Origin of the sequence: Pectobacterium peruviense (assembly GCF_003312355.2) — a bacterium.
In the GTDB taxonomy this organism is placed as follows: domain Bacteria; phylum Pseudomonadota; class Gammaproteobacteria; order Enterobacterales; family Enterobacteriaceae; genus Pectobacterium; species Pectobacterium peruviense.
In genome coordinates this window covers 1,728,489-1,786,159 of sequence record NZ_CP161826.1, presented here as the reverse complement: position 1 = coordinate 1,786,159, position 57,671 = coordinate 1,728,489, and the positions used below count along the sequence as shown (strand labels likewise).

55 protein-coding genes and 2 tRNA genes (2 of these 57 cut by a window edge) are annotated in these 57,671 nt (G+C 49.8%); 12 read left to right on the top strand and 45 right to left on the bottom strand.

Features of this window, described 5'->3' with window-relative positions:
• The 11 genes from flgL to flgB all read right to left on the bottom strand — a co-directional run.
• Positions 1-87 carry the 5' end (the start) of a flagellar hook-associated protein FlgL gene (gene flgL, locus DUT67_RS08100; protein WP_048259597.1) on the bottom strand. 867 nt of this gene lie to the left of the window's left edge, so 87 of the gene's 954 nt are visible here — the first part of the coding sequence; it begins with the start codon at positions 85-87; its stop codon lies off the left edge, out of view.
• Positions 88-118: 31 nt separating this feature from the next.
• Positions 119-1,825 (bottom strand): flagellar hook-associated protein FlgK, encoded by a 1,707-nt coding sequence (flgK, locus tag DUT67_RS08095; protein WP_113626249.1) that lies wholly within the window; start codon positions 1,823-1,825, stop codon positions 119-121.
• 126 nt (positions 1,826-1,951) lie between these two features.
• On the bottom strand, positions 1,952-2,914 hold the full coding sequence (flgJ, locus tag DUT67_RS08090; RefSeq protein WP_113626248.1) for a flagellar assembly peptidoglycan hydrolase FlgJ: 963 nt from the start codon (positions 2,912-2,914) through the stop codon (positions 1,952-1,954).
• Entirely contained in the window at positions 2,914-4,023 is a 1,110-nt protein-coding gene (locus DUT67_RS08085; RefSeq protein ID WP_048259594.1) for a flagellar basal body P-ring protein FlgI, read from the bottom strand. Before DUT67_RS08085 ends, flgJ begins: the two co-directional genes overlap by 1 nt.
• A 16-nt stretch (positions 4,024-4,039) precedes the next feature.
• Positions 4,040-4,753: a flagellar basal body L-ring protein FlgH gene (locus DUT67_RS08080; RefSeq protein WP_039292566.1), complete on the bottom strand. Its 714-nt coding sequence runs from the start codon at positions 4,751-4,753 to the stop codon at positions 4,040-4,042.
• Positions 4,754-4,933: 180 nt separating this feature from the next.
• Positions 4,934-5,716 carry a flagellar basal-body rod protein FlgG gene (flgG, locus tag DUT67_RS08075; protein WP_010301659.1) on the bottom strand — a complete coding sequence of 261 codons (783 nt, stop codon included), beginning with the start codon at positions 5,714-5,716 and terminating at the stop codon, positions 4,934-4,936.
• A gap of 27 nt (positions 5,717-5,743) precedes the next feature.
• Positions 5,744-6,499, bottom strand: coding sequence for a flagellar basal body rod protein FlgF (locus DUT67_RS08070; RefSeq protein WP_048259593.1), 756 nt, complete (start codon positions 6,497-6,499; stop codon positions 5,744-5,746).
• Positions 6,500-6,520: 21 nt separating this feature from the next.
• Positions 6,521-7,774 carry a flagellar hook protein FlgE gene (gene flgE, locus DUT67_RS08065; protein WP_048259592.1) on the bottom strand — a complete coding sequence of 418 codons (1,254 nt, stop codon included), beginning with the start codon at positions 7,772-7,774 and terminating at the stop codon, positions 6,521-6,523.
• A 75-nt stretch (positions 7,775-7,849) separates the two neighbouring features.
• Entirely contained in the window at positions 7,850-8,524 is a 675-nt protein-coding gene (gene flgD / locus DUT67_RS08060; protein ID WP_048259591.1) for a flagellar hook assembly protein FlgD, read from the bottom strand.
• Positions 8,525-8,539: 15 nt separating this feature from the next.
• Positions 8,540-8,944, bottom strand: coding sequence for a flagellar basal body rod protein FlgC (flgC, locus tag DUT67_RS08055; protein ID WP_011093282.1), 405 nt, complete (start codon positions 8,942-8,944; stop codon positions 8,540-8,542).
• A gap of 28 nt (positions 8,945-8,972) precedes the next feature.
• The gene (gene flgB / locus DUT67_RS08050; protein ID WP_015840802.1) at positions 8,973-9,389 is read right to left on the bottom strand and encodes a flagellar basal body rod protein FlgB; all 417 of its coding nucleotides are present in this window, start codon (positions 9,387-9,389) and stop codon (positions 8,973-8,975) included.
• 164 nt (positions 9,390-9,553) lie between these two features.
• Here flgB and flgA point away from each other — a divergent pair, with 164 nt between their 5' ends.
• The 3 genes from flgA to flgN all read left to right on the top strand — a co-directional run bounded on the left by flgA (position 9,554) and on the right by flgN (position 11,104).
• On the top strand, positions 9,554-10,222 hold the full coding sequence (gene flgA / locus DUT67_RS08045) for a flagellar basal body P-ring formation chaperone FlgA (protein WP_048259590.1): 669 nt from the start codon (positions 9,554-9,556) through the stop codon (positions 10,220-10,222).
• Positions 10,223-10,364: 142 nt separating this feature from the next.
• Positions 10,365-10,661 (top strand): flagellar biosynthesis anti-sigma factor FlgM, encoded by a 297-nt coding sequence (flgM, locus tag DUT67_RS08040; RefSeq protein ID WP_048259589.1) that lies wholly within the window; start codon positions 10,365-10,367, stop codon positions 10,659-10,661.
• Positions 10,662-10,666: 5 nt separating this feature from the next.
• Entirely contained in the window at positions 10,667-11,104 is a 438-nt protein-coding gene (gene flgN, locus DUT67_RS08035) for a flagella synthesis protein FlgN (protein ID WP_048259588.1), read from the top strand.
• A 73-nt stretch (positions 11,105-11,177) separates the two neighbouring features.
• Here the strand turns inward: flgN and DUT67_RS08030 are convergent, their stop codons facing one another.
• The 15 genes from DUT67_RS08030 to DUT67_RS07960 form a co-directional block, all read right to left on the bottom strand.
• Positions 11,178-11,597 carry a flagellar protein FlhE gene (locus tag DUT67_RS08030; RefSeq protein ID WP_048259587.1) on the bottom strand — a complete coding sequence of 140 codons (420 nt, stop codon included), beginning with the start codon at positions 11,595-11,597 and terminating at the stop codon, positions 11,178-11,180.
• Positions 11,594-13,678 (bottom strand): flagellar biosynthesis protein FlhA, encoded by a 2,085-nt coding sequence (gene flhA / locus DUT67_RS08025; RefSeq protein ID WP_048259586.1) that lies wholly within the window; start codon positions 13,676-13,678, stop codon positions 11,594-11,596. The genes DUT67_RS08030 and flhA overlap by 4 nt, the downstream gene beginning before the upstream one ends.
• Positions 13,671-14,822, bottom strand: coding sequence for a flagellar biosynthesis protein FlhB (gene flhB / locus DUT67_RS08020; RefSeq protein ID WP_048259585.1), 1,152 nt, complete (start codon positions 14,820-14,822; stop codon positions 13,671-13,673). The genes flhA and flhB overlap by 8 nt, the downstream gene beginning before the upstream one ends.
• A 249-nt stretch (positions 14,823-15,071) precedes the next feature.
• Positions 15,072-15,716 (bottom strand): protein phosphatase CheZ, encoded by a 645-nt coding sequence (gene cheZ, locus DUT67_RS08015; RefSeq protein ID WP_048259584.1) that lies wholly within the window; start codon positions 15,714-15,716, stop codon positions 15,072-15,074.
• A gap of 9 nt (positions 15,717-15,725) precedes the next feature.
• Positions 15,726-16,115: a chemotaxis response regulator CheY gene (gene cheY, locus DUT67_RS08010; protein ID WP_010301639.1), complete on the bottom strand. Its 390-nt coding sequence runs from the start codon at positions 16,113-16,115 to the stop codon at positions 15,726-15,728.
• Positions 16,116-16,153: 38 nt separating this feature from the next.
• On the bottom strand, positions 16,154-17,206 hold the full coding sequence (locus tag DUT67_RS08005) for a chemotaxis response regulator protein-glutamate methylesterase (RefSeq protein ID WP_005970716.1): 1,053 nt from the start codon (positions 17,204-17,206) through the stop codon (positions 16,154-16,156).
• Positions 17,206-18,078: a protein-glutamate O-methyltransferase CheR gene (gene cheR, locus DUT67_RS08000; protein ID WP_048259583.1), complete on the bottom strand. Its 873-nt coding sequence runs from the start codon at positions 18,076-18,078 to the stop codon at positions 17,206-17,208. The genes DUT67_RS08005 and cheR overlap by 1 nt, the downstream gene beginning before the upstream one ends.
• Positions 18,079-18,611: 533 nt before the next feature.
• Positions 18,612-20,297 carry a methyl-accepting chemotaxis protein gene (locus DUT67_RS07995; protein ID WP_048259830.1) on the bottom strand — a complete coding sequence of 562 codons (1,686 nt, stop codon included), beginning with the start codon at positions 20,295-20,297 and terminating at the stop codon, positions 18,612-18,614.
• Between the two features lie 147 nt (positions 20,298-20,444).
• Positions 20,445-20,942, bottom strand: a complete 498-nt coding sequence (gene cheW / locus DUT67_RS07990) for a chemotaxis protein CheW (RefSeq protein WP_039298652.1) — start codon at positions 20,940-20,942, stop codon at positions 20,445-20,447.
• Positions 20,943-20,973: 31 nt separating this feature from the next.
• Positions 20,974-22,959: a chemotaxis protein CheA gene (cheA, locus tag DUT67_RS07985; RefSeq protein WP_189315238.1), complete on the bottom strand. Its 1,986-nt coding sequence runs from the start codon at positions 22,957-22,959 to the stop codon at positions 20,974-20,976.
• A 39-nt stretch (positions 22,960-22,998) separates the two neighbouring features.
• Complete coding sequence (gene motB / locus DUT67_RS07980) at positions 22,999-24,054, bottom strand: flagellar motor protein MotB (RefSeq protein ID WP_048259580.1); 1,056 nt, start codon at positions 24,052-24,054, stop codon at positions 22,999-23,001.
• The gene (motA, locus tag DUT67_RS07975) at positions 24,051-24,938 is read right to left on the bottom strand and encodes a flagellar motor stator protein MotA (RefSeq protein WP_048259579.1); all 888 of its coding nucleotides are present in this window, start codon (positions 24,936-24,938) and stop codon (positions 24,051-24,053) included. Before motA ends, motB begins: the two co-directional genes overlap by 4 nt.
• 133 nt (positions 24,939-25,071) lie before the next feature.
• Positions 25,072-25,650 (bottom strand): flagellar transcriptional regulator FlhC, encoded by a 579-nt coding sequence (gene flhC / locus DUT67_RS07970; protein ID WP_048259578.1) that lies wholly within the window; start codon positions 25,648-25,650, stop codon positions 25,072-25,074.
• A gap of 3 nt (positions 25,651-25,653) precedes the next feature.
• Positions 25,654-26,004, bottom strand: coding sequence for a flagellar transcriptional regulator FlhD (gene flhD / locus DUT67_RS07965; RefSeq protein ID WP_048259577.1), 351 nt, complete (start codon positions 26,002-26,004; stop codon positions 25,654-25,656).
• A gap of 841 nt (positions 26,005-26,845) precedes the next feature.
• Positions 26,846-27,802 (bottom strand): DMT family transporter, encoded by a 957-nt coding sequence (locus DUT67_RS07960; protein ID WP_189339526.1) that lies wholly within the window; start codon positions 27,800-27,802, stop codon positions 26,846-26,848.
• Positions 27,803-28,082: 280 nt separating this feature from the next.
• On the opposite strand from DUT67_RS07960, the gene DUT67_RS07955 reads away from it, so the two are divergent.
• Positions 28,083-29,804 carry a methyl-accepting chemotaxis protein gene (locus DUT67_RS07955; protein ID WP_048259575.1) on the top strand — a complete coding sequence of 574 codons (1,722 nt, stop codon included), beginning with the start codon at positions 28,083-28,085 and terminating at the stop codon, positions 29,802-29,804.
• 68 nt (positions 29,805-29,872) lie between these two features.
• Here the strand turns inward: DUT67_RS07955 and dsrB are convergent, their stop codons facing one another.
• The gene (dsrB, locus tag DUT67_RS07950; protein WP_048259574.1) at positions 29,873-30,076 is read right to left on the bottom strand and encodes a protein DsrB; all 204 of its coding nucleotides are present in this window, start codon (positions 30,074-30,076) and stop codon (positions 29,873-29,875) included.
• Positions 30,077-30,285: 209 nt separating this feature from the next.
• Here dsrB and DUT67_RS07945 point away from each other — a divergent pair, with 209 nt between their 5' ends.
• Positions 30,286-31,698 (top strand): diguanylate cyclase, encoded by a 1,413-nt coding sequence (locus tag DUT67_RS07945; protein WP_048259573.1) that lies wholly within the window; start codon positions 30,286-30,288, stop codon positions 31,696-31,698.
• A 372-nt stretch (positions 31,699-32,070) separates the two neighbouring features.
• On the opposite strand, the gene DUT67_RS07940 is transcribed toward DUT67_RS07945, so the two are convergent.
• A tRNA-Ser gene (locus DUT67_RS07940) sits at positions 32,071-32,160 on the bottom strand.
• 94 nt (positions 32,161-32,254) lie between these two features.
• On the opposite strand from DUT67_RS07940, the gene mtfA reads away from it, so the two are divergent.
• The 3 genes from mtfA to DUT67_RS07925 all read left to right on the top strand — a co-directional run bounded on the left by mtfA (position 32,255) and on the right by DUT67_RS07925 (position 34,945).
• Positions 32,255-33,052 carry a DgsA anti-repressor MtfA gene (gene mtfA, locus DUT67_RS07935; protein WP_113626245.1) on the top strand — a complete coding sequence of 266 codons (798 nt, stop codon included), beginning with the start codon at positions 32,255-32,257 and terminating at the stop codon, positions 33,050-33,052.
• Positions 33,053-33,162: 110 nt separating this feature from the next.
• Positions 33,163-33,238, top strand: a tRNA-Asn gene (locus tag DUT67_RS07930).
• Between the two features lie 534 nt (positions 33,239-33,772).
• Positions 33,773-34,945, top strand: coding sequence for a dienelactone hydrolase family protein (locus DUT67_RS07925; RefSeq protein WP_048259571.1), 1,173 nt, complete (start codon positions 33,773-33,775; stop codon positions 34,943-34,945).
• An 89-nt stretch (positions 34,946-35,034) separates the two neighbouring features.
• Here the strand turns inward: DUT67_RS07925 and DUT67_RS07920 are convergent, their stop codons facing one another.
• The 4 genes from DUT67_RS07920 to DUT67_RS07905 form a co-directional block, all read right to left on the bottom strand.
• Positions 35,035-36,279, bottom strand: a complete 1,245-nt coding sequence (locus DUT67_RS07920; protein WP_048259570.1) for a multidrug effflux MFS transporter — start codon at positions 36,277-36,279, stop codon at positions 35,035-35,037.
• A gap of 119 nt (positions 36,280-36,398) precedes the next feature.
• A complete protein-coding gene (locus tag DUT67_RS07915; protein ID WP_048259569.1) occupies positions 36,399-39,488 on the bottom strand; it encodes an efflux RND transporter permease subunit in 3,090 nt (1,029 codons plus the stop codon).
• Positions 39,485-40,594, bottom strand: coding sequence for an efflux RND transporter periplasmic adaptor subunit (locus DUT67_RS07910; RefSeq protein ID WP_048259568.1), 1,110 nt, complete (start codon positions 40,592-40,594; stop codon positions 39,485-39,487). The genes DUT67_RS07915 and DUT67_RS07910 overlap by 4 nt, the downstream gene beginning before the upstream one ends.
• 75 nt (positions 40,595-40,669) lie before the next feature.
• Positions 40,670-41,284, bottom strand: a complete 615-nt coding sequence (locus DUT67_RS07905) for a TetR/AcrR family transcriptional regulator (protein WP_048259567.1) — start codon at positions 41,282-41,284, stop codon at positions 40,670-40,672.
• Positions 41,285-41,371: 87 nt separating this feature from the next.
• On the opposite strand from DUT67_RS07905, the gene DUT67_RS07900 reads away from it, so the two are divergent.
• Both DUT67_RS07900 and DUT67_RS07895 read left to right on the top strand, forming a co-directional pair.
• Entirely contained in the window at positions 41,372-42,874 is a 1,503-nt protein-coding gene (locus tag DUT67_RS07900) for an efflux transporter outer membrane subunit (protein WP_048259566.1), read from the top strand.
• 77 nt (positions 42,875-42,951) lie between these two features.
• Positions 42,952-43,737, top strand: a complete 786-nt coding sequence (locus DUT67_RS07895) for an SDR family oxidoreductase (protein WP_048259565.1) — start codon at positions 42,952-42,954, stop codon at positions 43,735-43,737.
• Between the two features lie 132 nt (positions 43,738-43,869).
• On the opposite strand, the gene DUT67_RS07890 is transcribed toward DUT67_RS07895, so the two are convergent.
• Positions 43,870-44,250, bottom strand: a complete 381-nt coding sequence (locus DUT67_RS07890; RefSeq protein WP_048259564.1) for a helix-turn-helix domain-containing protein — start codon at positions 44,248-44,250, stop codon at positions 43,870-43,872.
• 111 nt (positions 44,251-44,361) lie between these two features.
• On the opposite strand from DUT67_RS07890, the gene DUT67_RS07885 reads away from it, so the two are divergent.
• Entirely contained in the window at positions 44,362-45,102 is a 741-nt protein-coding gene (locus DUT67_RS07885; protein ID WP_113632554.1) for an NADPH-dependent F420 reductase, read from the top strand.
• 17 nt (positions 45,103-45,119) lie between these two features.
• Here DUT67_RS07885 and DUT67_RS07880 read toward each other — a convergent pair whose 3' ends face one another.
• The 4 genes from DUT67_RS07880 to nifL all read right to left on the bottom strand — a co-directional run bounded on the left by DUT67_RS07880 (position 45,120) and on the right by nifL (position 50,277).
• Complete coding sequence (locus tag DUT67_RS07880; protein WP_189339527.1) at positions 45,120-45,635, bottom strand: nitrogen fixation protein NifQ; 516 nt, start codon at positions 45,633-45,635, stop codon at positions 45,120-45,122.
• Positions 45,635-47,041: a nitrogenase cofactor biosynthesis protein NifB gene (gene nifB, locus DUT67_RS07875; RefSeq protein ID WP_113632556.1), complete on the bottom strand. Its 1,407-nt coding sequence runs from the start codon at positions 47,039-47,041 to the stop codon at positions 45,635-45,637. The genes DUT67_RS07880 and nifB overlap by 1 nt, the downstream gene beginning before the upstream one ends.
• Positions 47,042-47,218: 177 nt before the next feature.
• Complete coding sequence (gene nifA / locus DUT67_RS07870) at positions 47,219-48,793, bottom strand: nif-specific transcriptional activator NifA (RefSeq protein ID WP_113632557.1); 1,575 nt, start codon at positions 48,791-48,793, stop codon at positions 47,219-47,221.
• Positions 48,790-50,277 (bottom strand): nitrogen fixation negative regulator NifL, encoded by a 1,488-nt coding sequence (nifL, locus tag DUT67_RS07865; RefSeq protein WP_113632558.1) that lies wholly within the window; start codon positions 50,275-50,277, stop codon positions 48,790-48,792. The genes nifA and nifL overlap by 4 nt, the downstream gene beginning before the upstream one ends.
• 383 nt (positions 50,278-50,660) lie before the next feature.
• Here nifL and DUT67_RS07860 point away from each other — a divergent pair, with 383 nt between their 5' ends.
• Entirely contained in the window at positions 50,661-51,191 is a 531-nt protein-coding gene (locus DUT67_RS07860; RefSeq protein WP_113626203.1) for a flavodoxin, read from the top strand.
• A gap of 50 nt (positions 51,192-51,241) precedes the next feature.
• Here the strand turns inward: DUT67_RS07860 and nifM are convergent, their stop codons facing one another.
• The 8 genes from nifM to nifN form a co-directional block, all read right to left on the bottom strand.
• Positions 51,242-52,039: a nitrogen fixation protein NifM gene (nifM, locus tag DUT67_RS07855; protein WP_113626202.1), complete on the bottom strand. Its 798-nt coding sequence runs from the start codon at positions 52,037-52,039 to the stop codon at positions 51,242-51,244.
• Positions 52,039-52,482 (bottom strand): nitrogen fixation protein NifZ, encoded by a 444-nt coding sequence (locus DUT67_RS07850; protein WP_113626201.1) that lies wholly within the window; start codon positions 52,480-52,482, stop codon positions 52,039-52,041. Before DUT67_RS07850 ends, nifM begins: the two co-directional genes overlap by 1 nt.
• Entirely contained in the window at positions 52,479-52,736 is a 258-nt protein-coding gene (locus DUT67_RS07845) for a nitrogenase-stabilizing/protective protein NifW (RefSeq protein WP_101781842.1), read from the bottom strand. The genes DUT67_RS07850 and DUT67_RS07845 overlap by 4 nt, the downstream gene beginning before the upstream one ends.
• A complete protein-coding gene (gene nifV / locus DUT67_RS07840; protein ID WP_113626200.1) occupies positions 52,705-53,880 on the bottom strand; it encodes a homocitrate synthase in 1,176 nt (391 codons plus the stop codon). Before nifV ends, DUT67_RS07845 begins: the two co-directional genes overlap by 32 nt.
• 13 nt (positions 53,881-53,893) lie before the next feature.
• Positions 53,894-55,102, bottom strand: a complete 1,209-nt coding sequence (gene nifS, locus DUT67_RS07835) for a cysteine desulfurase NifS (RefSeq protein WP_113632559.1) — start codon at positions 55,100-55,102, stop codon at positions 53,894-53,896.
• A 30-nt stretch (positions 55,103-55,132) separates the two neighbouring features.
• Positions 55,133-55,972 carry a Fe-S cluster assembly protein NifU gene (nifU, locus tag DUT67_RS07830; RefSeq protein ID WP_101781848.1) on the bottom strand — a complete coding sequence of 280 codons (840 nt, stop codon included), beginning with the start codon at positions 55,970-55,972 and terminating at the stop codon, positions 55,133-55,135.
• 226 nt (positions 55,973-56,198) lie between these two features.
• On the bottom strand, positions 56,199-56,666 hold the full coding sequence (locus DUT67_RS07825; protein WP_113626199.1) for a NifB/NifX family molybdenum-iron cluster-binding protein: 468 nt from the start codon (positions 56,664-56,666) through the stop codon (positions 56,199-56,201).
• Positions 56,653-57,671, bottom strand: the 3' portion of a protein-coding gene (gene nifN / locus DUT67_RS07820) for a nitrogenase iron-molybdenum cofactor biosynthesis protein NifN (RefSeq protein ID WP_113626198.1). Its footprint extends 367 nt past the window's final position; 1,019 of the gene's 1,386 nt are visible here — the last part of the coding sequence; the start codon falls outside the window, past its right edge — the gene reads right to left on this strand; it ends in the stop codon at positions 56,653-56,655. The genes DUT67_RS07825 and nifN overlap by 14 nt, the downstream gene beginning before the upstream one ends.

The window sequence follows — 57,671 nt, the reverse complement described above, 5'->3', positions numbered from 1 at the left end:
TTGCTCACCCGTCTTTTGCCACGCTGCCTGACCATTAATAATGCCCTGCATGTTTTGCTGGTATATCATGCTCGTACTTAAACGCATGGTATCAATTCCTCTCTATTAAATGGTCAAACTAGCTACGGGCGGCTAACAAAGCGTCAAATATTGATTGTGCTGTTTTGATGACCTGGGCATTCGCCATATAATATTGCTGATAACGCATCAGATCGCCGTATTCTTCATCTAGGTTAACACCAGATACAGACTGCTGTTCTGCTGTCAGTTGCTTAACAACGTTTTGCTGCGATGTATTATTTATCTTCAAGGTACTAGTCTGGTTACCAATCGTACCAACCAAACTGGCGTATGCTCCAGAAACGCTGGCCTTTCCGCCTACGATTTTTTCATTTTGTAAGGCAAGCAATGCCTTAGCATTCGTGTTATCACTAACACCGCCAAATACAGGATTGCCGCTTCCATCTAAAACGGGAGCCCCACTATCATCAAGCTTAACGGATGCTGCAGCAATTTTATTAGGATCGGAAACAGCCACTGACATATCGATAATCACGTCATTAACTGGCTTGAGCACGAAACTGTCGTTTGTCGCCGGCGTTCCAGTGATTGTCATCTTGACGCCATCAAAATTCAGGCTGCTCTCAGGAGGAGTCCCTGTGGTCGTCACTGCCGCCGTAAATTTTGAATTGTCAGACAGGCGGGTTACTTGCCAATTAGCGCCATCGTATTTAATCGCATAGTTGGTTGCCTGTACGTCTTTGGTATCAGTGTAAGATGGCGTTAGCGCAGCAGTGCCGCCATTTTTGCTATCATTCAGGACAACTGCTTTACCAAAAGAGAAGAAGTCGCCGCCTTTAACACCATCACGGTCATAACCTTGCTGATGTTGAGTATTAAATGCATCAGCGAATGCCAGTGCTAACTGCCCTAGCTGATTACGCGCCTCATCAAGAGTCTCTGAACGGAAAGAAAGCAAACCACCTAATGAACCACCGGTTAACGAGCTTTCAGTGAGCGCCACGACATCGTTTGTCTGATCTTTATATCCGATGGTAAGACGAGCAGGATCGCTGCTGGAGCTCGTTGCAACCAACTGGTTGCTGGTGCCAGCCTGAACCAGGTTGGTACCATTCTTCAAGGCGACGTTGTAAACAATGCCATCCTGAACGGTAACATCAACGCCCACCAATTTATTAAGCTGATCGACCAATAGATCGCGCTGATCGAGCAAATCATTAGGCATCGTGCCGCTGTTTGCTCCCATCAGCTTCGTAATTTCGTTATTTAAAGATGCAATCTGATTGCTATAAGTATTAATTTGACCAACAGTGCTTTGAATTTGTGTATTTAGACCACTGTCCATGTCACGCAAATATTTATCTGTAACTTTAAATTGGTTTACCAGCCCTTCCGCTTTACCCAGTACAGTTTGACGAGTAGATGAATCACCAGCATTACTGGTGAGGTTCTGCAAGTTGGAAAAGAAGCTTTGAATCGTCGATGAAAGACTGGTGGAACTACTAGCGAGCAGGTTATCAATTTTGGAAATTTGCTCGTAGTAAGCAGAAACCGAGCTGCTTGTCGTTTGTGCAGAGCGTAGCTGATTGGTAATAAATTCATTATATTGGCGATTGATACTAACTACATTCACACCATTACCAATATACCCAGCAGATGTGCTGCTGCTCGTTGCTTGCTCAAGAATCGCATTTTGCCGACTATAGCCAGTAACAGCTTGATTACTAATGTTGTTACTCACTGTACTCAGCGCAACCTGTGCACCTTTTAAGCCACTCATCGCGGTGTTAATTAAATTGGACATAGGGTGTTGTTCCTTTTACACAGGCTCTCTTCGCCCTGCGCGATTAACAAAATGCTGAAAGCAGCAAATACGCTACATAAGTTAATTACTTTATCGGTCAGGAAGCGCAAACCTTGAATAAAAAAATCAAAATAGCCGACTCAAATCGTGAGTGTAGGCTTTCGCTACTTTCTCACCTGAATTCTTCATTTGTTGGATCATACTAACCAGCTTCTGAGCATATTGCGGGTCCGTTGCATACCCTGCTTTTTGCAACGCATGAGCCGCTTGTTCGGCCGTTCCGGCACTCATTACAGCAGAATAACGTGGGTTATTGGTCAACAATTTCACATAATCGCCAATAGCTTCAATGTAGGAATCGTAAACTCTGAAGCTGGCTTTTACTTTTTTGGCCACGCCTTGCTCATACTCTGTCGTGGTTATCTCTGTTGTTGGCCCATTCCAGCTACCGCCAGCTTTGATACCGAACAAATTGTGGCTTGGGCGTCCATCTTCAGTAGTAATCTCACGCTGCCCCCAGCCAGATTCAAGTGCCGCCTGGGCGATGATGAGGTGATGAGGTATGCCGCTATGCTGGCTGGCAATCTGCGCAGGCAAGGAAATCTGGGACACAAAATTACTATTGGATAATGGCAGAGCTGAACCTGTCGTTGGCAATTTAGGCAGCGCTTTGCGTACCATCTGCTCCACTGCAGCAGTTGGCATGCTTTTAAGCACATCACCATCGAATGTTAATGGAACCGAAGGAACGGCAGCTTTAGCGGCTGCGGCATCTGGGGATTGTCGGGTCAATTGCTCAACCATGACATCCGCGAGTCCAAGCCCCTTTCCTTTAGTTGAAATCTCTTGAGCAATTTGCTGGTCATACATTGAGGTATACAGACGCGTCTGATCGCTGCTGAAGAGCCCATCCTGCGGAATCGCAGAACGCATGCTTTTCATCATCAATTGTACAAACACACCTTCCATCTGTTGCGCAACCGCTCTGATGCCCTCTTTACTTTGAGGATTACCTGAAACTTCACGCTTCAGCGTATTCAGGGACTGCGCATCATAGGCCGCGTTATTCAGCGTCTGCATATCACTCATCAGATAATTTCCAGTTTGGCGCGCAAGCAGCCAGCGCTTTGCATCGCCTGCAGAATAGACATCAGCTCCATCGGTGTTGCACCCAGGGAATTCAGTGCACGCACGACGTTGTTGAGGTTGGCGCTGGAATTGATTCGCTGTAAAGCGCCGCCTGCTTGCTGAACTGAAATCTCTGTTTGCGGAGTCACAACCGTCTGACCGCCGCCAAATGGGGTATTCGGCTGACTGACATTGGCCTGCTGATTAATCGTCACGGAAAGGTTGCCCTGAGCGATAGCACAGCTATCCAGAGTGACATCACGATTCATCACGACAGAACCAGTGCGGGAGTTGATCACCACTTTAGCATCCTGAATACCGACGTTGACTTCAATATTCTGGACATCGGCCAAAAAACGGACCTGAGAACTGTTGCCATGTGGGGCAAGAACCTGAATAGTGCGAGAGTCCAGTGGAGACGCTGTGCCGCCGTATCCCGAGCGATTGATCGCATCACTGACTTTCTGCGCCATCGAGAAGTCGTCATTCTTCAGTTGCAGCATAATCGTATTTGACGTGCCAAACGTGCTAGGTAACTCACGTTCAATAACTGCACCGTTGCTAATTCGTCCACCGGCTAGTTGGTTAACCTGAACACTGCTTCCGCCAGCAGAGGCACCGGCACCACCGACCAAAACGTTCCCTTGAGCCAAAGCGTATACTTGGTTATCCACCCCTTTTAATGGGGTCATTAGCAAAGTCCCGCCTCGCAAGCTCTTCGCGTTACCAAGTGAAGACACAACAATATCAATATTTTGGCCTGTTCTGCCAAACGGTGGAAGCTCTGCCGTTACCATCACTGCCGCCACATTCTTCAACTGCATGTTAGTTCCGGCAGGGACAGTAATACCTAATTGCGAAAGCATGTTAGTTAAGCTTTGCGTGGTAAACGGTGTCTGCATGGTCTGGTCACCGGAACCATCCAGGCCGACCACTAAACCGTAACCAATCAACGCATTACCACGTACGCCCTGGATATTAACCAGATCGCGAATTCTCTCTGCCGACGCAGGCGTAATATTCAGCGTCAGTAACGTCAGCAGTACAGTGAAAAATGATGCAATCCGCATGGCAGGCCTCTTAAGCTTAGAACGGAGAAACATTGAGGAAGAACCGCTGTAACCAGCCCATGTTTTGCGCTTCATTAATATAGCCATTACCGACATATTCAATGCGCGCATCCGCTACCTGGGTTGATGGCACCGAGTTGTTACCACTAATAGTTCTCGGATTTACCACGCCAGAGAAACGGATAAACTCTGTTCCCTGATTAATTGCAATTTGTTTTTCGCCAACGACGTTCAGGTTGCCATTAGCCAACACTTGACCGACCGTGACGGTAATCGTGCCACTGAACGTGTTATTGGCGTTGGCACCACCTTTCCCTGAAAAATCATTCGTGCCTGTGGCATCCAATGCAGCACGGTTGTTACCCAGTGGTCCTTCGAGATAGCGCGGTGTTGTCGCTACGCCAAACGTTGACGACCCATTACGAGCAGCATTAGCTGATGAGCTTTTACTGGCGCTAACATTTTCCTGTAATACGATCGTCAATGTATCGCCAATATTACGTGGGCGACGATCTTCAAACATCGGTTGATAGCCATAATTCATTGGCTGCACGGTTTGGAAAATAGAACCATTAGGACCCGCTAATACCGGCGATCCCGGCTGGGCGGTTGTAGGCCCAGTGACAACTTTATCATGCGGGATATAGGCGCAACCGTTAAGTGCTAACATCGCGATCAATGCCAACAGACGGGGTCGGCGGAGTGGTTTGATAACCGACTTTGCATTCATCATCACTGCGGATATCGCCTTAAATTAATCTATTTCACATATTCACGGGGTAAATCAAAACCATATTTATTCCACTCATCTGGTGGTTATGGCCATCATTACCCCGTTAAACACTGTCTATGTTGCCAACATCAAGCCACCAGAGCACCAGCTCTCACCCTGACATTAGCGGGTTACCCATTACAGCTGGGTCAATTTCTGCAACATTTGGTCAGAAGAAGAAATTGCTTTACTGTTGATTTCATAGGCACGTTGAGTCTGAATCATCGATACCAATTCCTCAGCCACATTGACGTTGGAGGTCTCGACATACTTCTGATACAGCAGCCCCGCGCCATTCAAACCTGGGTTTGTTTCATTCGGCGCGCCTGAGCTTGCGGTTTCCAGATACAGGTTTTCACCCATGCTCTCAAGGCCGCTGTCATTAATAAAGGTCGTCAGCGTCAGCTGACCAATCTGGTTTGTTGCTGCCTGTCCCTGCACTTTAACGCTGACAATACCATCACGACCGATATTCAATTCAGTCGCATTCGCAGGAACAGTAATAGCAGGCTGAACCTGATAACCGCTGGACGTCACTAACTGCCCATTACCATCAAGCTGAAAGGCACCATCGCGCGTGTAAGCCGTTGTCCCATCAGGTAACTGAACCTGAAAGAACCCCTGACCTTTAATGGCAACGTCCTTCGAATTACCCGTTTCAGAAAACGTTCCTTGAGTGTGGATACGCTCTGTTGATACCGGACGAACACCGGTACCTAACTGCAAACCAGACGGTAGCATGGTTTGCTCTGAAGACTGAGCACCGGGTTGACGAACTGTTTGATACATCAAGTCTTCAAATACCGCACGTTGACGCTTGAAACCATTAGTACTGACGTTTGCCAAGTTATTGGAAATAACGTCCATATTGGTTTGCTGAGCATTTAAGCCGGTTTTTGCAATCCACAAAGAACGGATCATTTATTCACTCCTGTGCGCACTCGGCGCTTAACCCATTGCTAATATCTGATTAGCGCGTTGTGCATTATCGTCGACGCTGCTAATGATTTTCATCTGCATTTCAAAGCGACGAGCATTGGCAATCATATCGACCATAGTATCGACCGTGTTCACATTACTACCCTCGATCACACCCGGCATAATACGCACGGTAGGATCGTTTTGCAGCACATTACCACGTTGTTGCTGAGCCTGTTGCGTCAAACGGAATAGCCCGTCATCAGACCGCTCAACTTCTTGTCCAGTAGCCTTGACGAGTTTCAAACGTCCCAACTGGGCAATCGTATTCGGCGGATCTCCAGCATTAAGAGCAGAAATCGTACCATCCGCAGAGATGCTGATCTGAGCCTGTGGAGGAATATCAATCGGTCCACCGTCGCCCATGACTACACGCCCTTGGATAGTCAACTGCCCATCAGCGTTGATCTCCATATTACCATTACGGGTGTACGCTTCACCGCCATTAGCAGTTTGCACTGCCAACCAACTCTCTTTCGGTAAAGCGACATCCATTGCACGGCCAGTATAATTCATCACGCCTTCGGTCATATCAGCGCCAGGCGTTGAAGCGACAACCAGCGTTCGGGTGGGCAGTGTCAACCCATTCACCGGCACAGCGCGTAATGCAGACAGTTGTGCCCGAAAACCCGGCGTTGAGGCATTAGCCAAGTTGTTCGCAGTAATCGCCTGCTTTTCCAATGACTGACTTGCGCCACCCATTGCTGTATAAATCGCGTGATCCATGCAACGTCCCCGTTAGGATAATTAACGCAGGCTAACCAGCGTTTGCAGAATGGAATCCTGCGTTTTGATAGTTTGCGCGTTTGACTGGTAGTTACGCTGCGCAACGATCATGTTGACCAGCTCTTTACTCAGATCAACGTTCGAACTTTCGGTAGATTTGCCAATCAGCTTACCCAAACTTCCTGTACCCGCCAGACCAACAACAGCCTGACCAGAACTTGCGGTTTCAGACCACGCGTTATCACCTTCAGGTGACAAACCTTCCGGGTTGGCAAAACTAGCCAACAGAATTTGGCCCAGCGCTTGCTTCTGACCATTGCTGTAGCTACCTTCGATCGTACCGTCATCGTTAATAGCAAAACCCGTCAAGGTTCCAGGACCAAAACCGTTCTGAGTTGGGCTCTTATAGCTATATTCCGAGTTTTGCTGCACGCTACCAGTAAAATCGAGAGTAAACGTACCTGTCGCCGCACCATTGGTACCGACAAGATTGATCGTAAAATTCGCAGGCGTAACAGTACCAGTAGCTGGAGGAGTAGCAGGAATAGGCGTAGCAGTCTGAGAAGTCAAAGCGCCGTTCGCACCAAAGCCCATCGTCCCTGCATTTTGATATGTGGCCGGAGTGATTGAATCATCCTTAGCATATGTCTGCCACGTATTATTCGCTGTTTTAACAAAATACAGCGTGAAGTTATGCACGTTACCTTGGCTATCATAGGTTGTGAGTGCAGTCTTACTGTTATAGGTACCTTCTGCACCAGGCGTTGTAGCCCAAGAGCTTGTTGGAACCGAGTCTGAAGATTTCAGGTTAGCCTTAATTGACGCAACTGTCGTTGGGCTCGCCAGCATGTCCCCATCAGGAACAGTCAACGGTACTGGGTCGGCACCTGTCTGAACCGTTGGCGGCGTACCCGCAACTGGGTAACCCGTCAATTGCATACCTTGTGCGTTGACGATATTACGGCCGTTCAGCATAAACTGACCATTACGGCTGTAATAAGTAGAACCATTGGTATCTTGCAGACGATAAAAACCGCCGCCGCTAATCGCGATATCCAAGTCTCGTGAGGACGACGTCACAGTACCGTTACCGAAATCCTGCAATACCGATGCGACCTTCACACCCATACCGACTTTAGAACCCGCAAACATATCAGCAAATGTGACGGTCCCGGATTTAAAACCCACTGTCGCTGAGTTAGCGATGTTATTACCGATAACATCCAGGTTATTAGATGCCGCGTTTAAACCACTGACCGCCTGAGAAAAACCCATGTTGTTCTCCAGATGAATTGATTAAGTCATATTCCAGATAGTGAGTTTTGCTGGAATAATATGAAATTTATATCGTTACAGAATCTGCCTAACATCGTCCAGAGTGGCTTTACCGCGCAGTCCTAAATCCAGCAATGCGCCGCTATCACCACGAACAACACTATTTACAACCGCATAACTCAATGGCTGCACAACTTGTTGCGCGCCGCCCGTGCTAGCAGCAACCGTAAAGGTATAAGCGCCATCTGGTGCAACCGTGCCATCAGCAAGCTTACTATCCCAGTTAAACGAGTGAACCCCAGCAGAAAGCGTCCCTAGTTCGATCGTACGAACGGCTTTACCTGTCGAATCGTTAACGGTGACAGTGACAACTTCTGCTGCTTTTTCCAGTTCAACACCAAACGGAGTACTAGTCTCTTTACCAACCAGAATGTCTTTTCCAGGGATCATGACACTGTGACCAATCAGCGTTGATGCTTGCATAGACTGGTTGTTATTGATCTGGCCGGAGATAGATCCCAATGTGGTATTCAACTTCTCAATACCGCTAACCGTATTAAGCTGAGCAAGTTGGCTTACCAACTGATCATTACTCATCGGATTCGTCGGATCCTGATTCTTCAACTGCGCAACCAAAAGCGTCAGAAACTGATTCTGTAGGTCGGCGGCGCTGTTCTTCTCTATCGCCGTTGTCGACGAGGTACTCTGTGTTTGAGTCGCCGAGGAAGTATCATTAATTGTTACAGACATTATTTCGTCTCCCGATTATTGCCCAATCGTTAACGTCTTCAGCATCATCGATTTTGTCGTATTCAAGACTTCGACGTTTGCCTGATAACTGCGTGATGCTGAAATGGTGTTCACCATCTCAGCTACTGGGTCAACATTCGGCATGCGAACGTATCCCTGTCCATCAGCCAGCGGGTTACCCGGTTCGTAAACCAGGCGAGCAGGCGATGGGTCTTCGATAACATTAGCAACTCGCACGCCGCCAGTTGATTGCCCTGGGGCTGCATTCACTTCGAATACAACCTGCTTGGCACGATAAGGTTGGCCATCAGGGCCCGTCACGCTGTCTGCGTTAGCCAGGTTACTGGCGCTCACATTCAAACGCTGAGACTGCGCAGAAAGCGCTGAGCCTGAAATTTCGAATATATTTAATAACGACATGAATATTTACCTTCCCATCGCGCTACGATCACGAACCTGACTGCAGGACCGACATCATGCCTTTAATTTGTCCGCCCAAAACGGTCAGGCTGGTTTGATATTTCAGGCTATTATCGGCAAAATTAGTGCGTTCACGGTCCATATCGACCGTATTGCCATCCAACGCAGGTTGATCGGGTACGCGGTATAACAAATCAAGTTCCGGCGGCTGAAAATTCTGCGCCGGTATATGTCGCACAGATGTGGTTTTCAGCGCGATGCCTGTACCGTTCACCCGCCCCTGCTCCATGGTTTTACTGAGCTGGCTGGCAAAATCGATATCCCTGGCCTGATAGCCTGGCGTATCAGCATTGGCAATATTCGCGGCCAGAATTTCCTGCCGCTGGGCACGCAAGTTCAACGCTTCCTGCTGAAACCGCAACGAGGCGTCTAATTTATCAAGCATGCTCCCTCCGCAAGTTAGAATTTGGAGTGAGTAGGATAATTCTCATGATGGCTATGCCATCGAACGAATAGGCACCAAATGCAGCGCTATTTATTGCCTTAACCTTACGCTGACACCGTTACACTTATGCCCGATATAATCAGAAGCAGGAGAGCCGAACTAGAATGAAAACAATACATTATTATCTCTACCTGACGGCGTCCTGTTTTTTCGTCCTATGTGCCCCCGTTAATGCGAACGACCTTCCGGCACAGATCAATCAATTTTTTGCCTTACGCTTTCAGGGAAGCACGAATGCCGTTAACGTTGTGGTAAAATCACCAGAGTCGCAATGGCCACAGTGTGAAGCGCCCCAAATCACGTTGCCTGGGAATACGAAAATGTGGGGCAATGTGAGTCTGTCTGTACGTTGTGGGCAACAGCGTCGCTTCATTCAAACCGAAGTGCAGGTAACAGGGAACTATGTCATCAGTTCACGGCCTATAAATCGCGGGACAACACTGACGGAAAAAGATATTAGTTTGACAAAAGGCAGACTCGATTTATTACCACTGCGCCCTATACTGACGTTACAAGCTGCACAAGGTGCGGTTCTTTTACGCGATCTAACACCCGGACAGGTTATTACTGCGTCCATGATCAGGCGCGCTTGGGTAGTAAAAGCGGGTCAGTCGGTGCAGATTATCGCCCAAGGTGAAGGCTTTACGATCAATGGCGGAGGGAAAGCCATGAACAATGCAGCAGCCGGACAAGCAGTCAGGGTCAGAACGGCAAATGGACAAATAATCAGCGGAATCACAAATGAAGATGGGATTATTCTGATCTCACAGTAATTAATTAAAGATTTACTCATGTTTGCCGATGATAGTTACATAGTCATTTACTGACGACGTTTTAAAATTGAACACCAATGTGATGAATATTCAGTAACACATTGATGATTAACTATTTATCCTCAAAACAGAGGGATGTATTATGAGTATTGATCGCACACAGTCACTGAAGCCGGTCAGTCAGGTTCAGCAACGTGAATCTGGCGATGTCGCTAAAGCCAAGCGTAAACCGACTGAAGCTCAGTCTGAAGTCAGCGCAACACAGGTAAAACTGAGCGATGCGCAGGCAAAATTGATGCAGCCAGGTACGCAGGACATTGATATGAACCGCGTGGAAACCTTAAAGCAAGCGATTCGTGATGGCTCACTTAAAATTGATGCTGGAAAAATTGCGGATGCGTTGCTTAAAGAAACACAGGATTTTTTAGCAGGTAATTAATATTTATGGAAAATCTGCAATCGACTCTGGATCAACTACTGAGTAATCTGCGTGAGCTTGATGCTGTTCTGTCTGAAGAGCAAACGTTACTTTGTGCTGGGCATATTAATAACATTGCTCTGCAACTGGTTACTGAGAGGAAAACGTCCTTGCTGGCAACGATGCAGCATTTGGAAACGCGACGCCACGAAGTCGAATCCGCTCTTAAGTTACAAGCGCCTTATGACGGCATTGAACTGTTGTCGGCATACTGGCAGCAAGTCCAAGAGTTAACCCGACGTCTAAATAATCAGAATAAGCATAATGGCCTTCTGCTTAGTCGACATATCGCGTACACGAATGAAGCCATCAATATATTGAAGCCTCGTCATGGTCAGGGATTGTATGGTCCTGATGGTCAGTCGAAAGGTGTGACCGTTGGCGGTAGAAAAATCACATTCTAAAAGTCTCTGCATTTTAGCAGAGACTTTTCATCATTTAAGACAGTCAGTTATTTAAAATAACCCTTTCCAAAAATCACTTGTAGTTTACCGCAATATCGATCGTACGAACGCTGAACGTATGATTAATACGTCCGTTTCCTTCAATGTAGTATACAAAACGAAACTCATTATTTGCCGCTAACCCATCAAATGCCTGAGTTTGTCCGTCTCCACTACCATCTAAGTCAACACAACGCTGCGGCGATTGTGAACACAGTTTCACAACAAGTCCTACGGGTATCGCTGAATCAATTACATGCCGCCAATATATTGTCGTAATAGTTTCATCTGGTTTAACAGCCATATTAGGAACAAAAGCTGACGTCGTAATCATTTCGCCACGATGATCAAGTTTTATTCCAGGCATGCTTCCGTTCCAGCTACCTGGCGTCGCGATAGCACAAAGTGGGAGTGCGAACGCTATTGCTACAAGAGAACGAATCACCCTCCTCATTTATGCGCTTCCCCGATAACTGATGTCATGCGAATCTGTCGATGATCGCTGATTTCCAAATTAGAAAGTACGGCCATGTTTGGCAGACTACGATGTAAGAACCGAGCAAGCAAAGCGCGTAAAGCATGGTTCACAAGCAAAACTGGCGGAGCACCCAACATTTCCTGCCGCTGTAGCGCTTGTTTCGCCTGTTCAAGCAGACGATCGGCAAGACCCGGTTCAAGGCCACCACCACCTTGAAGCGCCTGTAGCAGAAGACGTTCCAACGACCCTTCCAGACCAATAACCTGAAGTTCACTATCTCCCGGAAACCACTGCTGAGTGATAGCCCGTCCCAGAGCAACCCTAACCATCGTCGTGAGCTCATAAGGGTCTGGCTGCACTGGCGCATGTTCGGCCAATGTTTCCATGATGGTACGCATATCCCTAATCGAAACCCTCTCGCTGAGCAGATTTTGCAAGACCTTGTGCAACGTAGTTAGCGTTACCACACCAGGAATGAAATCTTCTGTCAGTTTAGGCATTTCCTGCGCAACGCGATCCATCAATTGCTGAGCTTCTTGCCGTCCAAACAGTTCACTGGCGTGTAATGCAATTAAGTGGTTCAAGTGTGTTGCAACCACTGTACTTGCTTCTACTACCGTGAATCCTTGAGCTTGAGCCTGATCTTTCAGAGCATTATCAATCCAGACTGCCGGCAGCCCAAACGCAGGATCCTGTGTGATGTCTCCAGACAAAGAGCCAACCGCGTTACCCGGATTGATCGCCATCCAACGGCCAGGGTGAGCTTCACCGCTGCCCACCTCAACACCTTTCATCAATATGCGATAACTGGCAGGCTGAAGTTCTAGATTATCCCGGATATGAACCACGGGCGGTAAATATCCCATTTCCTGAGCAAACTTCTTCCTGATACTACGAATCCTGCCCAGCAGTTCGCCATCTTGCTGCGCGTCAACCATTGGGATCAACCGATAGCCAACCTCCATACCCAGCGGATCTTCAAGCTGTACATCGGACCAGCTTGCTTCAATAATCTGATGCTTCTCCATCGATGCTGGAATAGGTTGCATCGCAGGTTCTTTTGTCTGATCCCCACGTATCCACCAGGCAAGCCCTAACAAAGCTGCGGTGAATAACAAAAAGACCAAATTAGGCATTCCGGGGACCAACCCAATGAGCCCAATCACCGCCGCACTCAGTACCATAACTCGCGGATTATTGAATAGCTGGGTGACCATCTGCTGGCCAACGTCTTGATCGGTACTCACACGAGTAACAATGACACCCGCAGCGGTAGAAATAATCAGTGCAGGGATCTGAGCAACCAGGCCATCACCGATAGTAAGCAGCGTATAGCTTTCCGCCGCCTGACCTACCGGCATTCCGTGCTGCACAACACCGACGATCAATCCACCAACAATGTTGATGACCATGATAATCAATCCAGCGACAGCGTCACCACGCACGAACTTACTGGCACCATCCATTGAGCCATAGAAATCTGACTCCTGAGTTACCTCAGAGCGGCGCTTTTTCGCCTCTTCCTCACCGATTATCCCTGCATTAAGATCGGCATCGATCGCCATCTGTTTGCCTGGCATACCATCCAACACAAAGCGGGCGCCAACTTCAGCGATACGCCCGGCACCTTTGGTGATAACCATAAAGTTGATTAAAACGAGAATGATAAAGACCACAATACCGATGGCAAAATTCCCACCGACGAGAAAGTGCCCGAATGCTTCAACGACCTTCCCAGCTGCAGCGGTACCCGTATGCCCGTCCAACAAAATAATACGGGTAGATGCAACGTTGAGTGACAAACGCAATAGCGTAGAAAACAGCAGGATCGTAGGAAATGCAGCGAATTCCAGCGTCCGTTGCGTAAACATCGCAACCAGCAATACCATGATTGATAGTGCGATATTAAAGGTAAATAGCAGATCCAGAATGAATGGCGGTAACGGCAATACCATCATGGAAAGTATCAGCAGGATCAGTATTGGTCCGGCTAATATTTGCCATTGGCCACCTTTCATATTACTCGGTAAACGAAGCAAAGAGGCCAAATTAGCCATCAGTAGTATTCTCTTTAGCAAAATCCAGTGCATCCGGCACTGGTAGATGTTTCGGTTTTCTAGGAATTAATCCACCTTCCCGCTTCCAGCGTTTCAGTTGATAAACCCAGGCTAAGACTTCTGCAACGGCAGCATACAGCGCGGCCGGAATGTGCTGCCCGACCTCTGAATGACGAAATAGTGCTCGCGCCAACGGTGGTGCTTCTAAAATAGGAACGCGGTGTTCTGTCCCCAGTTCACGAATACGCAAAGCGATGTCGCCAGCCCCTTTAGCCAACACTTTCGGCGCATTCATTTTTTTCTCATCATAGCGTAATGCTACCGCATAATGCGTCGGGTTAGTGACTATCACATCAGCTGTAGGAACATCGGCCATCATTCTACGTTGTGCCATTGCTCTTTGCTGTTGACGAATACGACTTTTAACATGAGGATCGCCTTCGCTCTGCTTATGTTCATCACGGATTTCCTGCTTACTCATCCGCAACTTCTTAATATTGCTCCAGATTTGCCAAAACACATCAAAAGCGACCATCGGAACGAGGCCCATAATAATGAGAAAGCCACACATGACAGCCAGCACCAGCGCATCACCTAACGCGGAAACCAGCGGTTCGGTGACTAAATGTAATATTTTCGGCCAGTTATGTATCAAGAACAAGGTACTGACGACCCCGACCATAACTGACTTCAATATCGCCTTGAAAAGCTCCGCCAGTGCTTGGGAAGAAAATAATCGTTTCAGTCCGGAAATAGGATCTAATTTTTTGAAGTCAACTTTTAATGACTTGCCACTAAATAATACTCCACCCAGTAGCATCGGCGCGGACAGAGCCACTAACACGGATCCTATAATAATCGGTGTCAACGCAGACACAGCTTGTCGCAGTAATGATCCTGCATGACGGAGCATCTGGGTATCATCACCAATCGTCGCGTAATCAAAATTTAACGACTGTGAGACAATTCTGGCCAATTTTCCAGCCATGGCATCGCCCCCCATCCACAAAATAGCCAATCCTGCGACCATCATCAGAACAGAAGTCAGCTCTCGAGATCGCGGGATCTGGCCTTCTTCTCGCGCCTTTTCCTCCTTTTGGGGAGTGGGGGCTTCTGTTTTCTCTAGATCGCTATCTTCAGCCACGTTGGCGTTCCTGTTACGACTTTTGGTATAGGAATTTGCTGCCTAGCATGACAAATACGAGAAAGTTTTATGGCTGGAACAACGAGAAAAACCGACGCTTCTTTAACGAATAGTAAAAAAGAAAGGGAGGGAAAGGAAAATAAAGTTTAGCTATTTATGGCCATAAATACTGGCCATAAATAGCTAAGGCGATGGTGCTCGTCGCTTTTTCAAAAAAGAAGATAACTGCTTTTCTTGAAGCAAGATTCATCAGAACCCGAGGCTATCCAGAAGGTCATCAACCTGATCCTGATTGGCTACGATACCAGCAGCACCTTTATCCATCTGAGGCCCGTTCAAAAGACCATCATTTGCACGCTTAGGCGCATCTGGTTTTTCTGGAATATTTTCCAGCAGCACCATCAGCAGTTGTTTTTCAATCTCCTGAACAACATCCATCATGCGCTTGATTACCTGACCGGTAAGGTCCTGGAAATCCTGCGCCATCATAATTTCCAACAACTGGGCGTTGGTAAACGAGGTATGCTGTGGTACATCTTCAAGATAGCTACGCGTATCCGTCACTAATTCGCGCGCATCAGCCAGCTCGATAGGATTTTCAAACCATTCATCCCAACGAACCTTCAGAGATTTAGCATCAGCTTCTAGCTGGTTCTGACGTGGTTGAGCAGCCTCTACGCAATTCAGAGCACGTTCTGCCGCTTGCGCAGTCATCTGGACAACGTAGTCAAGACGATCGCGTGCATCAGGAATAGCCTCTGCAGCTTCTGCAATCGCATTATCCAGACCCAGCTCTTTCAAACTGTCGCGTAGCATACGAGTCAATTGGCCGATGCGCGAAATGATCTCGGTTGCTGAAGCTGTGTCGTTCACGGACGGCATATGTGGCGTCATAAGATCCCCTTACATACCCAGTTTTTCGAAAATCTTACTTAGTTTTTCTTCAAGGGTAGCTGCAGTAAATGGTTTAACTACATAGCCGCTAGCACCCGCTTGTGCCGCAGCAATAATATTCTCTTTCTTCGCTTCTGCCGTTACCATCAGTACGGGAAGGCTAGAAAGCGCGCCGTCTGCACGAATAGTCTGCAATAGCTCCAATCCATCCATGTTGGGCATATTCCAGTCGGAAATGACGAAATCAAAAGCACCGGAGCGAAGTTTATTCAGCGCATCTGCGCCATCTTCTGCCTCTTCTACGTTGTTAAAGCCCAGTTCCTTCAGCAGGTTACGGACAATTCGGCGCATTGTCGAAAAATCATCCACTACCAGAAATCTGAGTTCTTTATCGGCCATACCTACTCCTAAAATATTTATTGCTCACCGAGAGCTGCTTATATACGTAATGCCTGTCCGGCAGAGATTTGTGCCAACATTCGCTGGCTCACCTGGTGCAAATCCACCACTTCATCGACGCCACCCATCGCAATCGCTTCACGTGGCATCCCGAAAACCACACAACTTGCTTCGTTTTGGGCTAGGGTATAAGCACCAGCTTGGTGGAGTTCCAACATGCCAGCTGCCCCATCATTCCCCATTCCCGTAAGGATTACCCCTACGGCATTTCGCCCAGCGTATTGTGCAACCGAACGGAATAACACATCAACTGATGGACGATGCCGATTGACTGGCGGTCCATCATTTAAACGTACTTGGTAGTTTGCTCCACTACGCGCCAACTCAAGATGGCGCGCGCCCGGCGCAATATACGCATGTCCAGGAAGGACACGTTCTCCATCTTCTGCCTCTTTCACCGTAATCTGGCATAACTTGTTCAAACGCTCGGCGAAAGACTTCGTAAAGCCAGGTGGCATATGCTGTGTAATCAATAATGCGGGGCTTGTCGGCGGCAGAGGTTGTAATACATGCCGTATCGCTTCCGTTCCCCCCGTCGATGCACCAATCGCGATAAGTTTTTCACTACTGAGCAATGGCATATGCTGAATAATTTTTGTCGGCTCTGCCGCTGTACTCCGTTGAGGCAGGCGCGCCTTCGCTGCCATGCGAATCTTTTCCGCAATCAATTCGCTGTACGCAAGCATCCCCTCGCGGATACCTAGCTGCGGTTTGGTGACAAAATCAATAGCACCAAGTTCTAGAGCGCGAAGCGTAATTTCAGAACCTTTCCCCGTTAAGGATGACACCATTACAACAGGCATCGGGCGCAAACGCATAAGCTTTTCAAGAAAATCCAGCCCGTCCATGCGCGGCATTTCAACGTCTAGCGTTAATACCTGAGGATTGAATTTTTTAATCAAATCACGAGCAACTAATGGATCTGGCGCAGTCGCTACAACTTCCATATCAGGATGGCTATTAATTATTTCAGTCATGATCTGACGCATTAGGGCAGAATCATCAACGCATAATACTCTTATCTTGCTCATTATCTTTCCTTAGCCAGCCCATATACAGTTTGCCCACGCAAATAGAATTCACGACTGATCTGGCTGAAATTCTCTGAATGCCCAGCAAATAACAACCCACCCGGTTTAAGCATCGGGACGAATCGACGGAGAATACGCTCTTGAGTTTCTTTATCGAAATAAATCATCACATTGCGACAAAAAATAGCATCGAATGGCGCGGGGACAGACCAATCGGGTGCGAGCAGATTTAGTTGTTGGAAATGCACCATGGACGCAAGCTCAGGGCGAACGCGAACCAAACCGCTATGCGGCCCAGTACCACGTAAAAAAAACCGCTGTAGTTGCTGTGGAGAAAGAGAGCGCAGCTCTTCCTGGCGATAGATTCCCGCCGTTGCTTTTTCTAACACTTGGGTATCAATGTCACTGGCCCATACCTGACATCCACTCGCTTTATTACCTAAGACCTCGGCAAGTGTCATCGCCAATGAATAAGGTTCTTCCCCTGTAGATGCTGCCGTACTCCAGATGGTGTAGCCATTGGGACGTTTTTTGGCATGCTCAGCTAATATAGGGAAATGGTGGGCTTCGCGGAAAAATGCTGTCAGGTTAGTCGTTAATGCATTAACAAAGGCTTGCCATTCCGCGCTGTTAGGATCTGACTCCAGTAAGGCTAAATACTGACCAAAGTCATTGATACCCAATAAACGAAGACGTCTGACCAAACGGTTATAAACCATTTCTCGTTTGTGATCGGCGAGAACAATGCCGGCGCGCTGATATATTAATTGGCTGATTCGGCGAAAATGTGTGTCCGACAACGGCAACCTGTCAACCATCTGCGTCAGAATAGAAGCAGATTCAGGGCGATTTTGCGATGGTGTAGTTTTCATATCAAACCGCTCTAATCTTGTTTTTTGCTATGGTGTTTTTCAATCTGAACTTTCCTTTACAGCTAACGCAGGTTTTTATTGTCATTCGTCAATTATTTATCGCATTGCGATTAAAACTGACACTGTATTGGTAATACACCCCGCAAGTTCTGAAAGCTGAACCGCTCAGCGTGCTTGTTCTACCAAAGCCACATGCTGTCGGGTGGCGTTGTCCCTCTCATCACAGCTGTGCTACCTGCTTGCTTTGCTTTTTGGCCTTAATATTTTTGGCCTTAATACCAAAGCCGACCTCACCCCATCACATCCATAACACAAGTTACAGATTGAACAATACCATGAATTACCATACCGCAAAGTACCAAGCACCACCTTACGATAATCCAAGTGCACACCGATAAATGACTCGCATATTCATTTTTTAAATTATGGCGAGTAAACAATCACCCAGCCACCTACATGTAAGCGGCTGGGGATGTATTCAGTCACAGCGTTAATGCATCTTGGCTTATTTATAGCCTATACCACGGTTTCTATCAGAAGGTTTCCCAATTGTCAGTTGATGAACCTTGTTTCGCTTTTTTGCCGCCATTCACCGATGGAGACAACAATACAGGTTTCTGACCCATTGTTGCTTGCGTCGTCCTTCTGAACGATCCCGTATCTTCAGACAGGCGGAATACAGCAACAGCCTGATTTAGCACTTTCACTTGTTCTTCCAATGCAACCGCTGCGGCTGCAGACTCTTCAACCAAGGAGGCGTTTTGTTGCGTAACCCGATCCATCTCAGTTACGGCCTGACCAACCTGATCAATACCTTTACTTTGCTCATCAGAAGCAGAGGCAATTTCGCCCATAATATCCGTTACACGAGTGACGGCACTGACGATCTCTCCCATCGTCTCACCAGCACTTTCAACCAAGACAGAACCTTCATCGACCCGGCTGACAGAATCTTCAATCAGACTTTTAATTTCTTTCGCAGCCTGAGCACTACGTTGCGCCAAATTACGAACTTCCCCTGCAACAACCGCGAATCCACGGCCTTGCTCTCCCGCTCTTGCTGCTTCAACCGCCGCATTCAGAGCAAGAATGTTAGTTTGGAAAGCAATACCATCAATCACACTAGTAATATCGGCAATTTTTTGGGAACTTCCAGCAATATTGTGCATGGTTCTGACGACATTATCGACGACCTTGCCTCCCTTCTGCGCCGTCTCTGACGCACTCAGTGCCAACTGGCTAGCCTGTCGAGCATTTTCCGCATTCTGTTTAACTGTTGCCGTCAGCTGTTCCATGCTTGCCGCCGTTTCTTCCAACGAGGCAGCCTGCTGTTCGGTACGTGAGGAAAGATCGTTATTCCCTGCACTAATCTCTGTAGCGCCAGTATAAATGGCATCAGCGCCTTGTCGAACCGCGCTCACCGTCGAAACAAATTCACTTTGCATATGGCGAATACTGTCAGCCAGAATCCCCATTTCATTACTACTGTGAAAGTCTGTCGTTTTTGTCAGATCACCTTTCGCAATATGGCGAATATGTTCAACAATACTATTTAGCGGCCTAATTAATAATTGCTGAATTCCGAACCAGGAAAACAAGGCTAGGGCAAAAACCAGAATAATAATAGAACCAAGAATCCAAAGCGCTGAGTCATACGCTGCATCATTTTTAGCTATACCAGCCTGATAAAGTTTATCGTTTTCTGCTTTATAGGCGTAATACGCTTTTTCAAAGTTATCCTGAAAGCGCTGGGTCGGTTGCTCAATAAATTTCTTAAACTCCCCTGCGTTCAAAAACTGAATGAGTTCGGTCAATGCAGCATTCAGAGCGACGTAATTTTCTTTTACGCCACGAGAAATACTGTCATCCTGCCGTGCATCCTGAGGCATTTTCTCATATCGAATGAAATAATCATTTGCCACCGCAAGTTGCTTTTCAGCAGAGGTGAGAAGTTCTTTACCGCCAGCTCCCGCACCCGTCCCGCTTACGTCAAGGGCAAAGCGCGTACCCGCACGGTTAAGTGTATTACGAGTCTGTAATAAATATGACCATGCTGAATCCAACTCGGAACGCTTCTGGTTAATAACCTGCGTTGAGCTGAAGATATCCTTATCATTTTTTAATGCACTAAAGAATAAACCACCAGAAATAAGCTGAAGTGCCCCAAACAACACCAGTACAAGCATCAAACCGGTAACAACTTTTATACGGTTAAACATATAACGCCTTTTGAGTAAACCAACCACCGATAATATCGGCATTATTCTGGATATCTTTACGAATTTTTGAACTGACAAGGATATGGATAAGGATATGAATAAGGGAGGTTTTCGGGGCCACTTTCGTAGCCCCTGAAAGCCGATGGTTCAGACTTTCAATACGCTATCGACCAGCGCCATTTCTTCGCTACTCAACAGTTTCTCGATATCAACCAGAATCAGCATTCTCTCGCCCAGAGAACCCAAACCAGTCAGGTACTCTGTAGACAGCGTTACAGCAAATTCAGGTGCCGGTCGAATTTGGTCCGCAGTCAATGACAGCACATCAGACACACCATCCACGACGATACCAACTACACGCTGACCAAGATTCAAAACAATAACAACTGTGTTGTCGTCATATTCAACATCTTGCTTTGCGAATTTAACGCGCAAGTCAACAATCGGTACAATGACACCGCGTAGGTTAGTGACACCTTTAATGAAGGAAGGTGTGTTGGCGATACGCGTTACCTGGTCATAACCGCGAATCTCTTGTACTTTTAAAATATCAACGCCGTACTCTTCGTCACCCAGCGTAAAAATCAGGAATTCCTGTCCTACTGTTTCGCCGGTTAATTTGGTGACGCTTGCAAGTCCAGTCATGTTTTCCACCCTTTATTAACGATCTGTTTTATTAAGCAGCGGTTTCAACCACACGCTTTTCACGATTAAGCGCTTGTAACGCTGAAACATCCACAATCAGCGCAACGCTACCATCACCGAGAATGGTAGCGGCTGAAACGCCTGGTACCTTGCGATAATTACTTTCCAGGTTTTTAACGACGACCTGATGTTGCCCAATCAACTGATCGACCAACAAGGCATAGCGTCGACCTGCACTTTGCAGAATAACAACAATACCCTGCGTAGCATCCGTTTTAGCGCCATCCACATCAAAGATATGGAACAGTTCAACGAGAGGCAAATATTCACCACGGACCTGCAATACGCGCTCTCCGCCAGCTAACGGATACAAATCTTCCGACTGCGGCTGCAAGGATTCCATCACGGCATTAAGCGGCAGAATAAAGACTTCTTTGTTAACTTTAACGGACATGCCATCGAGAATGGCTAGCGTTAATGGCAACAAAATTCTGATAGTCGTGCCTTTTCCAGCCTGGAAGTGGATTTCGACATGGCCACCCATTTCCTGAATATTTCGCTTCACCACGTCCATGCCCACACCACGGCCAGACACATCCGTGACCTTCTCAGCGGTGGAGAAACCTGGAGCAAAGATCAACATGCCCACTTCTTCATCAGACATCGAGTCGTTTACTGCCAACCCTTGGGACAAAGCTTTAGCCAGAATTCTCTCACGGTTGAGCCCTGCCCCATCGTCGATAACTTCAATACAGATGTTACCGCCCTGATGTTCCGCAGAAAGCGTCAGATTACCCACTGCAGCCTTACCGGCAGCAACGCGCTTATCTGGAGATTCGATACCGTGATCGAGGCTGTTACGCACCAAGTGTGTTAGAGGATCGATAATACGTTCGATCAAACTCTTATCCAACTCAGTCGAACTCCCCATCAGCGTTAGCTCGACCTGCTTATCCAATTTGGCAGCCAAGTCACGGACCAAACGAGGGAAACGGCTGAATACATATTCCATCGGCATCATACGGATCGACATAACGGACTCTTGCAGATCGCGAGCGTTACGTTCCAACTGACCCATACTGTTGAGTAGGTCGCCATGCGCCACAGGATCGAGTTCACTTGAGCGCTGTGCCAACATCGATTGCGTAATGACTAACTCACCAACGAGGTTGATCAGTTGATCGACCTTCTCTACCGCTACACGAATACTGGTATCACCGGTCTTTGCTTTATTTCTTCCATTTTCCGGTGCAGATTGCGGTTTTGCAGCAACTGGTGCAGGCGTTACCGGCGCTGCTTCAACCACCGCTAATGTCTCCACGACTTCAGCGACGGCAGGTTGGCTGGTTACGGCAGGTTTAAAACTGATTTGCTCAGGTTCGAGAACAAAACACAGCACTGCACTAATATCGTCTTCACTTTCAGACGTGACCAATGTCACTTCTACGCTAGTGTCAGTCTGGTGAGGATCTTTAACGGTTCCCAAATTGCCGAGTTCTTCCAGCATCTGAGGTATTTCCTGAGATTTCAGGCCGCTTAGTGCGATACGCATTTCGCCCTTACCCGCGCCATTAGATGACGGACTGGTAGAGTGCGTTGCAGTCGAGGTGTCATGCTGGGCTGCATCATCATCAGCTTTAGACTCCAGAGCAAGCTGGCGCAGAGCCTGACAGATGTACTCAAAGCTTTCAGCGTTGGGTTCCTGTGCGGTTTTATAAGCGTCCAACTGATCCTGCATAATGTCTTTTGTTTCCAGAAACAGGTTGATGATATCAGTGCTAAGACGCATTTCGCCACGTCTTGCCCCATCGAGTAGGTTTTCTAAAAGGTGCGTAGTTTCCTGCAATGCTTTAAAACCGAATGTACCAGCACCTCCTTTTATAGAGTGAGCCGCACGGAAAATCGCATTCAATTGCTCGGTATCGGGCTCTGATGGATCCAACAATAATAAGTGTTGTTCCATATCTGCCAGTAATTCATCTGCTTCATCAAAGAATGTTTGATAGAAAGCACTCATGTCCATGCTCACGTGGTCACCTCTGCTGTGAATCGCGGCTTATTGAGAAGGCGTCGCCTGGCTATCGGGCGCAGCAGGCAACGCGGTGGTTGGCTGTTGACGCTCTGGAGCAGGAACTCCATTAGTTGGTTGTGGCGATGCTCCACCACTTCCACTCGTATTGTTGTTATCACTATTTTCGGCAGCCGGAGTGGTAGGTTTAGGCTTATCCAACCCCATATTTTGTAAATTTTCCACCTTGTCTATATTTACAGCAGAGCTTTCTGCATTTTCTTCTTCAATGTCTTTTTGCGCTTGTCTGCTCAATACCAACAAACTAATGCGTCGGTTAATCGCATCATTTCCACTTGCCGCCTGTTTGAGGCTCATTGTCGCAGCCATACCAACAACTCGCAAAACCTTTCCATCAGACAAACCACCCCAAATAAGCTCTCGGCGTGATGCATTGGCACGATCTGCAGACAATTCCCAGTTACTATAACCACGCTCCCCTGTCGTATACTGAACATCATCGGTATGACCGGAAATACTCAGCTTATTAGGGAAGTCATTCAGAATAGGGGCTATCGCGCGCAGGATATCTCGCATATAAGGCTCAACCTGCGCACTACCGGTTTTAAACATTGGACGGTTTTGGCTATCGATGATTTGGATGCGTAATCCTTCCTCAATCATTTCAATTAATAGATGCGGACGGAGTGCGCGTAATCGAGGATCGGCCTCAATTAACTGATCCAAGCGTTCACGCAGCCTATTGAGCCGAACTTCATCCAACTTCTTTTCTACGTTATCCGTTTTGATGGACTTTTTCACTTCACCATCTTGCTGAGTCGGATCATTCCCTCCACCGGGAATCGGGCTGGAACTGTCGCTTGATTTAGAGCCTGACGTTAACGCAACCTTTAGCGGAGTACGAAAATACTCTGCGATTTGCGCCAACTGCATTGGCGTAGAAATTGCGATAAGCCACATTACCAGAAACAATGCCATCATTGCTGTCATAAAGTCAGCGTAGGCAATCTTCCAGGAGCCACCATGGTGGCCCCCATGTCCAGACTTACGCTTTTTGCGAATAATGGGATGCTGATGTTTCATGCGTTACTGTCCGACGCTTGCTGAGTCGGTGATTTCACTCGACGAATGTGCTCTTCCAATTCGGTAAAGGAAGGACGCTCCGTCGAGTACAACGTTTTGCGCCCAAACTCAACGGCAATTTGCGGAGCATAGCCATTAAGGCTCGACAGTAGCGTGACTTTAATGCACTGCAATACTTTGATTTTTTCTGCATTTTTCTGGCGCAGTAAAGCAGCCAATGGAGAGACAAAGCCGTAAGCCAGTAGAATACCAAGGAAGGTTCCCACCATCGCGTGGGCGATCATCATCCCTAATTCAGCGGCAGGCCGGTCAACATAGGCTAGTGAGTGAACAACACCCATAACTGCAGCGACGATACCAAACGCAGGGAGACCGTCCCCCATCATCGTCAAACTAGACGCAGGCACTTCACTTTCGTGTTCAACCGTTTCGATCTCTTCATCCATCAGCGTTTCAATCTCAAACGCATTCATGTTACCGCTGACCATCAAACGCAAATAATCGGTGATAAACTCAACAATATTGTTGTCGGAAAGGATATTAGGATAGCTTGAGAAGATTTCACTTTCACGAGGATTATCAATATCAAATTCCAGGGAAAGCATGCCTTGTTGGCGGGATTTGGCCATCACACGAAAGAGCAAAGCCATGAGGTCCATATACAATGCTTTATTGTACTTGGAGCCTTTGACCAAAAGAGGTAACGCACGTATTGTTGCTTTTATCGCCTTTCCGTTGTTACCAACAATGAAAGCACCTACCGCAGCACCGCCGATAATCAGCAGCTCCGAAGGTTGATAAAGCGCACCCAAGGCCCCACCGACCATGAGATAACCGCCGAGTATCGAGGCCACAATTACGATATAACCCAATATAACCAGCACAAGAAATCCTTATAATAAAAAAGGTGGGCGGAACGTGAGATAAAACTGCGGAGCCGTAGCCAGGACGTTCTTGAGGAAGAAATCTACCACCGTCTTCATAACCAACAGTGATAGATTCACAAATGCTACAGGCTCAGACTGCGTGTTTTACCTGTTCATCCAGCAGTTGAGGTATTATATCGGCAAGATTTTGCGAAAGTTTACGCCTTTTTACCGCTCTGGAAGGGGGTTGGCACAAACTACAAACAAAACTGTTTTTAGGTTGATGAGCATGAGTAATGAACATCCCTTTACAGCAATTACATGACGACAGTTGCAGCATACCGCTGTCAACAAACCGGACTAATGTCCAGGCTCGCGTCAATGCTAACAGTGGGGAATCGCTCTGCGGCGCACACTGTTCCAGGTAGAGTCGATAAGATTTAATAACTGCTTCAACACCGCTGCACTGCCCATTCTTGATTAAAAAGTTGTAGGCGTTGTAGAACATTGATGAATGAATATTCTGTTCCCAGGTCATAAACCAATCCGTTGAAAATGGTAACATTCCCTTTGGCGGCGGACTTCCTCTAAGTTCTTTGTACAGTTTAATCAATCGTCCGCGACTTAACTGAGTTTCACTTTCCAACATCTGTAAACGAGCACCGAGCGAAATGAGCTCCATCGCTAATTGGATGTCTTTCGCTTCCTGAACAATACTTTTCTCCGCCATTACTTATGCCCTTTTCTTAGGCTGGTTCTCTTCTTTCGAAGTTAACTGTTGTAATAAGCTACTCGACAACAAAATCCCCGTATGGATTTGCTGTAAATCATCCACGCGTGATTCCTGAGTCAAGACTTTGATTGTATTGTGATCGTTAAAGCGGAAATGACATATCAGTTGGTTAGTTTCTGCCAATTTCACCATTTGCGGTAAAGTCAGTTGCATCAAGATATTTGCCATCTCGTCATTGATTCCCAGACGAAACATTGCAGAGGCTTTTTCATCATTAATTAAGCGTTGCGCTAGTAACAAATAAGACAGATTAATGTCATAAATGTGTTTGAGTAATTCAGAGGTACCCATATTTCCCATCCCGACAGGCTATGTTTAAAACATAAGTTAGGTGATAGACCATATCGCCCAGTTCGAAAATCACTCTCCATTGATGGCATAAAAAACTATCGGTGCCAGATACTGCGAGCTACTACTTTATCATTTATTATTCGGGCAATCGTTACCTGCCAACTTTACGCATCACGCTACGAATCCGTTCATCCGTTGCTTTCTAGTCCTACTCTGAAGACCCTCTCCAGCTAAAGCATAGGATTAATCCTAAAACAGCGCAACTGTACCGCCTAATCCATAGCACATACAACGCGGCTGAAGAATGATTTTAGCCATTATGTGACACAGATCACACAAATGAAAGCATTATGAGCCTAACCCTGTCTGGTCAGATCACTTTTATGCTTATTTTTACGTCAAAATCGCACATCAAACGTTACAAAAAAAAGCATTCGAAATAATAAAAAAGAAACAATTTGCTTGCTATGTAAATGATACCTATACAAAAAACCCACTGCACCAAAAACATACACCATTATGTAAGTTTATACCTTTCACTAAAAACTTACACTTTTTACCCCAAAAACACTTAACAGCATGTTCTGAAGCAAAATTTATCTATCTCCTGCCAACATGCTGTTGCAGCAATAACAAAGTATATAGGCATAGCAGTGAAAAATCAGATAAGTAATTAATTTATTGATATAAAAAGGGATGATCTAGCCGTGGCAATGAATTGCAGTCGCTGACAGTATGAAGTCATACGAAACAACCGTATGGTTTTAACGCGCTCAAGAGTCACGCGGCAGGATGCGTCAGCAAAACGATAGGTGCACTGTATATAGAAGCATTTGTCCGATCACGTCTTCACGATCCGGTTAACCAGCCAAATACCTGAACATACCAGAATAAGCGCAAAGAAATATTTCCACTCAAGAATGCTCTCATTAAGAAACAGTGCTGACAGCAGTGTGCCAGACACTGGGATGAGGAAATTAAATGGTGCAACCATACCGACTCGATTATATTTCAGCAATTGACTCCATAATGAAAAAGCGACGGAAGAGAGCAAAATAAGGTAGCCTAACATCAATACAGCCTTCCAATCAGGTAGGATAAGTGACCCGCCTGTACAATATCCTGATATTGTTAAAATGATCCCACCAATAGCGAGTTGATAGCCGGTCATGACGGTTGGATCCATCGTTTGTGATATCCGCTTACCATATATAGTCGATGCAGATAAAATAAATGCGGCAATAACGACAAATCCATCACCTAATAGTGTAAAACTACTATTCATTCCATTACTATTGATATTAACTGCCATCACACCAGCGAAACCTAATATACACCCCATTATCTTATTGATATTTAATTTATCATTTTGGTATAAATAGTGAGCAAGCAGAACACTGAAAAACGTGCTGGTTGCATTCATGATCGAGCCTTTAACACCAGTAGTATAAGCCAGACCGATATAGAAAAAAACATACTGTAATGATGTCTGAAATGTTCCCAATATTGTCAGTTGGGCTAACTGCCCACGCTGGAAACGCCCGATAGATCGCCCGCTTAGCACGGCAAGCGCCAGCAACAACAGTCCTGCGAACGTGAAGCGATAACCCGCGAAAACGAGTTTTCCAGGAATATCATTATCCGCAATGTGAAACAGCTCATAGCCATTTTTAATTGCCGGATAGGCACTCCCCCACAGTAAACAGCATAATGTGGCGATAAAAAAAACAACTTTTTTATCAGAAAAAAAATGCGTGCGTTTTTCCAAGAAAAATCCCTCCAAAGATAGAGCCCACATAATAGCGTTGAACCCCAGACAAATAAAGTTAGGGCATCAGACACTTTATTTTTCATTATCAATCTGTATGATTTCACACCACGTAATTTTCTTTTCTTTTTAAAGAGTTAAAAACGTGATCGGGATCGCATCGAATTTGATTAAGGTTTCTCAATATATGCCGATTATCTTTTACATTGGTTGTTTAGCTAATGGATTGTCATTAATGTAGACAGTAAAGCCTAAACGCCAATGCCGCCGCTAGTGGCATGGTAAATCATAATTTCCTGAGAATGAGCGAATGGATATGAAAATAACTTCAAGGTCTGAGCAGCACGTCGAGGCTGGCATGCTGAGCAATTTACGGCTAGTTCCCTTATTCATCATTATTCTGGGTGGTATCATGCTGTTATTTGCAGCATCTATCGGCACATCCAGCTACTTTTTACAAAGCAGCAATCAGTCATTAGATGACGTTACACAAGAAATCGATACCCGAATGGGGATTTCAAACAGTTCCAACCACCTTCGCACTGCACGTTTATTGCTAATTCAGGCAGCGGCAGCGGCACGTATTGGTGACTCTCAGGTCTTCAATGACAACCTGAAGCAAGCTGAACAACGTCTGGAACAGTCCAAGAAAGCCTTCCTTGTGTATGAAGAACGTTCAGTTAAAACACCTCAAGATATGGCGTTGGACGGCGATTTACGCAAATCCTATGATGCTTATGTCAATCAAGGTCTTATGCTGATGCTTACTGCAGCGAAGCAAGGACTGTTTGAGGAGGTCATCACGCTCGAATCTGAAGAAACCCGTGTTTTAGATTTGGCCTATAACAAATTTTTGCTAGAGGCCGTCTCTTACCGTACGCAAAGAGCGAAAGAATTAAACGAAACGGCGCATAAAAACGCGCTGCTCGGCTATTCGTTGATGGGAGGTAGCTTTGCTCTTGCCACCATTTTAACGCTTATGACATTTTTCCTTCTGAGAGGGATCCTCATCAAACCAATAAATCAGTTGGTCATGAGAATTCAGCGTATTGCGCAGGGCGATCTGACTCAAATGTCAGACCGTTATGGCAAGAATGAAATTGGTACACTCGCTAGCAATGTTCAACAAATGCAGTCTTCACTGGTTACTACCGTCACTACCGTTCGGGAAAGCGCGGACTCTATTTATCAAGGTTCAACCGAGATCTCATCCGGTAACACCGACCTCTCCTCTCGCACCGAACAACAAGCCGCAGCGCTTGAACAAACCGCGGCAAGCATGGAGCAATTAACCGCAACCGTGAAGCAGAACTCAGAAAATGCGCACCACGCAAGCCAACTCGCGGCGAATGCTTCTGGGAAAGCCAAGCAGGGTGGAGACATCGTGGCAAACGTGGTCAACACGATGAACAGCATTTCGGGTAGTTCAAAGAAAATCTCTGAAATTACCAGCGTCATTAACAGCATTGCTTTCCAAACTAATATTCTCGCACTTAATGCCGCAGTTGAGGCAGCCAGAGCGGGAGAACAAGGTCGTGGTTTTGCCGTTGTCGCGAGCGAAGTTCGTAGTCTCGCACAGCGTAGTGCGCAAGCGGCAAAAGAGATCGAAACGCTAATTTCCGAATCAGTCAACCTGGTCAACAGTGGTTCTGTTCTGGTTGATAACGCCGGCCAAACCATGAAAGAGATTGTCGATGCCGTCACTAACGTCACCGACATCATGGGCGAGATTGCCTCTGCGTCTGACGAACAAAGCCGAGGAATTACTCAGGTCGGTCAGGCAATATCGGAAATGGACAGCGTGACACAGCAGAATGCGTCGCTCGTTCAGGAAGCTAGCGCTGCAGCAGCATCGCTGGAAGAGCAAGCAGCATTGCTTACCCGTGCAGTTGCGACATTTAAATTATCCAGCCATTTATCAAGCGGTCATTCAGCACCTGCCAGACCGAACGCGCTGGCCGCTAAGGGCCGTTCATCGCTCGCCCTTCCCCGTCAAGCCAATACGGAAAATGGTAACTGGGAAACGTTCTAATACTGGATATTAAAAACACTGCGAGCATTGTTCACTCGAACAATGCTCGCATATTGATATATTCGCTTTTACTCTTTTATCGGCAACGTCTTTGGCTCAACAAACGTGCCATCCTTACTATCAACTTCATTGAAAAACCAGATGCCCGCTGGGTAATCCTTTAATGCCACTAAATACATAACCCCTTCTTGAAATGTATCCACAGCCAGAATCGTCCCTTCCCGGCGCGTCTTCCCATCGGTTTTAACAGTAACCAGATCATTAACTTTCATAAATTTATCTCAAAATAGCTTCTAACATCAAAAAAACAGCATTATCATTGACAACTACGGTAATAATAGTACCTGTATGAAATGATTAATTTTATTTATTTTTAACAACGCCATGTTGACCCTCTCTGTCATTAAATATCGATTATTCAGGCAAAAATTGATCGTTTCTATCCTAGTACATCCGATATATTCGCAAAAGAGATTAAAAGTTGAACGAACTACTGAACGTTAATGAACAGAGAGATCACGGTGAGTCGGGCTACAATCAAGTCATAACATCAGAATGGACGCAATTGATAGCTACAACCTCACAGCAATCTTTTAATCTACTACGCACCCTCGCCGATCAGAAAGCATCCGATTTTGCCGATGAGTTCTACACTTACATGCTCAAAGACCAAGAAGCGTCGCTTTTTCTTTCCAGCCAGCAAGTCCATGATCGACTCCATGGTTCGATGAGCAAATGGATAGCCGCCATTTTAACGAATACAGGGGACCATCTGGCAGATCTGATTAGCCATCAAAAGAAAATTGGTCAGATTCATGCACGTATTGGTATTCCTGTCGATCTGGTTGAACGCGGCGCTCGGCGTCTCAAATGGCACCTTTATGAAGACATCGCACAGGTGGCAGATGATAAAGCGCTATGCTTCGATGCCATGCGTTTCGCTTCCATTTCGATGGACATCGCCATAGAGATAATGAGTAAAACGTATTCTCAATCGCACGATCTGGCAGCCAAGAATGAAGAATCCTATCGGCTATTTTCTATTCTGGAAAATGCCAGTATGGAGAGAGAACGGCAGAATGCATCGCTGCTAAATTGGGAAAATGCCTTTATTTTTAGCGTTGCTACCGGTACGCCACTTTCCAGCATCCAGGATTTAAGCGATTCTGATTTTGGCCTGTGGTTTAACCATAAGGGGAAATCCAGCTTCAGTAACATTCAGGGGATACGTACCATCGCGACAATCATGACTGAAACCGATGAGTACATCCGCAACTATAGTCATACAGCACTATTGACGCAGCAGGATTACGCACCGCTACTTAAAGCGGTCAGAAGTAAAATCTATAAAATAAATATGCTGTTGGGATCGCTATTTGACGAAGTTCAAAAACTGGAGAGTGGCAAGGATACATTGACCCTTCTGCTAAACCGCCGCTTCCTGCCAACGATTCTTCGACACGAAATATCGCTGACAATGCATTCAAATACGCCGCTCAGCATCGCTATGATTGATATTGACCACTTTAAATCCGTCAATGACACCTATGGTCATGCCGCTGGCGACAACATCCTGAAAAGGATTGCAGAGATTCTGTATGAGAGCACGCGAAACAGCGACTATGTGTTCCGTTATGGCGGGGAAGAATTCCTGATCGTACTCATTGAGACACCTAAAGTTGCCGCTCACACCATCATCGAACGGCTGAGAAAGAAAATCGAGAATCACTCTATCCATCTTCAAAACGGTGAAAGCGTCAAGATGACCATCAGCGCAGGCATCGCCGTGTATAGCGGTCATCCAGATTATGAGTGCCTAATAAAGGCTGCGGACGATGCACTCTATCAGGCCAAAGCCAACGGCAGAAACAGGATCGAATACGCGCCGGAATAGCTATCCCGTCTTAATGGCAAACCTGCATTCAGCCCACATCAGAAAAAGAATAGCGCCCTATTCATCATCGCAGGTTTGCATCGTGTCCCTAACCCAACGGATGAATCTTCCTCATTATTAGACAAATTCTTTTTTTCTCGCACACCGATCTCAATCCGTCGGCCAGAGAGATTTGCACACGCCAGCAAGGACATAAAGCGAGTTTGTTTTGAGAGTGTGAGCTAGAGAAGGTAAAAGTGAATGCTCGGAAAAATACAACATGATAAAAATAGTGAGTTAGAAAAAAGCCATTTTTAACACGTGGCTTTCATATATAGCTTTATGCAGGAAAAAATCGAAACAACCATTAACTTACTTATTTTATTACATAATTGGCGGAGAGAGGGGGATTTGAACCCCCGGTGGAGTTACCCCCACTCCAGTTTTCGAGACTGGTCCGTTCAGCCGCTCCGGCATCTCTCCGTTTAAGCTGTTGCCATGATGCCCGTTTTTGCGGCATGTTAACAGCACCCGCCCTCGCCTTTAAATTCAAGTGACGACTTAACGAGCAATAGCAATGATTAAATGGCCGTGGAATAACACTCAACCTCAGGTGCAGACGCTTGAACATTGGCAAGCTGCAATTTCGATCCCGCTTCTCGCGCCCTTAAGCGACGAGGAACACCAGAAACTCGTCGCCCTTGCCGATCAGTTTCTGAAACAAAAGCGCTTGATTCCGTTACAGGAACTGCTATTGACAGACATCATGCAGCAGCGCATCGCTCTGCTGTTTTCTCTGCCAGTGTTGTCGCTGGGAATGGATGCGCTGGATGGCTTCCATGAGGTTCTGATTTATCCCGGCCCGTTCATTGTCGAGGAAGAGTGGCAAGACGACATCGGACTCGTGCATAAGGGGAAGATGGTGCAATCAGGGCAAAGCTGGGATCAGGGACCAATTGTCCTCAACTGGCAGGAAGTGCAGGACTCTTTCGACCTCTCCGGTTTCAACCTCGTCATTCATGAAGTCGCACACAAGCTGGATATTCGCAGTAGCGGTGAAGCAACCGGCGTTCCCTTGATTCCACTACGCGATATTACTGTCTGGGAACAGCAGCTGCACGCCGCAATGGATGCCTTACAGGAAGAGATCGATTTGGTAGGAGAAGATGCCGCTAGCATGGATCCTTATGCCGTCCACGATCCAGCAGAATGCTTTGCGGTGCTGTCGGAATATTTCTTCAGCGCCCCTGAGCTTCTCGAAGAGCGCTTCCCCGATCTGTATCGCTGCTTCCAAAAATTCTATCGACAAGATCCGCTCGCACGACTAAAAAGCTGGCAAAGTAGCGTCAACTACCGTGCACCATCCATTTACTAACTCATAAAAAAACAATAAATTGTACATAGCCTAAACAGTCAGACGAGAAAGCTGATTTTGCCGTTGACAGTACCGCGGGTGCCGGATATCATCCGCCCCGTTCACACGATTCCTCTGTAGTTCAGTCGGTAGAACGGCGGACTGTTAATCCGTATGTCACTGGTTCGAGTCCAGTCAGAGGAGCCAAATTTAGAAAATCCCGCTTAAGGAAACTTAAGCGGGATTTTTGCTTTTCAGCACTTTGTTTAATAAATTCATGTGCAAAGCGTCCTAAACGCGCATTCCGTTTTCGCCCCCACATTAGAAGAATGAGGTGGTCAGATTTGGGGTCAGGTTGGTTCGATGACGGAGTGACCCCCACATGTCTCTTAACGACTCAAAAATCCACAACGTAAAACCACCCGCAAAACCCTTCAACATTTCCGATTCTCACGGTCTGTACCTGCTGGTTAATCTAGGCGGTTAACACCTCTGGTGCCTATACTGAGGTTTTTGCTGCTCTTTAGGTATCCAATCAGCACCGATTTTAGAAGACAGAATTGAGGGCAAACTTACTGAACAGCGTTACTGAACAAAAGGAGAGATCAAAGAGATCGACACGCCTTTAAACCGCAGCTAAACGGGCCTTCAGTTACCGTTGAAGCCGGAATGAATACCTGATATTTATCGAGCGGCTTTGCATGAAAATACATCATCAAACACCAACCAAGGTTAACAAAAATGCGACACCACTCTATGGCCAGCCTTACCAGAGTAATCGTCACCACTGCATTGTTTTGTACCGCCTTTTCTTCCATCGCCGCACCACAGAATGTTTCCCTAAAAAATCAGCAATTCGAGGGTCTGATCAGAGAACCGCTTACGTTGCAGGTAACACTGGATAATGGTACTCCAGCGATATTGGATGCATTTGTTACCCGGCCAGTTGGCCAAACAAAACTCCCTGTGGTGGTGATCACTAACGGTACCGTTGGCACTGCCGAGTTTGATCGCTGGGAACTGAATCCAAACCGCGAATCGTCAACTACGCTTGCCTTTGCACGCCACGGTTATGCTGCCGTTAGCGTATTGCGCGAAGGATACGGCTATTCAAGTGGTGGGGCTGAATATTTAGGCGGTTCCTGCAAGCAGCCGCTGCATAAACTGGCAGGTGAAAAAGACACCAGAGATATGCTGGCTGCGCTTGAGGCAATAAGACGCCAGCCTTGGGCCTCTGCGGATCAAGCGATCCTAGCAGGGATGTCAGCAGGCGGTTTTGCCGTTCTGGCAACCAGCGCGGCAAACCCTCCTGGCGTTCAGGCTATAATCAATTTTGACGGCGGCAGAGGTTCCATCGACGGCAAATCACTTTGTGATAGAGCCGGTCTGATTAATGCCTTCACCACTTATGGCGTAACCGCGCGCATCCCTTCCCTGTGGCTCTATTCCAGCAATGATCAATCTTTCACGCCCAAAATGGGCAGAGCATTTTATGAAGCCTACCGGAGTGGTGGAGGTAACGCTGAATTTATTGAAATGCCAGCTTTTGGAAAAAATGGGCACGTTTTTATGGATACGGCTCCAGAGAATTTCTGGTGGAAACGCGTAGCTGACTTCCTTGCAGAGCAACACTTGCCATTCGAGGAAGTCGTAACGTTGCCGTTAACACATCTCGTTTCCCCCGCAACCCTTAATAACCTCGCAGGCAAAAAGGCGTTCAGAAACTATGAAACAGCACGGCTTTATGAGAAAGCGTTTGCGACGGGTAAAGATGGGGCATGGGGAACAGCATACTGGGCGCGAACCGGTAGTGAGGCGGCTAACATAGCGGTTAAGAACTGCGAAAAATTCCAGCCTAAAGATGCCACCAGTTGCACGGCATATGCCATCAATGATGAGGTTGTAGCAGAGTAAATCGGCCATGAAATCGGGAACCCCTTCGGGGGTTCCGATCAGGTGAGTACGGGCTTAAAGCCTGAGAAACTTATACTTAGGCCGGATAGTTAAACGCCTACTTTATTCACACTTGCCTGTGAGCGACAGCGAAACAATACCAGTGCAACCAGGCACGCCGTTGCCTGTATACCGCCCAGCGTGGTGACAGCGGGAAACGTCAGTACCGAGCCGAGCCAGGTTGTCATCGCAGCCATTCCCATCGTCAAAAAACCAAGCAGAGCAGATGCCAAGCCAGCTTCTTTCCCAAAGGGGCCCATTGTAATCGCCGTTCCCAGTGGGTTGGCTAAGCCCATTCCCCAGAGGAACACGACCATGGACAAGGTGTACCAGCTCAAACTCGGTGCTTCCGGCCCAACCAGTAGCAAGCTTCCACCGACTAACGCGGTAGTGAGCCCCACCGAAGCAATCCTTCGTGGACCATAACGGCGAGCCAGTCGCGGTGCAGCCATGCCTGCCCCAAAGACAACAAATACGGTGGAAGCAAAGTACAGTCCAGCCTGGAGCGATGATAGGCCAATCCCACTCATCAGAATCGCTGGTGCCGCACCGAAAGAAGCAAATAATCCGCTCATCAACAGACTCATCGACAGTGCCGGAAGGATAAATTTCCCGTCCAATCCCAACCGTCCATAGGCAAGTAGTACGCCTGAAATGGAATGCGGGGCACGGCGTTCAGCGGGGTGTGTTTCCCCCAGCCCGTGAGCATAAAACACCGCGATGATAAAGGCGGCAAGCCCCACCAGTATAAAGATCGCTCGCCACCCTAATGTGGTGGTCAGTACACTCCCCATCAACGGTGAGAATCCGGGGGCAGCAGCCGTCGCGATCATCGTCAGAGACAGCGCACGCGCCAGTGTTTCACCTTCAAACAAATCACGTGCAATCGCGCGCGCTAACACCGCAGCAGCGCATATACCCAGCGCCTGGATGACTCTTCCTACGATCAGCGTGTCAAGTGAACCGGCAAGGCCGCCAACTACCGTGCCAACGATGAATAGTGATAGTCCCCCCAAGACGAGCGTCTTGCGTCCGTAGCGATCCGACAGCGGACCAACCACCAGCTGAGCTAGCGCGAAGGTAATGAAAAAACTGGAAAGCGTCAGGCCAAGTTCGCGTGCGGACGCCCCGAGCTGCTCCCCAATCTCTGGAAATGCTGGAAGGATGATGTTTGTGGACAAGATGCTAATAGCCGAAAGACCTGCCAATAATGCGACAATTTTTCCGGTTAATCGTGGGCCTTCTGGGGTGTGAGGCTTTGCCATCATTTTAGTGGGTTTACTTTCAGTGCTCATGGTTACCTCAACAGCAATGACTGGCGTGAAAATAGGTTCCACGCCAGCAGGCACAAAAATGTAGAGAGGGATCGCTACAATGTATTGTTATTACCGATCATTTTCTGTATCAGCACCGTTTATACCGAGACTGGTTTATCGGTATACGCTTGATGATCAGGACGTATTTTGAACCAGATGGCATACATCGCAGGCAGGAATACCAGTGTGATGATAGTCCCACCAAACGTCCCACCAATCAGGGTATAAGCCAGCGTTCCCCAGAAGACAGAATGCGTCAGCGGGATAAACGCCAGTATGGCGGCCATCGCCGTGAGCAACACTGGCCGAGCTCGCTGCACTGTCGCTTCCACCACCGCGTGGAACGGCGCCAATCCTTCCTGCTCGTTGTGATGGATCTGCCCTATCAGGATCAAGGTGTTACGCATCAGGATGCCCGACAGCGCAATCAGTCCCACAAGCGTATTGATGCCAAACGGCTGGTTGAAGATCAGCAGCGTTGGCACCACCCCAATCAGCCCCAGTGGCGCGGTGAGGAAAACCATCACCATCGCCGACATCGAGCGCACCTGTAGAATGATTATCAACAGCGTCATGGCAATCATGATAGGGAACAGCGGTGCCATCGCACCAGTGGCTTTTGCCGACTCCTCAATTGGCCCAGCCTGCTCAATACGGTATCCGGCCGGTAGTGTATTGATGACCGGCTGTAACTGTTTCAGGATCGCCGTCGAGACATCCGGTGGTTGCAGGTTTTCAGCGATATCACCGCGCACGGTGAGCGTCGGGGTACGATCGCGACGGCGCAGAATAGGGTCTTCCATCTGCACACCGACATCCCCTATCTGTGACAAAGGAATACGCTGACCGGCAGAACCCACCAAAGTAAAGCCTGCTATCTTTTCAGGATCGAGTCGGATATTCCCCGCCGCGCGTGCCATCACTTGCACCGAACGGATATCTTCACGCACAGACGTGATTGGAACGCCCGAGAGCAGGAACTGAAGCTGCTGAGCAACGGCATTCGATGTCAATCCCACCGCCTGTAGGCGATCCTGATTGAGCGTAAAATGCAGCGTCGGTACCTTCGTGCCCCAGTCGGTGTTGACGGTTCTCATCATCGGGCTTTCCAGCATCACCTTTTCTACCTTGCCTGCAATCTCGCGTAGCTGAGCTGGATCCGGCCCCATGACACGGTAGGCCACCGGATAGGGAGAATACGGACCAAACACCAGTTGCGTCACGCGGACACGCGCTTCAGGTACCAGCCCCTCAGCAGCAACTTCACGAAGTCGAAACTTCAGCGCCTCGCGTGCTTCTGGGTTATCCGTCCGCACAACAATCTTCGCAAACGACGGATCGGGCAGTTCTGGCGCCATAGCAAGGAAGAAACGTGGTGAACCTTGCCCAATGTAAGACGTAACGATTTTTGCCTCTTCCTGCTTGCTCAGCCAATCTTCTATCTTCGCCGCCGCCGCACTAGTCTGTTCAATGGAGGTGCCATAAGGCATCTGCACTTCTACCAAGACCTCAGGGCGATCGGAGGTCGGGAAAAATTGTTTTTTCACCAGTCCCATGCCTAAGATCGCGACAGTAAAGACGGCGATCACTGCGCCCGCCACTACCCATTTACGGGCAATGACGTGCGCCAGCAACTGGCGAAAGCGGTTGTAATGACGCGTGTTGTAGATGGCGGCGTGCCCCCCCTCAACCATTTTGATGTTCGGCAACATCTTCACGCCCAGATAAGGCGTAAACACCACCGCCACAACCCATGAAGCAATCAGAGCGATACCCACAATCCAGAACATATTGCTGGTGTACTCACCGGCGGTGGATTGCGCGAAACCGTTGGGCATAAAACCGACAGCCGTCACCAGCGTACCAGCCAGCATCGGTGCCGCCGTATGACTCCAGGCATAGGCCGAGGCTTTAACGCGGTCGTATCCCTCTTCCATTTTCACGACCATCATTTCGATGGCGATGATGGCATCATCCACCAGCAATCCCAGCGCCAGGATCAAGGAACCCAGTGTAATACGGTCGAAGTTTTTGCCTGAAGCCTCCATCACCACAAATACAATAGCCAGCGTCAACGGCACCGCTGCCGCAACAACAACGCCGACTCGCCATCCCATACTGATGAAACAGACCACCATCACCACAAGCAGCGCGACGAAAAATTTGATCATGAACTCGTCGACGGACGAACTGATATTCACGGACTGATCGGTGACTTTCGTAAACGTCATGCCAAGTGGCATGCCTTCATTGATTTTGGTCGTCTCGGTATCCAATGCCTGACCCAAATCCAGGCCATTCCAGCCATCACGCATCACGACGCCCATTAACAGCGCTGGCTCACCCTGATTACGAACCAAAAAGGTTGCAGGGTTTTCGTAGCCACGTTCAACCGTCGCGACATCCGAGAGTTTCAGTGCCCTTCCCTGCGCGACAATCGGCGTTTCGCGGATCTTCTCCAGTGTGTCAAAAGCGCCATCCAGACGGATAAAGACCTGCGGCCCGCTGGTATTAATCGAACCGGCAGGCGTCAGTACGTTCTGGCTATTCAGCGCGGAGAAAATATCCTGAGGGGAAATGCCCAGCGTTGCCAGTCGGTCATGCGAAAACGAGACGAAGATGCGTTCAGCCTGCTCTCCAATGATATTGACCTTTTTCACACCAGGGACATGAAGCAGACGCTGCCGCAACGACTCCGCATCGCGAACGAGCAGACGCTGCGGCTCCCCTTTCGCCTTCAGCGCAAAGAGCGCAAAAGTAACATCGGAGAATTCATCGTTAACCATTGGTCCGATCACGCCTGCTGGCAGATTCTTCGCCTCATCGCCGAGCTTCTTACGCGCCTGATAAAATTCTTCCTGCACCTGTGAAGGCGGTGTACCGTCCTGCAATGACAGCATGGTAAAAGCCAGTCCAGGGCGCGTGTACGTCTCACTGCGGTCATACCACTTGAGCTCCTGCATACGTTTCTCAAGCGGTTCGGCGACCTGATCCTGCATTTCCTGCGCGGTGGCACCCGGCCAGGCAGAAATAATCGTCATCTGCTTGACCGTAAACGGTGGATCTTCCGCTCGACCCAGTTCGAAGAACGAAAGAATACCGGCTACCGTAATCAGGATGATAAGAAATAAGGTGATTGAGCGCTCGCGGACGGCGAGTGCCGAAAGATTGAATCGCCCCTCACTCATGGTTGACTCCCAGCGACGCTGACATCACCTTGTGCAACCGTTCGGATGGCCTCACCGTCATGCAACAGATGGGCACCTAAAGCCACAATCTGTTCACCGGGCTGTAGGCCGCTAGTCACTCTCGCCGTGTCATCCCCCAACCCAATCACCTGAACAGGATGCCAGGACACTTTGGCGGTTTTGCCTGAAATCCCCCACACACCCGGCCCTTTCCCCGCATCATAAATCGCGGCGATAGGCACCTGAAGAACCTGCTCAGGTAACTTACCTTCAGCAATATTGAGCGTGACGGTGGAGCCAAGCGGTGCATTCGCCAGCGTGCCTTCAAGCACATATCTTGCTTCAAACGTGCGCGTCTGAGGGTCGGCCGCATCGGACAGCAGCCGCAGTTTCGCGGGAATTAATGGCTTAGCGGAACCGTATAATATTGCCATCGCCTCGCTACCGACCACAGGGCGCAGCGTCTCAGGCAAATGAACGACAGCCTCGCGTTGCCCTGCACGCGCCAGTCGGACGACAGGCTGCCCCGCGCTGACCACCTGCCCTGGCTCAGCCAGCGTGTCTACCACCACGCCATCGGCGTCGGCCATCAAAACGGCATACCCCGTCGCATTACGCGCCACATCTGCCTGAGCCTGCGCCGCACTCAGCTCCGCTTTCGCGGTCTCAGCAGCCGCCTTTATCTGATCGTAAGCTGAAGCAGATATGGCACCTGCGGCAACCAAACCTCGATAGCGTGCTTCGTCATCGGTAGCCTGTCTGGCACGAGCCCGGGCAGCGGTCACAGCCTGCTGCTGGGCCTGTGCCTGCAAACTGAGATCGATAGGGTCCAAACGCATCAACGGTTGACCACGTTTGACGCTTTCACCGGTATCGACCAGACGTTCAAGGATTTTTCCTTGCACCCGAAAACCAAGGTCACTTTGAATTCGGGCGACGACAACGCCAGTAAACGAGCGGGAAATCTCAGCTGCGCTCACCACGGTAGCCGTTCTTACTAAAGGAGGCTGATTGCGTGGATCGTCAACGTTGGAAGCGTCGCCGCACGCCACCAGGGCGAGAGGCAACAGGCAAACAGCGATAGTGGCAGATTTGAGACGAAGCATGGGTTCCCTTATTACATGAACAGGACAGAAACCGCATTCTCCAACTAGTGACCAATATTGTCAATGGTCACATTTTTAAGGTGCCAGGCTACGTAATATCAACGACGACAGTAACACCGCCGCTGACGCTGCCGTATCCAGATTGTATTGCAATTGAACAGGACTGATATAAGGGTGCATAACCAGATAGATCGCATTCGCCGCCTCATCCAACGGCGTCTTGCGTTCAAATTCGCCGGATTGTCGTCCCTCAAGAAGAATTTGCTGAATAAGCTGGCGTAGATTTTCTTCATATATCGCAGCTGAAGGCCACCGGTCGCGAGAGGACACAGCGGCAATGTCATAAATCTTGCGGTCATGAAAAAATAAGTCGCTACACGCTTCTGTCAAGGCTCTGAACAAGCGTCTCAGTTTTTCTGAAGCCGTTGGCGCATCTACGATCGCTGAATTGACAATATCCATAATCATCGCCAGCCGGTTAGCGCAGATCACCTCGCCGATAGCCTGTTTGGAATCAAAAAATTTGTAGATGTATGCCTTAGAAAAGCCAATCGCTTTGGCCAGATCGGACACGGCAGTCTTTTCATATCCAAAATGCCCGAAGTGCTCAGTGGCAGCGTCCACAATCTGATCGCGGACGCTATGGTCCGACGGGCCACGTGGGGGATGTGTATTCATATGTGTAGTCATGTTTCAAGCTTAGCTCATCGGGTCTTGATTGACAACGAGTGACCAATACGTAATATGGTCACATTATTTTTGGCTCAAGGAATTACTATGTCATCCCTCCATCCCCTTGCCTTGGTTGTGGCCGCTAGCGTAATGGCGGGCTGCGCGGTTGGACCGGATTATCATCGCCCAGATGCTCCGCTACCGGATCGTTATCAGACTCAATCCGCCGTCCAGCAATCTGTCGCAAATCAATCCATATCCAATCAATCCATACCAAAACTAGGGAACGCGACTCAGGCTGCTACCTTTTCGGTCTGGTGGGAAAGCTTCAATGATCCCTTACTGAATACGTTAGTTTCAAGCGCACTTGCACAGAATCTTGATTTAGCTCAGGCGTCCGCGCGAATGATTCAGACACGCGCCGGGCTTAGTACGGCAACAGCCGCTCTACTGCCATCGGGCAATATCAGCGGACAAGCGGCTCGCGCTTATCAGTCGATTGAAACGCCACAAGGTCGGTTACTCAGCGCTACGCCTGGCTATAATCGTTATGGGAATGCTTATGAAACCGATCTTAACGCAAGCTGGGAGCTTGATATATTCGGTGGTCTGAGGCGCGATCGTCAGGCAGCACTGGCTGACTATCAAGCTTCAGAGGCTGGCGTCGCAGCCACACGGTTGGCCGTCGCCGCGCAGACTGCCGATATTTATATCACCCTGCGCGGATTACAAACTCGCCTGGAGATCGCCAATCGGCAGGTTAATACGCAGCAAGAATTGCTAGACAAGGTACAGCTACTCCACAGCAAAGGGCTCGCCGCAGAGTATCAAGTCCGCCAGACCGAAGGCACGCTTTCACAGGTTCAGGCAACCGTGCCCGTTCTCCAAACCGGGATAGATACCGCGATGAACGCGCTGGACGTCATGCTCGGCACGCCTCCTGGAACCCATCGCACTCAGTTGGCTTCTTCGAGCGCCATTCCACAGCCCCCACAGCGCATATCAACAGGGACACCTGCCGACCTGCTGCGTCGCAGACCCGATATTATCGTAGCCGAACGCCATCTCGCGGCATCCAACGCGCGCATCGGGGTCGCCATCAGCGAGTATTATCCTAAATTCTCACTCAATGCCTTGATCGGCAGCGCAACATCGGTGTCGAGCGGCAATCTGTTCTCCAACGGTGCCAGCCAATCGACGGGTGTATTGGGGCTGCGCTGGCGACTCTTCGATTTCGGCCGCATTAACGCTCAGATCGATCAGGCTAAGGGACAAGAAGCCGAAGCATTGGCAGCTTACCGTCTGTCAGTCTTAAGCGCGACCGAAGACGTTGAGAACGCGCTATCGGCACTGCTCAATCGCGAGACACAGACAGCAACATTAACCGCAGGCGAAACCGCGTTGGCTAGCGCACGCCAGTCATCTTTCATCGCTTACCAGAAAGGGACAGCAAGCCTGATTGACGTCCTGCACAACGATGAAACCCTGTTGCAGACTTCCGACGCCAGAGCGCAGGCTCAGGCAGAATCTGCACGCGCAGCGGTCGCCGCATTCAAAGCGCTCGGCGGCGGCTGGCAGCCTCCAGAAGCCATGGCGCAGACACCCTAAGATCCCCATGTACCGGTGCATAGACAGCCATCGACGAGTACCTGCACCGTTCACAATAAACAACCGGAGTGATTAACATGACAGCAAAAAGCAATGCATGGGTGCTCATCACTGGGGCTTCAAGCGGATTTGGTGAAGAGTTCGCCCGTCAATATGCCGCACAGGGAAAATCACTCATCCTGGTGGCACGACGGCTCAATAAGCTTGAATTGCTGGCAGCGGAATTGCGGGAGCGTTTTAAGATTAATGTGATGGTTGAACAGGCCGATCTTTCCGTAATTACCGCAATCAGCGATTTGCACAGTCGACTGCGGGAACAAAATATTGTGGTTGATATATTAATTAACAATGCTGGCCATGGTTTGCAGGGCAGCTTTTTGGATCAACCGCTGGATGACGCACTGGATATGATCAATCTGGATATCGCAAGTTTGACAGCAATGACTCGGCTCTTTGCGGAAGATATGCGCGTCAGGCGGAAAGGACATATTTTGATGGTCGCCAGCCTGCTGTCGTATCAGGGCGTAAAGAATTTTGCCGTTTACTCAGCAGCGAAAGCGTATGTGCTCAGGTTCTCCGATGCTCTGCATCGTGAGCTTAAAAACGATGGCATCATTGTCACCGCGCTTTGCCCAGGTATGTCTGATACCGGCTTTGCTACCGTCGCCAACCAGAAAATAACGCCTCTATTAAAAGGGGTAATGATGCAGCCTAAGCCTGTTGTTCAGGCTGGCATCCGTGCGCTTCAGGCTGGGCGAATGAGCGTTGTTCCGGGTATGGGAAATAAAGCAATTACATTGCTGACCTGGGCCACGCCACGCTGGTTACATCAGGCCATCATGGCTCGTGTGATGGGCGTATAAAACGCGGTCTTAATGCTCGTGTGGGTCTAAGAAGAATGAAAGCAATGACGCGCTTAGTATGAAATCAAAAGGTCAAGATCGGGTATGGAAACCCGCATGTAAAGTCATCGTAAGGCAACATATCCTCATGGATTATCTTGCCTCAGATTTTATATCCATAATACGGCGCCTCTCTTCAGCCCAGTCGATCAATGCTTCCATCGCTGGCCCCAAGGCAATGCCCATGTCGCTCAGCGTATATTCAACTCTGGGTGGCACTTGAGGATAAATTGTACGTATGACTATGCCATCGCTCTCCAGTTGCCGAAGCTGCTGAATCAGCATCTTCTGGTTAACCCCTTCAACCAAGCGCTCCAGGTCAGAAAAGCGTATCGGGCCCTTGGCCGCAAAGAGTTGACAGATGATGATGATTTTCCACTTTCCCTCCAGTACCCGAAGCGCCTCGGTGGTCGCCGCCGCCCATACCAGCCGCTGCTGGGGATCCTCACAGTTCCAGACACGTTCTTTCTTCATACTTACCTTTTTGGGTGTTACTCGCTTATTGGTGTGTTCTTGTTACATTAATCCGTACACCCTAATATAACCAGAACAATCAGCTTACCTTAATAACACGAGGCAAAAAACATGGAAATAGGCATTATCGGGACAGGCAATATTGGCGGAACCCTTGCTCGCAAGCTTATAGCCGCGGGCCATCAGGTACGCGTTGCGAATTCCAAAGGCATTCATGGCGTTCAGAGCTTTGCCGATGAAATCGGGGCTACGGCAGTGGACGTCTATGGTGCAGTTAAGGGAGCCGACGCTATCATTTTGTCAATCCCACTACCGGCACTGGCATCGCTGCCAAACGGTTTTTTTGATGACCTTCCCGAAGCGGTACCGCTAATCGATACCAGCAACTATTACCCTGGCTTACGCGACCCGCTTATTCCTGAAATTGATGACGGTATGACTGAGAGCGTATGGGTGTCGCAACAACTCTCACATCCCGTAATCAAAGCTTTCAACAACATTCTCGCCTGGTCGCTTGCAGAGCTTGGGACGCCAAAAGGTTCGGCATCACGTTTGGCTATTGCCGTAGCGGGCGATAACGCCACGTTAAAACAAATTGTCATGAATTTAGTGGATGACACGGGCTTCGATGCTATCGATGCAGGCTCCCTGGAAGAATCATGGAGGCAGCAACCGTCAACACCAGCGTACTGCTGCGATTACGATGCGGAAACGATGAAGAAAGGCCTGGCAGCAGCCGTTAGGGGTGAGGCGGCATCGAAGCGAGATCGCCTACCAGAGTTGTTTGGCAAATTGGGTGCAAATCCTACTCATGAAGATATCGTGGCGATGAATCGCTCGCTCAACCCCTAACGGCTGTTGCCGCCCGTTCACACCTCGGGCGCAAAGCAGTGTGCCCACTCACGGCAGTCATCACAGCTTGGGGAACGGCAGATCAGCTCCCCCTCACTGTGCAGACAACGTTGGCGGTAAAAGAATTTCTTCCAACGCATGTTAGTGGCGTTCATCACCACTAAAGAGGGAAAACAGTCTGTCATCAATTCGCGCAGTTCATTACGTGAATCTAACCCTAAATCTTGCCACAGATGATTAAATCCTAACGAAGCACTGGCAATAATGCGGTGCATCGGTGCGGCATCACGGGACATATGCTCGTATAGCCAGTCCGCCAGTTGTTCCCGTTCCTCAGTGCGATGCACCTGTAATTCGTTCAGCAGCGCATAGCGCTGCTCACGTTCAGGGCAATTTACCGACGGCACGGCGTCCATACGTTCAAGGAGACGCTGCCACTCCGACAGTGACAATCCCATGTGTTGCGCAAAACAGCCAGAACCTCTCTCATATTGCGCCCATAAGCGCCATAGCCAGCATTGAGCCTGTGGCATCACGCCGCTCCCTTATCCTTTTGCTCATTCAGCCGTTCTCCCTGTCGCTGTTGCCACCAGGCTGTCAGCACTTCAGTAACATTTTGCCAGGCGCCCTCAATGCAGGGTTGGATTCCCTGTTGTTCCAACTTATTCCATGGTTCAAAGCCAATACGGGCACAAAACACCGCATCAACATCCGCCAAAAGCGCCAGCAGTGCGCTCAAGCGCTCCGTATTTTCCTCCGGCGGGCACACCCCTTCTCCGTGGCAGTATTTAGGGGTAAAACGCTCGTTCACCAGTACCACACCAGCGGGTGACAGGCTGTAGATCTGGAAACGTTCGGCATGGCCAAAGTGCAGGTCAATCACCTCGCCATGCGAGGACGCTACGGCGACCAGACAGGCTTCCGGCTCTTCAGATTCTCCCTGTGATGCGATGCTGGCGTGCAATTGAGCACGCTGATGGAGCAGGGGCAAATACGGCTGTGGCTTTTCTGGCAGTGCCGATAGAGGAAATTGCTGGCTGCGATCCTCACCCAACATGCCGATAGCATCCGCACGACATTGTTGGCAATGCGACATTTGCGGCATCACCTGACCGCACTCTGCCCGTACGCGCGTCATGCATTCGGCATCCGGTTCCCTTTGCCCTTCAAGGCCAAATACCGTGCCGTGTTCTGGTCGGGCGATCAGCGGCATAATATTGTGCAAAAAAGCGCCCCAGCTGTGTGCTTTTTCACTCACTGCCCGCATCGATGCCTCGTTAATGTCCGGGATCAACACGGAATTGATCTTGACCAGCACGCCATGTTCCGTCAGGCGGCGAATGCCCTCTTCTTGCTTCGCAAGCAGGATTCTGCCCGCCTCCAACCCGGTGTAACGCTCCCCCTCCAGCCACAGCCAGGCATAAATACGAGCAGCTACCGCAGGGTCTAACGTATTCAGCGTCACCGTAACGTGATCCACACCGATATCCAGCAATGGCACCACGGCCTCAGGCAACATAAGTCCATTGGTGGAAAGACATAGCTTCACATCCGGCATTTGCTCACGCAGCAACCGTAATGTGCTAAAAGTCCGTTTCATATTTGCCAGCGGATCGCCCGGCCCAGCGATCCCCACGACGGAAAGCTGAGGAATAGCGGCAGCAACCTGCCGTGCTTGCGCCACGGCCTGTTCTGGCGTTAGCAACGTCGATACCACGCCGGGACGGGATTCATTACTGCAATCGTATTTACGGTTGCAGTAATTACATTGCACATTACATGCAGGCGCGACTGCGAGATGCATACGAGCAAAACGGTGATGACCGCTCACCGAATAGCAGGGATGGTGTGCAGCTTTGCTGGCCTGCAACGGGGTAATTCCATCAACCAGCGTTGATCGGCAGCCTACCGTGCCGGATGCGGAGGAACAAGATGCCATAATAGTGCCTACGGTTACGAAGTCATAGGCAAAGAGGTGCAAAGGCCGTACCGTTTAGCGTGACTATTAAAATCAATGTAAAACATGAAGATACGAAATTTTTACGTCATCGAATTTGTCAGGATTGCAGCAGTAGGCCGACAATGTGGCATATGCCACAATCCTGTCTCATCGGAATCACAGGCGATGCATATTGATATCCATCGTCTGAATGCGATAAGCCACCTGGCGCGGTGTCATACCTAACAAACGCGCTGCTTTGGCCTGTACCCAACCGGTTTTCTCCAGTGCGGCAATCACCCGCTGCCGTTCATCAAGAGACGGATCGCACCAGCCCTCATCCGGCACAGGTAAGATGTTGGTCGCTTTTGGCGCGACCTCACGATGGTTAAACATAATCACATCGCGATCAATCAATCCGCTTTCTGACATCACGGCGGAACGTTCCAGACAATTCTCCAACTCACGCACGTTGCCCGGCCAGCTATAGCCCATGAGTAAGCGGATGGCTCCATCGCTTATCCGCAAGGGGCGTCCCTGATGTTGGCCGATTTTCTGCACCAGAAAATCGGCCAGTTCGGCAATGTCCTCTTGCCGTTCACGCAGCGGAGGCAACGCAAGCGGCATAACATTCAGCCGGTAATAGAGATCCTCACGGAAATGGCCGGCCCTCACCTCTTCTTCCAGATTACGGTTAGTCGCCGCAATAATACGGACATCCACCCGAATGGTTTCATCGCCGCCAACGCGTTCCATCTCCCCTTCTTGCAAAATCCTCAGTAACTTGGCCTGAAACGAGGCGCTGCTTTCACCGATCTCATCAAGAAACAGCGTGCCACCATCGGCTAACTCGAAGCGTCCTTTACGTTGCCGCACGGCACCGGTAAAGGCCCCTTTCTCATGACCGAACAATTCGCTTTCTAACAGATTATCCGGCAGCGCAGCGCAGTTGAATTTGACGAATGGGGCGGCTGCGCGCGGTGAATGATAATGGATAGCATTGGCTACCAGCTCCTTACCCGTGCCGCTTTCACCCTGAACCAGCACCGTGGTATCCCAGCGTGAAACCTGACGGATAATCTCCATGGTCTGCCGCATTGCCTGACTCTTTCCCACCATATTGTCGAAACGGTAGGAACGCGGCGGCGTGACGCAGGTTCTCGCCCGTACGGTCGTCGCCGCCGATTCTGGCACTGGCCTCGGGCGGGCGGGCTGCATCAGACGCACCGTTTGCGCCACCAGATTGGCCACGGTTTCCAGAAAGCGCGTACACGCGGGCAAACGTTCTTCATAGCGAGCCATCGGCTGTGCAGCCAGCACGCCAATTGGCTGAGATTCAATGCCAAACAGCGGCACCGCGATAAACGGCAGGTTGTAGTCGTACAGGCCCAGTTTATCGAGAAAGCGTTGATCGTCAGCCACCCGAGGCAGAACCAGCGGTTGATGCTGTGCTAATACCGTCCCAACCAGTCCTTCACCGGGGCGGTAGCGAACATGAGTCCCGCTGGCGATCAGTTTTTCATCGGCTTCATGCAGCGCCTCCACCGCCAGCCCCCCATTCTGTTTGTCATACAGACAAACCATACCGTGTTGCATGAATGCATCATCGTGCAGCACGCGTAACACCGCCTGCAGTGCTTCGCGAACCTCTGTCGCTCGGCTCAATGCTGCGCTAATACGCTGTATGGCGGTAAACTGCTGAGAAAGATCGAACCGCCAAGTCAGGTTGCTTGTTTCAGGAGCCTGCGTCATTTTGCACCTCCAGCCAGAGAGGGTGAGAGAGGAAAGCGCAGGATAAGGCAGGTACCGCCTTGTGCGTGCGCCGACAGATCGATGGCCCCCTGATGATCGGCCACCAGCGTCTGAATCAGGCGAAGTTCCATCCCCTTGCCCGGCGAACTTAGCGTTGCTGGCGCGGGAGCAAAACGGACCTGCGTCATCGGTACGTTGTCTTCCAGATAGAGCGACAGCCAACCGCGCTCTTCGCGAGCATAAATCTGGATTGATAGTTGAAAAGGTGCAATTTCTGCCGCCAGCGCCAGCGTGCGGTCCAGCCATAGGCTAAGGCACGCCAGCACCTGCGTTCGTTGGCCGAAAACAGTCAACTGCGGCGACTGCAATTCATATTGCAAGCGATCGTCACGATTCAGGCGCGACTGGTATAACGACGTCAGATCGTCCAGCAGGGATTTTATCGACCACTCATCCTCGGGTTCGAATGCCAGAGAAGGACGGCACGCCTGTAACCGCGCCATGGCTTCTTCCCCCTCACGCCATGCAGACTCCAATGCGACATTACTATGATCTTCACCGTTTAAACGCCGTGCAGCGGCCAGCATGTTGAGCGGACAGTTCAGTTGCACCATGGCAGCACCCAGTGATTCACGGATTGCCGCCAGCAGTATGCCATTAGCAATTTGCTGCTTCAGACGATCGAGTCGCCCTTGCTGTTGCTGCTGTTGTTGCTCCGTACAATCGGTAATCACAACTACGGTGCGCGGCAACGCACTGTCCGTGAAGTAACGGCTGGCTTCTTCATTGACGCCGGGTAATGCCCACATTCCCAGCATCAGCCAACGAACCGAACCACGAACCATCACGGGCAACGGTTTCCCCTCACGCAACACATTCTTATTTTTGCCATATTCCAGTACTGACAAGAGTTCTTTGCCACCACAGTCGGCGCACAGCGTTTTATAGGCTAGGTTATCCATAATGACGCGGTCGTTATCATCAACCACCACCACCGCCGCTGGAATGTTATTCAGCACAGCAGTCATAAGCGTCATATGGTTACGCAGCCGCTGTTCAAGGGCATAACTGGCGCTAATGTCTTTATGCATCGCCAGATAATGTTCCAGCTCCCCCTGTGCATTAACGATCGGCGTGATATCAATATCAGCCAGATAGAGGGAGCCATCCCGTCGGCGATTAATCAACTGTCCTCGCCAGGCCGCACCCTGTAATAAGGTCTGCCACATATCGCTGTAGACCTCTCCGGGTGTTTGCTGACTGGCGAGAATACGGTGATTTTGGCCGAGTAATTGAGACAGAGGAAAACCCGTCAGACGGCAAAATGCCGGATTGGTGTACACAATACGCGCCTGTGGATCGGTCACAGAGATCGCCACTGACGATTGCTCCACAACAGTAGAGAACAGCGCCGGATGCTGGCGCGATAAATGACTGACAATCTCCCCCTGCGGAAGAGACTCCATTATCAGGTTTATGGTCATGGCCTACCCTTACAACATCAGATGCCGTCATGTCAGGTTCGCAACAATTTGTGCTACGAACCGACACCCTTCTCCGGTCGACTACCGGCACCAATAACCATGCAAACATTGCGCCTTTTATTCATTAACTAACCTAAAGATTGATCGCACCCCCTGTTTTAACGTTAAACCACGTAGAATCCTTACTGCATCAGGTAAACACCCTATCTTCTAGCCTGGCTAGCCTCCTCAATCAGTACAGAAATAGTGCAGCGCCGCGCTAAAAACGTGCAAAATATCGCCAGAACGCTCAATGCCAAATTTGGCATGATATTCGCACTTCACTGTACAGATACCTGCCGCCTCCGGCGGCGATCCTTCTCAATATCAGTCAGGAGTGAACTATGGCGAACATTGGTATTTTCTTTGGCACCGATACGGGGAAAACCCGCAAGATCGCCAAAATGATTCATCAAAAATTGGGCGGCACGGCGGATTCGCCGGTCAATATCAACCGCACTTCTCTGGACAGTTTTCTTTCTTATTCGGTTCTGCTGCTCGGCACGCCGACGCTGGGTGAAGGCCAGTTACCGGGGATGAATGCGGGATGTGAGAACGAGTCATGGCAAGAGTTTATCGCTGAATTGCCTGACGAAGCGTTGGCTGACAAGACGGTCGCCTTGTTCGGATTAGGCGATCAGCAAGGCTATCCTGATAATTTTGCCAGCGGAATGAAAACCTTATATGACGTGGTTACCGCCTGCGGTGCCAAGGTCATCGGCGCCTGGCCGAATGCTGGTTATGATTTCAACACTTCAGCCGCCTTGGTGGACGACCAGTTTGTCGGATTGGTACTGGATCAGGATAATCAGTACGATCTCACGGATGAGCGGCTCGATAGCTGGTTGGAAACACTCAAGCCCGCTATCGGCTGATCCGCTAAAAGGTGGAGGCCTCAGGCACTCCACCTTTTTATTTCCACGTTCTACCCACGACTCGGCACCAGTTGGGCTAACCATTGGCGTTGCTGTTCTTTCTGACGTTGCAGCAACAGGTGATCGTAGGCTTTTGCCAACGCGTCTTCCTGCGCCATCGGCGTTTCTGGGCGGATCGCTTCACATAACAGCAGGTGCCATCCTATATCGGTCTCGATGACGGCACTTAATTCCCCTTCGTGTAGCGCAAATAGCGCCTGATCCAGTGACATAAACAACAGCCCGCGACTCACCCATCCCAGCAATCCACCTTCCAACGCCGTCGGACACTGAGAATGACGTTCGGCCAACGTCGCAAACGCGGCGGTGTCCGATTGTAGCTGGCGACGCAGCGCAAGAAGCTGCCTGTTGATAGCCTCAGAATCATCTTCCCCCGTGGTCAGCAGAAGATGCCGAGTCAAACGCTGTTCTGGGCGACAAAAGCGTGCAGCATGACGCCGATACCACTGTTCGACCTCTGCTGAGGTCGGCAACGGCACCTGTTCGGAAATACTCGCTAGCTGTCCCGCCATCAGCACATGGTGCTGGATCACCGCCGTACGATCGGCGGCAGAGAATCCAGACTGCCGTAAATCAGATTCCAGCTCCTGTGTTACTGCCTGCACAAGGTCTGGCGTCACTGTCGATACGCTATTTTGTGCCGCTTCCACCACAGCTTGTTCCAGCAGCAACTGGCGAGCCAATTGCTGCTGGAGAAGCCGCTGGCGATCTACCGGCAATTGCGTCGGTGTGGTGTTCCACATTTTTTGCGCCAGGCGCCATTCACTAAAACGCTGCCAGGCCAACATCAGCGATCCTCCTCCGCCAGTTCCAAAACACTGGCAGGGACCTGAAACCAGCGTTCCCCAAACATCACCGTGTAGCAATCCCCCTGCTCTCCTTGACCAGTAGCGAAAATTTGCCCACGCTGACCAACGTCCACCACCTGTTCGCCGTTGATGGAAAGCGTTTGCCTGCTGTGAACGCCATCACCGTACTGAAAAATGCCGGCATTCCACGGTATTTCCGCCGCGATCAGCTCCTGTTCACGGCACCCCACAACGCGATCGCTATCAAGGAAATGCACCTGATAGATCAGTTGATCCTGAAGAAAAACGCCCCATTCACGCACATATCCTACCGTGCCACGCCGTACCAGCAGCTCACCTCGTTTCATGCCTGCCATGGTGCCGTCGTTACGCAACGAGCGCACGACGCGCACCGCATCGCCAAACGCAAAGCGCGGTATCATGGTGTGACCTCCGGTTGGTAGCCGCGATAACTTTCTGCCAATAGCCGACGCGCCAACTGCCAGTCAGCATCTTGCACCGCCTCCAGCGTATTACGCAGTGGCACCGCCGCACGCAAACGACGGTGGAAATCACTCAGCACCGATAAACTACAAATTTGCAGGGCGTGGGGGTCGTATGGCACAGCAAAAAAATCAAAAAAAGCCTCGGCACTCTCCAGCTCATCAACGCCGGGTAACTGGTAGAACCATTCCATCGTTTGCCCTCCCCATCACCGCATCACTGCCACACAGTTCGCGATACATCTCCAGCAATTCATAATCCAGAGGATTACGCTTCCAGTTCTCCGCAAAAGCGCGGACGCTGCGCAACAGCGCTTCCGTCTCACTCGCCTGCGGCTGAAAACCTAAACGGGCAAAAATCCCCTCTACCGCTTGCCGTCCCGAATGTTTGCCCAGAACCAAACGGAACTCACGCCCCATGAGCGCCGGATCGATACCCTGATAACTGCGACTGTCGTTTAGCAAGGCTGCGACATGCACGCCGGATTCGTGAGTAAATACCTGCTCCCCCACCAGCGGCTGCTGTTTGTCGATGGTGCGCTGTGCCACGCTTGCCACCAGTTGACACAGCGCGGGCAAACGAGCGAAGTGGATGCCACTGTCACGATCGAGACAGCGTTCCAGCGCTAACGCCACGGTTTCCAATGCAGCATTACCTGCCCGTTCCCCCAGACCCAACACCGTGGTATTAACATGGGAAACGCCAGCCTCTACCGCCGCCAGCGTATTGGCCGTGGCCAGCCCAAGATCGTTATGCGCATGCATTTCAATCTCACCTCCCCAGCTTTGCCGCAAGGTACTGATACGGGCGAAAGTGGAGAACGGGTCAAGCACGCCCAATGTATCCGCAAAACGCAGCCGTTCAGCCCCTGCCGCGCTAGCAGCGATCGCTATCTGACGCAGGGTGTCATCGCTAGCGCGCGATGCATCTTCACAGCCCACACACACATGTAACCCTTGCTGACGAGCCTGAGCAATCAGCGAGGAAAGCTGTACCAATAAGGCGTTAAGCGGTTGACGCAGCTTCTGTTCGCGCAATCGATCCGATGCAGGAACCGAGATATCTACCCAATTCATGCCCAGATCGGCACTTTGCCGAATTTCCAACGCATTCATCCGGCACCAGCTCATCAGCACTGTGTCCGGCAGGCGGCGGCGAATAACTGCAATACGCGCGCGTTCATCGCCTCCCATCGCGGGGGTGCCGACTTCCAACGCGGTCAACCCGGCATCAACTAATGCCTCGGCAATCGCCAGTTTTTCGCTGGCGCGAAACGCTACGCCGGGGCTCTGCTCACCATCACGCAGCGTAGTGTCATTGATAATGATATCCGCCATGCCGTTCCCCTTATCAGCCATAGGTCGGCATAAACTCGCCGCCGGATACCGTCTGAGGCTTACCTTGCTGCCAATAAGGTGACAGGGTGCGCAGCCGTTCAATAATCGGCGGTAGTGCCGTAATCACCTGATCTATCTCTTTCTCGCGTGTGTAGCGCGACAGCGAAAAACGAATGCTACCGTGAGCGGCCGTATAGGGAATATTCATGGCGCGCATCACATGGGAGGGTTCGAGTGAGCCGGACGTGCAGGCGCTGCCGCTAGAGGCGGCAATACAGACATGATTGAGCAGCAGCAGAATGGCTTCTCCCTCAATAAACTCGAAGGCAATATTGAGCGTATTGGGCGTGCGCGGTTGCCCCTCGCCCATCACGATTACGCTGGGAATCACCTGCGCCAGCCCCTTTTGTAAACGGTCACGCAGGGGCTCCACCGCCGCACTCATCATCGGTAAATGCACGTCCGCCAACTCACAGGCACTGCCCATGCCGACAATACCCGCGATATTCTCAGTACCCGCGCGACGTCCACGCTCTTGATGCCCACCGCGCAGCAGCGGGCGAAACCGAGTAGAGCGGCGCAGGTAGAGGCATCCGACCCCTTTCGGGCCATGAATTTTGTGTGCCGAGCAAGACAGCATGTCGATGTCACAGCTCGATAATACAATGGGGATTTTCCCGACCGCCTGTACCGCGTCACAGTGAAATAACGCCCCCTGTGCATGTGCCAGCGATGCCATTTCACGCACTGGAAACAACACGCCGGTTTCGTTATTCGCCCACATCATCGTCACCAGCGCGACACGGTCACTCAGCAGGGCGCGGTATTGCGCCATATCCAGCTCGCCCTGCGCAGAAACACCAACCTGATGAATGGTATAGCCTTGTCTGGCAAGGTGTTCACAGACTTCCAGAGTGGCGGGATGTTCCACCGCGCTAGTGATGATCTCACGCCGTTCCGGTGCCAACGCCACGGCGGAATGGATGGCGGTGGACGTTGCTTCAGTGGCACACGATGTGAAGATGATTTCGCTGTCATAACGTGCGCCTAGCAGGCTGGCAACCTGCTGGCGTGCTTTCTCCAGCGCCCCGCGACAGGGCGTGCCGAAATCATGAATCGACGACGGATTACCGTAATAATCAGTCAGGAATGGCATCATGGCTTCCAGCACCATCGGATCGAGACGAGTGGTGGCATTGTTATCGAGATAAATGTTTTTCATGTGCGCTGCCTCACTGAACAGTCAATAAGCTCACGCGGCCTGTGCCGCAACCACTTCCATATAGCGCCCCGTGCGCTCCACCAGCTTTTGTTGCAGCCAGGCCAGCGTCATGTCGGTCATCATGCATCCCTGGCAACTGCCCGACAGGCTGACCGTCACCTGATGGTCGCTGACGTTGAGTAGCGCCATGTCACCGCCATCGGCCTGAATATACGGGCGCAGTTCCGCCACCACGTCAGCGACCAGCCGCCACGCGGAAGTCTCCGCCTCCGGTACCTTGAATTTTTCAGGCAGCGCCGCCTGTTCTTCGATAATTGCCGCCAATGCCAGCTCGATCTTTTCATGGCACGCCGTGCAACCGCCGCCCGCTTTGGTGTAGTTGATTACCTCCTCCAGGGTGGTCAAGCCATTCGCCACCACCGCACGACGAATCTGGCCTTCATCCACGGCAAAACATTTGCAAATCAGCGCCCCTTCCTCATGGTCATCCTCCAGCGTCTCACCACGGTAATTGGCGATAGCCGCACGTAGCGCTTCCTGCCCCATCACAGAACAGTGCATTTTTTCTGGCGGCAGCCCATCGAGATAATCTGCGATTTGCTGATTGGTGACCTGCTCCGCCTCATGCAGAGTGCGGCCAATAATCAACTCAGTCAGCGCCGAGGAGGAAGCAATCGCGCTCCCGCAGCCAAAGGTTTGAAAACCGGCCTCCTGAATGGTTTCCGTGCCCGGATCCACACGCAGCATCAACCGTAAGGCATCGCCGCAACTGAGCGAGCCGACATCACCCACGGCATTCGCCTGCTCCACCACGCGGGCGTTACGCGGGTTAAAAAAATGGTCTTTCACTTTCTCGGAATAGTTCCACATGCTCTCAGCTCCCTACGATGCAGATAAGCAGAACCCTAAGGTTCCGGCCCCCGCATAGGCGTTATGGACGGGTTAGCTCAAAACAAGCAAATGTGATGCCATTCACAAAAACATATTACAATCAATGTGATGGGGGAATTCGCTATAAAAAAAACCGCGATGAATGTCGCGGTTTATGTCGGTTTTGTCGTACAGACGACATTGTTGCGGTTGATGCCGTCATGATTCAGGAGGCGTCATCTTCCTCGCGCCATTCGGTTTCCACCATCAGTTGCTGGAAGCGATCCGGATCCCGTTGGCGACGTCGGGTAGCCTGTTCATTATCCACCCAGCATTGTTGAATTTGCTGCAACAGCTGTGCAATGGAGGTCGCTTCTGGCACGCGGATGGCGCGAACGCCGACCTGCAACAATTGACGGAATACCGTCTCGCCAATCGCCACACAATAAAGGGTGACACACTCTTCCAATGCACTGATACGGCTGGCGAGTTTGTCTTCGCCATGCCCGTATTCCACATTAAAATCCACCACCTTCAGCAGCTTGACTTCATGTTGTTTGACGCCATAAACCACCAGGCGTGGCGTCGCGCCAAAATGCTGGTCCACATGGTGGTAATCTGAGCTGGCGAAAGCGACTTGCATCGACCACACCGCCGAACTGATGGTGCTGAGATTGCGGTTAACATGCTGCATGTTCCACCCCCTGACGCCTCACTGCCGGAAATTGCTGCCGCAGTGGCGAGTGATAAGCAGGCACCGGATGATGTTCATTCAGCAACCGATTCGCCAATTCGAACAGCGTATCTCGCATGCCTGCATATCCTTGGCGCACACGACGAAATTCGCCAAGACGGTCATATATGGGAAACCCAGCACGAATCAGCGGAATACCACATTGCTCAGCCAACCCAGCGGCATGAGAATTGGCGACCAACAGATGCGCGGGAGTGTTGATCAGCAGATCCTGCATATCCTCCAGATCGCCGATCAGTACCTGCTCAACCGGCAGGTTCAGTAACCCAGGTTGGCTCACGGGCGCGACCACCGGTCCCGGCACCATGCCTTGGCTAAGGGCGAAGTCGCTCCAGGCCGCCAGCACATCCCCCTCTGCGGCCAACGCGATGGATTTATCCTGTAATGCCATATGACAATCGATCATCGCATCCTGCAACTGACCTCGCTGACGGTCAATCCAGGCCGGTACGTCACGCCCGGAGAGCTGTTGCAGGTGATGGATAAAGGCATCCATAGTCGCAAGCGTCATCAGGTGCGGTAAATTTAATGCCACGCCACGACTACGCTGCGCGAGTAAGCCCGCCGCACGCTGGAGCGACACACCCAGCGTGATGGTGCTCAGGCTTTGCCCCATCTGCTCAATATTGCGTAACACCGCCCCACCTTGGGTAACAGATTGGTAATCGCCACTCGCGAGATGACCATCCAACGACTGTGATAGATCCGGTAGCAGTATCGGTTGCAGGCCAAACGCCTCGACATAGCTGCGGATAAGCTCCACATCACCCGGCGTAAACACATGGCTGAGCAGCAAGTTAACGCGACGGTTGCGCATACCTGCGGGCGGTTTTTCTGGGATCCATTGTGCAATCACCCCTTCCAGCACGGCGCTGTAGCCATTTTCTAGCGACCCATAAAAATCTGGCGTATTGACCGTGAGCAACGCCGTCGATTTAAAACGCG

Excerpts from the sequence above, each read along its gene's own strand:
- DUT67_RS07920 (WP_048259570.1), bottom strand. The coding sequence starts at position 36,279 with ATGAGCACTGAAAGTAAACCCACTAAAATGATGGCAAAGCCTCACACC.
- mtfA (WP_113626245.1), top strand. The coding sequence starts at position 32,255 with ATGATTAAATGGCCGTGGAATAACACTCAACCTCAGGTGCAGACGCTT.
- flhC (WP_048259578.1), bottom strand. The coding sequence starts at position 25,650 with ATGGCGGAGAAAAGTATTGTTCAGGAAGCGAAAGACATCCAATTAGCG.
- DUT67_RS07905 (WP_048259567.1), bottom strand. The coding sequence starts at position 41,284 with ATGACTACACATATGAATACACATCCCCCACGTGGCCCGTCGGACCAT.
- nifA (WP_113632557.1), bottom strand. The coding sequence starts at position 48,793 with ATGACGCAGGCTCCTGAAACAAGCAACCTGACTTGGCGGTTCGATCTT.
- flgN (WP_048259588.1), top strand. The coding sequence starts at position 10,667 with ATGGAAAATCTGCAATCGACTCTGGATCAACTACTGAGTAATCTGCGT.
- DUT67_RS08085 (WP_048259594.1), bottom strand. The coding sequence starts at position 4,023 with ATGCGGATTGCATCATTTTTCACTGTACTGCTGACGTTACTGACGCTG.
- flgC (WP_011093282.1), bottom strand. The coding sequence starts at position 8,944 with ATGTCGTTATTAAATATATTCGAAATTTCAGGCTCAGCGCTTTCTGCG.
- flhD (WP_048259577.1), bottom strand. The coding sequence starts at position 26,004 with ATGGGTACCTCTGAATTACTCAAACACATTTATGACATTAATCTGTCT.
- DUT67_RS08030 (WP_048259587.1), bottom strand. The coding sequence starts at position 11,597 with ATGAGGAGGGTGATTCGTTCTCTTGTAGCAATAGCGTTCGCACTCCCA.
- flgB (WP_015840802.1), bottom strand. The coding sequence starts at position 9,389 with ATGCTTGATAAATTAGACGCCTCGTTGCGGTTTCAGCAGGAAGCGTTG.
- nifU (WP_101781848.1), bottom strand. The coding sequence starts at position 55,972 with ATGTGGAACTATTCCGAGAAAGTGAAAGACCATTTTTTTAACCCGCGT.
- DUT67_RS07995 (WP_048259830.1), bottom strand. The coding sequence starts at position 20,297 with ATGTTTAACCGTATAAAAGTTGTTACCGGTTTGATGCTTGTACTGGTG.
- DUT67_RS07890 (WP_048259564.1), bottom strand. The coding sequence starts at position 44,250 with ATGAAGAAAGAACGTGTCTGGAACTGTGAGGATCCCCAGCAGCGGCTG.
- DUT67_RS08080 (WP_039292566.1), bottom strand. The coding sequence starts at position 4,753 with ATGAATGCAAAGTCGGTTATCAAACCACTCCGCCGACCCCGTCTGTTG.
- DUT67_RS07860 (WP_113626203.1), top strand. The coding sequence starts at position 50,661 with ATGGCGAACATTGGTATTTTCTTTGGCACCGATACGGGGAAAACCCGC.
- cheW (WP_039298652.1), bottom strand. The coding sequence starts at position 20,942 with ATGACTGGACTTGCAAGCGTCACCAAATTAACCGGCGAAACAGTAGGA.
- DUT67_RS07960 (WP_189339526.1), bottom strand. The coding sequence starts at position 27,802 with ATGTGGGCTCTATCTTTGGAGGGATTTTTCTTGGAAAAACGCACGCAT.
- DUT67_RS07915 (WP_048259569.1), bottom strand. The coding sequence starts at position 39,488 with ATGAGTGAGGGGCGATTCAATCTTTCGGCACTCGCCGTCCGCGAGCGC.
- cheZ (WP_048259584.1), bottom strand. The coding sequence starts at position 15,716 with ATGACGCCACATATGCCGTCCGTGAACGACACAGCTTCAGCAACCGAG.
- DUT67_RS08005 (WP_005970716.1), bottom strand. The coding sequence starts at position 17,206 with ATGAGCAAGATAAGAGTATTATGCGTTGATGATTCTGCCCTAATGCGT.
- nifB (WP_113632556.1), bottom strand. The coding sequence starts at position 47,041 with ATGGCATCTTGTTCCTCCGCATCCGGCACGGTAGGCTGCCGATCAACG.
- nifS (WP_113632559.1), bottom strand. The coding sequence starts at position 55,102 with ATGAAAAACATTTATCTCGATAACAATGCCACCACTCGTCTCGATCCG.
- nifM (WP_113626202.1), bottom strand. The coding sequence starts at position 52,039 with ATGTTGGCCTGGCAGCGTTTTAGTGAATGGCGCCTGGCGCAAAAAATG.
- flgG (WP_010301659.1), bottom strand. The coding sequence starts at position 5,716 with ATGATCCGTTCTTTGTGGATTGCAAAAACCGGCTTAAATGCTCAGCAA.
- DUT67_RS07850 (WP_113626201.1), bottom strand. The coding sequence starts at position 52,482 with ATGATACCGCGCTTTGCGTTTGGCGATGCGGTGCGCGTCGTGCGCTCG.
- flgE (WP_048259592.1), bottom strand. The coding sequence starts at position 7,774 with ATGGGTTTTTCTCAGGCGGTCAGTGGTTTAAACGCGGCATCTAATAAC.
- cheR (WP_048259583.1), bottom strand. The coding sequence starts at position 18,078 with ATGAAAACTACACCATCGCAAAATCGCCCTGAATCTGCTTCTATTCTG.
- motB (WP_048259580.1), bottom strand. The coding sequence starts at position 24,054 with ATGAAACATCAGCATCCCATTATTCGCAAAAAGCGTAAGTCTGGACAT.
- nifL (WP_113632558.1), bottom strand. The coding sequence starts at position 50,277 with ATGACCATAAACCTGATAATGGAGTCTCTTCCGCAGGGGGAGATTGTC.
- DUT67_RS07955 (WP_048259575.1), top strand. The coding sequence starts at position 28,083 with ATGGATATGAAAATAACTTCAAGGTCTGAGCAGCACGTCGAGGCTGGC.
- flgA (WP_048259590.1), top strand. The coding sequence starts at position 9,554 with ATGAAAACAATACATTATTATCTCTACCTGACGGCGTCCTGTTTTTTC.
- DUT67_RS07895 (WP_048259565.1), top strand. The coding sequence starts at position 42,952 with ATGACAGCAAAAAGCAATGCATGGGTGCTCATCACTGGGGCTTCAAGC.
- DUT67_RS07885 (WP_113632554.1), top strand. The coding sequence starts at position 44,362 with ATGGAAATAGGCATTATCGGGACAGGCAATATTGGCGGAACCCTTGCT.
- DUT67_RS07880 (WP_189339527.1), bottom strand. The coding sequence starts at position 45,635 with ATGCCACAGGCTCAATGCTGGCTATGGCGCTTATGGGCGCAATATGAG.
- DUT67_RS07825 (WP_113626199.1), bottom strand. The coding sequence starts at position 56,666 with ATGCAGCATGTTAACCGCAATCTCAGCACCATCAGTTCGGCGGTGTGG.
- flgK (WP_113626249.1), bottom strand. The coding sequence starts at position 1,825 with ATGTCCAATTTAATTAACACCGCGATGAGTGGCTTAAAAGGTGCACAG.
- DUT67_RS07900 (WP_048259566.1), top strand. The coding sequence starts at position 41,372 with ATGTCATCCCTCCATCCCCTTGCCTTGGTTGTGGCCGCTAGCGTAATG.
- DUT67_RS08070 (WP_048259593.1), bottom strand. The coding sequence starts at position 6,499 with ATGGATCACGCGATTTATACAGCAATGGGTGGCGCAAGTCAGTCATTG.
- DUT67_RS07910 (WP_048259568.1), bottom strand. The coding sequence starts at position 40,594 with ATGCTTCGTCTCAAATCTGCCACTATCGCTGTTTGCCTGTTGCCTCTC.
- flgJ (WP_113626248.1), bottom strand. The coding sequence starts at position 2,914 with ATGAGTGATATGCAGACGCTGAATAACGCGGCCTATGATGCGCAGTCC.
- cheA (WP_189315238.1), bottom strand. The coding sequence starts at position 22,959 with ATGAGTGCTTTCTATCAAACATTCTTTGATGAAGCAGATGAATTACTG.
- DUT67_RS07845 (WP_101781842.1), bottom strand. The coding sequence starts at position 52,736 with ATGGAATGGTTCTACCAGTTACCCGGCGTTGATGAGCTGGAGAGTGCC.
- cheY (WP_010301639.1), bottom strand. The coding sequence starts at position 16,115 with ATGGCCGATAAAGAACTCAGATTTCTGGTAGTGGATGATTTTTCGACA.
- flhA (WP_048259586.1), bottom strand. The coding sequence starts at position 13,678 with ATGGCTAATTTGGCCTCTTTGCTTCGTTTACCGAGTAATATGAAAGGT.
- dsrB (WP_048259574.1), bottom strand. The coding sequence starts at position 30,076 with ATGAAAGTTAATGATCTGGTTACTGTTAAAACCGATGGGAAGACGCGC.
- DUT67_RS07925 (WP_048259571.1), top strand. The coding sequence starts at position 33,773 with ATGCGACACCACTCTATGGCCAGCCTTACCAGAGTAATCGTCACCACT.
- flgM (WP_048259589.1), top strand. The coding sequence starts at position 10,365 with ATGAGTATTGATCGCACACAGTCACTGAAGCCGGTCAGTCAGGTTCAG.
- flgD (WP_048259591.1), bottom strand. The coding sequence starts at position 8,524 with ATGTCTGTAACAATTAATGATACTTCCTCGGCGACTCAAACACAGAGT.
- nifV (WP_113626200.1), bottom strand. The coding sequence starts at position 53,880 with ATGGCGGATATCATTATCAATGACACTACGCTGCGTGATGGTGAGCAG.